Origin of the sequence: Pseudomonas sp. 43mfcvi1.1, from assembly GCF_900115935.1 — a bacterium.
GTDB lineage: Bacteria > Pseudomonadota > Gammaproteobacteria > Pseudomonadales > Pseudomonadaceae > Aquipseudomonas > Aquipseudomonas bijieensis.
In genome coordinates this window covers 1-55579 of sequence record NZ_UETT01000003.1, presented here as the reverse complement: position 1 = coordinate 55579, position 55579 = coordinate 1, and the positions used below count along the sequence as shown (strand labels likewise).

The 55579-nt window shown below is 62.7% G+C and carries 56 protein-coding genes (1 of these 56 cut by a window edge); 23 read left to right on the top strand and 33 right to left on the bottom strand.

The features are described 5' to 3' along the window. Positions 1-265, top strand: the 3' portion of a protein-coding gene (locus DTP52_RS06300) for a dihydrofolate reductase (protein ID WP_109752452.1). The gene continues 248 nt to the left of window position 1, outside the view; only the last 265 of its 513 coding nucleotides appear in the window; its start codon lies off the left edge, out of view; its stop codon occupies positions 263-265. A 133-nt stretch (positions 266-398) separates the two neighbouring features. Here the strand turns inward: DTP52_RS06300 and DTP52_RS06295 are convergent, their stop codons facing one another. Continuing rightward, positions 399-1790 (bottom strand): L-cystine transporter, encoded by a 1392-nt coding sequence (locus tag DTP52_RS06295; protein ID WP_109752451.1) that lies wholly within the window; start codon positions 1788-1790, stop codon positions 399-401. Positions 1791-2032: 242 nt separating this feature from the next. Between DTP52_RS06295 and DTP52_RS06290 the strand changes: the two genes are divergently transcribed. After that, on the top strand, positions 2033-3088 hold the full coding sequence (locus tag DTP52_RS06290; protein ID WP_109752449.1) for a phosphorylcholine phosphatase: 1056 nt from the start codon (positions 2033-2035) through the stop codon (positions 3086-3088). 197 nt (positions 3089-3285) lie between these two features. On the opposite strand, the gene ilvD is transcribed toward DTP52_RS06290, so the two are convergent. The 3 genes from ilvD to DTP52_RS06275 all read right to left on the bottom strand — a co-directional run bounded on the left by ilvD (position 3286) and on the right by DTP52_RS06275 (position 7562). After that, positions 3286-5127, bottom strand: a complete 1842-nt coding sequence (gene ilvD / locus DTP52_RS06285) for a dihydroxy-acid dehydratase (protein WP_109752447.1) — start codon at positions 5125-5127, stop codon at positions 3286-3288. A 408-nt stretch (positions 5128-5535) separates the two neighbouring features. After that, the gene (locus DTP52_RS06280) at positions 5536-6732 is read right to left on the bottom strand and encodes a class I SAM-dependent rRNA methyltransferase (RefSeq protein WP_109752446.1); all 1197 of its coding nucleotides are present in this window, start codon (positions 6730-6732) and stop codon (positions 5536-5538) included. 290 nt (positions 6733-7022) lie between these two features. Beyond that, positions 7023-7562, bottom strand: a complete 540-nt coding sequence (locus DTP52_RS06275; RefSeq protein ID WP_109752444.1) for a type 1 glutamine amidotransferase domain-containing protein — start codon at positions 7560-7562, stop codon at positions 7023-7025. A 233-nt stretch (positions 7563-7795) separates the two neighbouring features. On the opposite strand from DTP52_RS06275, the gene DTP52_RS06270 reads away from it, so the two are divergent. Genes DTP52_RS06270 through DTP52_RS06260 form a run of 3 tightly spaced genes read left to right on the top strand, consistent with a single transcriptional unit; the run spans position 7796 to position 9832 of the window. Then, positions 7796-8611: an HDOD domain-containing protein gene (locus DTP52_RS06270; protein ID WP_162893932.1), complete on the top strand. Its 816-nt coding sequence runs from the start codon at positions 7796-7798 to the stop codon at positions 8609-8611. Positions 8612-8641: 30 nt separating this feature from the next. Beyond that, complete coding sequence (mutM, locus tag DTP52_RS06265) at positions 8642-9454, top strand: bifunctional DNA-formamidopyrimidine glycosylase/DNA-(apurinic or apyrimidinic site) lyase (RefSeq protein ID WP_003206537.1); 813 nt, start codon at positions 8642-8644, stop codon at positions 9452-9454. 57 nt (positions 9455-9511) lie between these two features. Further along, on the top strand, positions 9512-9832 hold the full coding sequence (locus tag DTP52_RS06260; protein WP_109752440.1) for a multidrug transporter: 321 nt from the start codon (positions 9512-9514) through the stop codon (positions 9830-9832). A gap of 162 nt (positions 9833-9994) precedes the next feature. Here DTP52_RS06260 and DTP52_RS06255 read toward each other — a convergent pair whose 3' ends face one another. From DTP52_RS06255 to DTP52_RS06235, 5 genes are all read right to left on the bottom strand, one after another. Continuing rightward, the gene (locus DTP52_RS06255; protein WP_003206534.1) at positions 9995-10246 is read right to left on the bottom strand and encodes a YfhL family 4Fe-4S dicluster ferredoxin; all 252 of its coding nucleotides are present in this window, start codon (positions 10244-10246) and stop codon (positions 9995-9997) included. 136 nt (positions 10247-10382) lie between these two features. Next, entirely contained in the window at positions 10383-10862 is a 480-nt protein-coding gene (gene coaD, locus DTP52_RS06250) for a pantetheine-phosphate adenylyltransferase (protein WP_109752438.1), read from the bottom strand. Positions 10863-10977: 115 nt separating this feature from the next. Beyond that, positions 10978-12573 carry a GMC family oxidoreductase gene (locus tag DTP52_RS06245; RefSeq protein WP_109752436.1) on the bottom strand — a complete coding sequence of 532 codons (1596 nt, stop codon included), beginning with the start codon at positions 12571-12573 and terminating at the stop codon, positions 10978-10980. Positions 12574-12722: 149 nt separating this feature from the next. Next, positions 12723-13268, bottom strand: a complete 546-nt coding sequence (locus tag DTP52_RS06240; protein ID WP_109752434.1) for a twin-arginine translocation pathway signal protein — start codon at positions 13266-13268, stop codon at positions 12723-12725. Between the two features lie 27 nt (positions 13269-13295). Then, the gene (locus DTP52_RS06235) at positions 13296-14726 is read right to left on the bottom strand and encodes a coniferyl aldehyde dehydrogenase (protein WP_109752432.1); all 1431 of its coding nucleotides are present in this window, start codon (positions 14724-14726) and stop codon (positions 13296-13298) included. 148 nt (positions 14727-14874) lie between these two features. On the opposite strand from DTP52_RS06235, the gene DTP52_RS06230 reads away from it, so the two are divergent. Both DTP52_RS06230 and DTP52_RS06225 read left to right on the top strand, forming a co-directional pair. Beyond that, positions 14875-15546, top strand: a complete 672-nt coding sequence (locus tag DTP52_RS06230) for a TetR/AcrR family transcriptional regulator (protein WP_109752430.1) — start codon at positions 14875-14877, stop codon at positions 15544-15546. Positions 15547-15578: 32 nt separating this feature from the next. Next, the gene (locus DTP52_RS06225) at positions 15579-16433 is read left to right on the top strand and encodes a sulfurtransferase (protein WP_109752428.1); all 855 of its coding nucleotides are present in this window, start codon (positions 15579-15581) and stop codon (positions 16431-16433) included. 274 nt (positions 16434-16707) lie between these two features. On the opposite strand, the gene DTP52_RS06220 is transcribed toward DTP52_RS06225, so the two are convergent. The 4 genes from DTP52_RS06220 to DTP52_RS06205 are packed head-to-tail and all read right to left on the bottom strand — an operon-like array spanning position 16708 to position 21187. Further along, positions 16708-17706, bottom strand: a complete 999-nt coding sequence (locus DTP52_RS06220; protein WP_109752949.1) for a hydrolase — start codon at positions 17704-17706, stop codon at positions 16708-16710. Positions 17707-17737: 31 nt separating this feature from the next. Then, a complete protein-coding gene (rsmD, locus tag DTP52_RS06215; RefSeq protein WP_109752426.1) occupies positions 17738-18349 on the bottom strand; it encodes a 16S rRNA (guanine(966)-N(2))-methyltransferase RsmD in 612 nt (203 codons plus the stop codon). Continuing rightward, complete coding sequence (locus DTP52_RS06210; RefSeq protein ID WP_109752424.1) at positions 18349-19839, bottom strand: pitrilysin family protein; 1491 nt, start codon at positions 19837-19839, stop codon at positions 18349-18351. Before DTP52_RS06210 ends, rsmD begins: the two co-directional genes overlap by 1 nt. Beyond that, a complete protein-coding gene (locus tag DTP52_RS06205) occupies positions 19832-21187 on the bottom strand; it encodes a pitrilysin family protein (RefSeq protein ID WP_109752422.1) in 1356 nt (451 codons plus the stop codon). Before DTP52_RS06205 ends, DTP52_RS06210 begins: the two co-directional genes overlap by 8 nt. Positions 21188-21531: 344 nt before the next feature. Here DTP52_RS06205 and ftsY point away from each other — a divergent pair, with 344 nt between their 5' ends. The 4 genes from ftsY (at position 21532) to rpoH (ending at position 25600) form a co-directional block, all read left to right on the top strand. After that, on the top strand, positions 21532-22947 hold the full coding sequence (gene ftsY, locus DTP52_RS06195) for a signal recognition particle-docking protein FtsY (RefSeq protein ID WP_109752420.1): 1416 nt from the start codon (positions 21532-21534) through the stop codon (positions 22945-22947). Next, the gene (gene ftsE, locus DTP52_RS06190) at positions 22944-23615 is read left to right on the top strand and encodes a cell division ATP-binding protein FtsE (protein WP_003177474.1); all 672 of its coding nucleotides are present in this window, start codon (positions 22944-22946) and stop codon (positions 23613-23615) included. The genes ftsY and ftsE overlap by 4 nt, the downstream gene beginning before the upstream one ends. Then, a complete protein-coding gene (gene ftsX, locus DTP52_RS06185; protein WP_109752418.1) occupies positions 23612-24634 on the top strand; it encodes a permease-like cell division protein FtsX in 1023 nt (340 codons plus the stop codon). Before ftsE ends, ftsX begins: the two co-directional genes overlap by 4 nt. Positions 24635-24745: 111 nt before the next feature. Then, complete coding sequence (gene rpoH / locus DTP52_RS06180) at positions 24746-25600, top strand: RNA polymerase sigma factor RpoH (protein ID WP_003177476.1); 855 nt, start codon at positions 24746-24748, stop codon at positions 25598-25600. A gap of 199 nt (positions 25601-25799) precedes the next feature. Here the strand turns inward: rpoH and mtgA are convergent, their stop codons facing one another. Then, positions 25800-26522 carry a monofunctional biosynthetic peptidoglycan transglycosylase gene (gene mtgA / locus DTP52_RS06175; RefSeq protein ID WP_109752416.1) on the bottom strand — a complete coding sequence of 241 codons (723 nt, stop codon included), beginning with the start codon at positions 26520-26522 and terminating at the stop codon, positions 25800-25802. A 73-nt stretch (positions 26523-26595) separates the two neighbouring features. On the opposite strand from mtgA, the gene DTP52_RS06170 reads away from it, so the two are divergent. The 4 genes from DTP52_RS06170 (at position 26596) to trmB (ending at position 28842) form a co-directional block, all read left to right on the top strand. Further along, positions 26596-26967 (top strand): DUF423 domain-containing protein, encoded by a 372-nt coding sequence (locus tag DTP52_RS06170; protein ID WP_109752415.1) that lies wholly within the window; start codon positions 26596-26598, stop codon positions 26965-26967. A 90-nt stretch (positions 26968-27057) separates the two neighbouring features. Next, positions 27058-27258 carry a sulfur carrier protein ThiS gene (gene thiS / locus DTP52_RS06165; RefSeq protein ID WP_162893874.1) on the top strand — a complete coding sequence of 67 codons (201 nt, stop codon included), beginning with the start codon at positions 27058-27060 and terminating at the stop codon, positions 27256-27258. 54 nt (positions 27259-27312) lie between these two features. After that, positions 27313-28107, top strand: coding sequence for a thiazole synthase (locus tag DTP52_RS06160; RefSeq protein WP_003177480.1), 795 nt, complete (start codon positions 27313-27315; stop codon positions 28105-28107). Positions 28108-28116: 9 nt separating this feature from the next. Continuing rightward, positions 28117-28842 (top strand): tRNA (guanosine(46)-N7)-methyltransferase TrmB, encoded by a 726-nt coding sequence (trmB, locus tag DTP52_RS06155; RefSeq protein ID WP_014340682.1) that lies wholly within the window; start codon positions 28117-28119, stop codon positions 28840-28842. Positions 28843-29005: 163 nt separating this feature from the next. Here the strand turns inward: trmB and DTP52_RS06145 are convergent, their stop codons facing one another. The 10 genes from DTP52_RS06145 to DTP52_RS06100 form a co-directional block, all read right to left on the bottom strand. Continuing rightward, positions 29006-29329, bottom strand: a complete 324-nt coding sequence (locus tag DTP52_RS06145; RefSeq protein WP_003177482.1) for a DUF3392 domain-containing protein — start codon at positions 29327-29329, stop codon at positions 29006-29008. Positions 29330-29347: 18 nt separating this feature from the next. Then, positions 29348-30547, bottom strand: coding sequence for a radical SAM family heme chaperone HemW (hemW, locus tag DTP52_RS06140; protein ID WP_109752411.1), 1200 nt, complete (start codon positions 30545-30547; stop codon positions 29348-29350). Beyond that, a complete protein-coding gene (gene rdgB, locus DTP52_RS06135; RefSeq protein ID WP_109752409.1) occupies positions 30544-31140 on the bottom strand; it encodes an RdgB/HAM1 family non-canonical purine NTP pyrophosphatase in 597 nt (198 codons plus the stop codon). Before rdgB ends, hemW begins: the two co-directional genes overlap by 4 nt. After that, complete coding sequence (locus DTP52_RS06130; RefSeq protein ID WP_109752407.1) at positions 31137-31571, bottom strand: DUF4426 domain-containing protein; 435 nt, start codon at positions 31569-31571, stop codon at positions 31137-31139. The genes rdgB and DTP52_RS06130 overlap by 4 nt, the downstream gene beginning before the upstream one ends. A 25-nt stretch (positions 31572-31596) precedes the next feature. Beyond that, positions 31597-32217, bottom strand: coding sequence for a methionine biosynthesis protein MetW (gene metW, locus DTP52_RS06125; protein WP_109752405.1), 621 nt, complete (start codon positions 32215-32217; stop codon positions 31597-31599). 7 nt (positions 32218-32224) lie between these two features. Continuing rightward, positions 32225-33364 (bottom strand): homoserine O-acetyltransferase, encoded by a 1140-nt coding sequence (locus DTP52_RS06120; protein ID WP_109752403.1) that lies wholly within the window; start codon positions 33362-33364, stop codon positions 32225-32227. A gap of 217 nt (positions 33365-33581) precedes the next feature. Then, complete coding sequence (locus tag DTP52_RS06115; RefSeq protein WP_109752401.1) at positions 33582-33881, bottom strand: DUF167 domain-containing protein; 300 nt, start codon at positions 33879-33881, stop codon at positions 33582-33584. Positions 33882-33885: 4 nt separating this feature from the next. Then, the gene (locus DTP52_RS06110) at positions 33886-34476 is read right to left on the bottom strand and encodes a YggT family protein (RefSeq protein ID WP_109752399.1); all 591 of its coding nucleotides are present in this window, start codon (positions 34474-34476) and stop codon (positions 33886-33888) included. Between the two features lie 10 nt (positions 34477-34486). Continuing rightward, positions 34487-35305 carry a pyrroline-5-carboxylate reductase gene (gene proC / locus DTP52_RS06105; protein WP_109752397.1) on the bottom strand — a complete coding sequence of 273 codons (819 nt, stop codon included), beginning with the start codon at positions 35303-35305 and terminating at the stop codon, positions 34487-34489. Positions 35306-35340: 35 nt separating this feature from the next. Continuing rightward, positions 35341-36027 (bottom strand): YggS family pyridoxal phosphate-dependent enzyme, encoded by a 687-nt coding sequence (locus DTP52_RS06100; protein ID WP_109752395.1) that lies wholly within the window; start codon positions 36025-36027, stop codon positions 35341-35343. A gap of 56 nt (positions 36028-36083) precedes the next feature. Here DTP52_RS06100 and DTP52_RS06095 point away from each other — a divergent pair, with 56 nt between their 5' ends. Next, the gene (locus DTP52_RS06095) at positions 36084-37118 is read left to right on the top strand and encodes a type IV pilus twitching motility protein PilT (RefSeq protein ID WP_109752393.1); all 1035 of its coding nucleotides are present in this window, start codon (positions 36084-36086) and stop codon (positions 37116-37118) included. A 163-nt stretch (positions 37119-37281) separates the two neighbouring features. Here DTP52_RS06095 and DTP52_RS06090 read toward each other — a convergent pair whose 3' ends face one another. Further along, positions 37282-37893 (bottom strand): C40 family peptidase, encoded by a 612-nt coding sequence (locus DTP52_RS06090; RefSeq protein WP_109752391.1) that lies wholly within the window; start codon positions 37891-37893, stop codon positions 37282-37284. A 250-nt stretch (positions 37894-38143) separates the two neighbouring features. Between DTP52_RS06090 and DTP52_RS06085 the strand changes: the two genes are divergently transcribed. Then, positions 38144-38572, top strand: a complete 429-nt coding sequence (locus DTP52_RS06085) for a TM2 domain-containing protein (RefSeq protein ID WP_053188929.1) — start codon at positions 38144-38146, stop codon at positions 38570-38572. Positions 38573-38694: 122 nt separating this feature from the next. Here the strand turns inward: DTP52_RS06085 and DTP52_RS06080 are convergent, their stop codons facing one another. The 7 genes from DTP52_RS06080 to gshB form a co-directional block, all read right to left on the bottom strand. Next, on the bottom strand, positions 38695-39966 hold the full coding sequence (locus DTP52_RS06080) for a dihydroorotase (protein WP_109752389.1): 1272 nt from the start codon (positions 39964-39966) through the stop codon (positions 38695-38697). After that, the gene (locus DTP52_RS06075) at positions 39963-40967 is read right to left on the bottom strand and encodes an aspartate carbamoyltransferase catalytic subunit (RefSeq protein WP_003177495.1); all 1005 of its coding nucleotides are present in this window, start codon (positions 40965-40967) and stop codon (positions 39963-39965) included. The genes DTP52_RS06080 and DTP52_RS06075 overlap by 4 nt, the downstream gene beginning before the upstream one ends. Before the next feature lie 24 nt (positions 40968-40991). Then, positions 40992-41498: a bifunctional pyr operon transcriptional regulator/uracil phosphoribosyltransferase PyrR gene (gene pyrR, locus DTP52_RS06070; RefSeq protein ID WP_109752388.1), complete on the bottom strand. Its 507-nt coding sequence runs from the start codon at positions 41496-41498 to the stop codon at positions 40992-40994. Positions 41499-41583: 85 nt separating this feature from the next. Continuing rightward, entirely contained in the window at positions 41584-42021 is a 438-nt protein-coding gene (ruvX, locus tag DTP52_RS06065; RefSeq protein ID WP_109752386.1) for a Holliday junction resolvase RuvX, read from the bottom strand. Further along, positions 42021-42590, bottom strand: a complete 570-nt coding sequence (locus tag DTP52_RS06060; protein ID WP_018609528.1) for a YqgE/AlgH family protein — start codon at positions 42588-42590, stop codon at positions 42021-42023. The genes ruvX and DTP52_RS06060 overlap by 1 nt, the downstream gene beginning before the upstream one ends. A 204-nt stretch (positions 42591-42794) precedes the next feature. After that, positions 42795-43691 carry an energy transducer TonB gene (locus tag DTP52_RS06055; protein WP_109752384.1) on the bottom strand — a complete coding sequence of 299 codons (897 nt, stop codon included), beginning with the start codon at positions 43689-43691 and terminating at the stop codon, positions 42795-42797. A gap of 76 nt (positions 43692-43767) precedes the next feature. Next, positions 43768-44721, bottom strand: a complete 954-nt coding sequence (gshB, locus tag DTP52_RS06050; protein WP_109752382.1) for a glutathione synthase — start codon at positions 44719-44721, stop codon at positions 43768-43770. Between the two features lie 224 nt (positions 44722-44945). On the opposite strand from gshB, the gene pilG reads away from it, so the two are divergent. From pilG to DTP52_RS06020, 6 genes are all read left to right on the top strand, one after another. Continuing rightward, the gene (gene pilG, locus DTP52_RS06045) at positions 44946-45371 is read left to right on the top strand and encodes a twitching motility response regulator PilG (protein WP_109752380.1); all 426 of its coding nucleotides are present in this window, start codon (positions 44946-44948) and stop codon (positions 45369-45371) included. Between the two features lie 48 nt (positions 45372-45419). Next, complete coding sequence (gene pilH, locus DTP52_RS06040) at positions 45420-45785, top strand: twitching motility response regulator PilH (RefSeq protein ID WP_058544375.1); 366 nt, start codon at positions 45420-45422, stop codon at positions 45783-45785. Positions 45786-45795: 10 nt separating this feature from the next. After that, on the top strand, positions 45796-46335 hold the full coding sequence (locus DTP52_RS06035; RefSeq protein WP_109752378.1) for a chemotaxis protein CheW: 540 nt from the start codon (positions 45796-45798) through the stop codon (positions 46333-46335). Between the two features lie 211 nt (positions 46336-46546). Further along, positions 46547-48607: a methyl-accepting chemotaxis protein gene (locus DTP52_RS06030; RefSeq protein WP_109752376.1), complete on the top strand. Its 2061-nt coding sequence runs from the start codon at positions 46547-46549 to the stop codon at positions 48605-48607. A gap of 208 nt (positions 48608-48815) precedes the next feature. Then, complete coding sequence (locus tag DTP52_RS06025; protein ID WP_109752374.1) at positions 48816-54755, top strand: Hpt domain-containing protein; 5940 nt, start codon at positions 48816-48818, stop codon at positions 54753-54755. Next, entirely contained in the window at positions 54748-55230 is a 483-nt protein-coding gene (locus DTP52_RS06020) for a chemotaxis protein CheW (protein ID WP_109752372.1), read from the top strand. Before DTP52_RS06025 ends, DTP52_RS06020 begins: the two co-directional genes overlap by 8 nt. A 28-nt stretch (positions 55231-55258) precedes the next feature. Here the strand turns inward: DTP52_RS06020 and DTP52_RS06015 are convergent. Beyond that, on the bottom strand, positions 55259-55579 hold a 321-nt coding region (locus DTP52_RS06015; RefSeq protein ID WP_146206839.1), incomplete at its 5' end, for a transposase.

The following is a 55579-nucleotide window of genomic DNA, read 5'->3' as shown; positions in this document are numbered from 1 at the left end:
CTTGGAGGCAGCAGTGGCGCGGGCCGAGGCGTGGGCGCTGGAACAGGGCGTCGACGAGTTGATGTTGATCGGCGGTGCCCAGCTGTACGCCCAGGCCCTGGAGCAGGCGGATCGGCTGTACCTGACCCGCGTGGCGCTGAGCCCGGAAGGGGATGCGTGGTTTCCGCAATTTGATTCGAGCCAGTGGAAGCTGGTGTCGAACCAGCCGAACCCGGCCGAAGGGGACAAGCCGGCCTACAGCTTTGAGGTGTGGGAAAAACTGTAAGCCCTGTGGGAACTATGCCTGTGGGAGCAAGGCTTGCCCGCGATCCGGGCGCCTCGATCCATGGAAGACCGCGTCGCTTTCATCGCGGGCAAGCCTTGCTCCCACAAGCTTTGCTCCCACAGGTATCAGGCAATCAAGCGTGCACCAACTCCCCATGCTCCTCGGCATCCAGCAGGGCCTTGTCGGTCTGCTGCATCACCTGGCTGGTGATCGCCCCGGCGGTGATCGAGCCGCTGACGTTCAGCGCCGTACGCCCCATGTCGATCAGTGGCTCGACGGAGATCAGCAACGCCACCAGCGCGACCGGCAAGCCCATGGCCGGCAGCACGATCAACGCGGCAAATGTGGCGCCGCCACCGACCCCGGCCACCCCGGCCGAACTCAACGTCACGATCGCCACCAGCGTCGCGATCCATAGCGGATCCAGCGGGTTGATGCCCACGGTCGGCGCGACCATCACCGCCAGCATGGCTGGATAAAGACCGGCACAACCATTCTGGCCGATGGTGGCGCCGAACGAGGCGCTGAAGCTGGCGATCGCCCGCGGGATGCCGAGGCGGCTGGTCTGGGCTTCGATGCTCAACGGGATGGTCGCGGCGCTGGAGCGGCTGGTGAAGGCGAAGGTCAGCACCGGCCAGATCTTGCGGAAAAACCGCAGCGGGTTGATCCCGGCGGCGGACACCAGCAGGCCATGGACCACGAACATCAGGCCCAGCCCCAGGTACGACACCACCACGAAGCTGCCGAGCTTGATGATGTCCTGCAAGTTGGAGCCAGCTACCACCTTAGTCATCAGGGCCAGCACGCCGTACGGGGTGAGCTTCATCACCAGGCGCACCAGGCGCGTCACCCAGCTTTGCAGGGTGTCGATGGCGTTGATCACTTTCTGGCCTTTTTCCACGTCATCCTTGAGCAGCTGCAACGCCGCGACACCGAGGAACGCGGCGAAAATCACCACGCTGATGATCGAGGTCGGCTTGGCCCGGGCCAGGTCGGCAAAGGGGTTCTGCGGAATGAACGACAGCAGCAACTGCGGGATATTCAGGTCGGCGACCTTGCCGGCATAGTCGCTCTGGATCACCTGCAGGCGCGCCAGTTCCTGGGTACCGGCCACCAGGCCTTCGGCGGTGAGGCCGAACAGGTTGGTCAGGCCGATGCCGATCAGCGCGGCGATGGCGGTGGTGAACAACAGCGTGCCGATGGTCAGGAAGCTGATCTTGCCCAGGGACGAAGCGTTATGCAGACGGGCCACGGCGCTGAGGATCGAGGCGAAGACCAGCGGGATGACGATCATTTGCAGCAACTGTACGTAGCCGTTGCCCACCAGGTCGAACCAGCCGATCGAGGCCTTGAGCACCGGGTTGCCGGCGCCGTAAATCGTGTGCAGGGCAATACCGAACACCACGCCCAGCACCAGCGCCAGCAGCACCTTCCTGGCCAGGCTCCAGGTGCGGTGACGGGTTTGCGCCAGGCCGAACAGCAAGGCGAGGAATACCAGCAGATTGAGGATCAGCGGCAGATTCATCTAAAGAGACTCCGATAAGACGTGCCAGTCGCCCGAAGCCGCGACTGTGAGCCGGGAAGCCTAACAGCCTGATAACTAATGAATTAATACTAAAAACGCATGTAGATTGTCGTTTATGGAATAAGGCAGTGACGTTTACGGGTATGTCGCTGGCGCTATCAAGATGTAAGCGGTCGCCCACAGGCGAGGACTGTCACAGGCATTTGTTAGCGTCGAGTTCTTCAAACCTGGGAGGAATGCCGATGAAGCTCGTACCTCGTTTTCTCGCTGTCGCCTTGAGCCTGGGCCTTGCCGGCCAAGTGCTCGCCACCGAACTCAAGCACTGGCCGGCCGAGCAGGCCAAGGCCTTGGACGCGATGATCGCAGCCAACGCCAACAAGGGTAACTACGCGGTGTTCGACATGGACAACACCAGTTACCGCTACGACCTTGAAGAATCGTTGCTGCCGTTCATGGAGAACAAGGGCCTCATCACCCGTGAAAGCCTGGACCCGTCCTTGAAACTGATGCCGTTCAAGGACACGGCTGACCACAAGGAAAGTCTGTTCAGCTATTACTATCGCCTGTGCGAAGTGGACGACATGGTTTGCTACCCGTGGGTGGCCCAGGTGTTTTCCGGTTTTACCCTCAAGGAGCTCAAGGGGTATGTCGATGAGCTGATGGCGTCCGGCAAGCCCGTGCCGACCACCTATTACGACGGCGACAAAGTGGTCCAGTACAACGTCAACCCGCCCAAGATCTTCACCGGCCAGGCCGAGCTGTACAACAAGCTGATGGAAAACGGCATCGAGGTCTATGTCATGACCGCGGCGTCGGAAGAGCTGGTGCGCATGGTCGCCTCCGATCCGAAGTACGGCTACAACCTCAAGCCGCAGAACGTGATCGGTGTGACCACGCTGCTCAAGGACCGCAAGACCGGCGAGCTGACCACTGCTCGCAAACAGATCACCAACGGAAAATATGACGAGAAGGCCAACCTCGGCCTGGAATACACGCCTTATCTGTGGACCCCGGCGACCTGGATGGCCGGCAAGCACGCGGCGATCCTGACCTACATCGACGAATGGAAAAAACCGGTGCTGGTGGCGGGTGACACACCGAGCAGTGACGGCTACATGCTGTTCCACGATGTGGACGTGGCCAAGGGCGGCATTCACCTGTGGGTCAACCGCAAGGACAAATACATGACCCAGATCAACGGCATGATGGCCAAGCACGCTGCGGCCCAGGCCAAGGAAGGGCTACCGGTGACGGCGGACAAGAACTGGGTGATCGTCAAGCCCGAGGATATCCAGTAAACCCGGGTTGCGGATGAACTCACCAACCCTGTGGGAGCGAGCCTGCTCGCGATGGCGTCAGGTCAGCGGCATTTTTTTTGGCTGATACGCCGCTATCGCGAGCAGGCTCGCTCCCACAGTTGATCATCTGTGACCTGTCTCACCGCAAAGAAAATGCCCCGCACTTGGCGGGGCATTTTTATTGCGGCTAACGACGCTTACAGGCCGTCGAGCATCGCCTTGTTCCGCACCGCGCCCTTGTCGGCGCTGGTGGCGAGCAGGGCGTAGGCCTTGAGCGCGGTGGTGACTTTGCGCGGACGCACTTCCACCGGCTTCCAGCCTTTGTTGTCCTGTTCGACGCGGCGACCGGCCAGTTCTTCGTCGCTGATCAACAGGTTGATCGAGCGGTTCGGAATGTCGATCAGGACCTTGTCGCCATCGCGCACCAGGCCGATGGCACCTCCAGCCGCCGCTTCCGGCGAGGCGTGGCCGATGGACAGGCCCGAGGTGCCGCCAGAGAACCGGCCGTCGGTCAGCAGGGCGCAGGCTTTGCCCAGGCCCTTGGACTTCAGGTAGGAGGTTGGGTAGAGCATTTCCTGCATGCCCGGGCCGCCTTTCGGACCTTCGTAGCGAATGATCACGATGTCGCCGGCCTTCACTTCGTCGGCGAGGATGCCGCGCACGGCACTGTCCTGGCTTTCGAAAATCTTCGCGTTGCCTTCGAACACATGGATCGACTCGTCGACGCCGGCGGTCTTCACCACGCAGCCGTCCAGGGCGATGTTGCCGTACAGCACGGCCAGGCCGCCTTCCTTGGAGTAGGCGTGCTCGACACTGCGGATGCAGCCGTTTTCACGGTCGTCGTCCAGGGTTTCCCAACGGGTCGACTGGCTGAACGCGGTTTGCGTCGGAATGCCTGCCGGGCCGGCCTTGAAGAAGTGATGCACGGCTTCGTCGGTGGTCTGGGTGATATCCCACTTGGCGATGGCCTCGGCCATGGTCTTGCTGTGCACGGTCGGCAGGTCGGTGTGCAACAGGCCGCCACGGGCCAGGGAGCCGAGGATGCTGAAGATCCCACCGGCACGGTGCACGTCTTCCATGTGGTACTTCTGGATGTTCGGCGCGACCTTGCACAGTTGCGGCACGTGACGGGACAGGCGGTCGATGTCGCGCAGGTCGAAATCGATCTCGGCTTCCTGAGCCGCCGCGAGCAAGTGCAGGATGGTGTTGGTGGAACCGCCCATGGCGATGTCCAGGGTCATTGCATTTTCGAACGCCTTGAAGTTGGCGATGTTGCGCGGCAGCACCGACTCGTCGTTCTCACCGTAGTAGCGTTTGCACAGCTCGACGATGGTCCGGCCGGCCTGCAGGAACAGCTGTTCGCGGTCGCTGTGGGTGGCCAGTGTCGAACCGTTGCCCGGCAGGGCCAGGCCCAGGGCTTCGGTCAGGCAGTTCATCGAGTTGGCGGTGAACATGCCGGAGCACGAGCCGCAGGTCGGGCAGGCGCTGCGCTCGTACTCGGCAACCTTCTCGTCAGAGGCGCTGGAGTCGGCGGCGATGACCATGGCATCGACCAGGTCCAGGCCATGGCTGGCGAGCTTGGTCTTGCCGGCTTCCATCGGGCCGCCGGAGACGAATATCACCGGGATGTTCAGGCGCAGGGCGGCCATGAGCATGCCTGGGGTGATCTTGTCGCAGTTGGAAATGCACACGATGGCGTCGGCGCAGTGGGCGTTGACCATGTATTCCACGGAGTCGGCGATGATCTCGCGGCTCGGCAGCGAATAGAGCATGCCGTCGTGGCCCATGGCGATGCCGTCGTCCACGGCGATGGTGTTGAATTCCTTGGCAACGCCGCCGGCGCGTTCGATTTCCCGGGCGACCAATTGGCCCAGGTCCTTGAGGTGGACGTGGCCCGGTACGAACTGGGTGAAGGAGTTGGCAATGGCGATGATCGGCTTCTTGAAGTCGTCATCCTTCATCCCCGTGGCGCGCCACAAGGCACGGGCGCCGGCCATGTTGCGGCCATGGGTGGATGTTTTCGAGCGGTAATCAGGCATGGAGCACTCCGGGCGGCTAATCAGATATCAAAGGGGAAGTGAGCTTCTGTCGACGTCTGGAGCACCCGGGTTTGGCCGTGTGTCCGGAAGTGGCCGATGACTTTGCAGGATCACTGCGCGCCTCAGCATGAGCTCATAAACCCGCCGGGGATGAATGGCGATGAATGTCGCGATTCTACACCGCTGGCGCCAGGATGAAATGACGCAAAGCGCTGATCGGACGCCAATGTCGCGCTTGGGATGACGACTGGCAGGGTTCAGCCGACCAACAACCCGCTGTTACGCTGTCGGACCAGGGTGACTTGCAAGGTGGGGACTGATCGGACACGCGAAAAAAAATCGCAGCCAAGGCTGCGATCAGGTTGCCAGCCGGGGGGCTCAGCGCTACGGCACTGGCCCCGCCCGGCCTTAGCTGTTGGGCAACAACCGGCAGGTAATGCTCTTGATGTAGCGGGTTTCGGCGATGGCCGGGTGTACCGGATGGTCCGGCCCCTGGCCGCCGCGCTCGAGCAGTTGGATGTTGCGGTCCAGATGGCGGGCGCTGGTCAGCAGGATGTTTTGCAGGTCGTCTTCGGGCAGGTGCATCGAGCACGACGCGCTGACCAGGATGCCGTCCTTGCTGAGCAGGCGCATGGCTTGCTCATTGAGGCGGCGATAGGCGCCTTCGCCGTTCTTCAGGTCCTTCTTGCGCTTGATGAAGGCCGGTGGGTCGGCCACGATCACGTCGAAACGCTCTTCGCTGGCCTTGAGCTCCTTCAGGGCCTCGAACACATCGCCTTCGATGCAGGTCAGTTTCTCGGCAAAGCCGTTCAACGCGGCGTTGCGCTCGACGCCATCGAGGGCAAAGGCCGAGGCATCGACGCAGAACACTTCACTGGCGCCGAACGCTGCGGCTTGCACGCCCCAGCCGCCGATATAGCTGAACAGGTCCAGTACGCGCTTGCCCTTGGCATAGGGTGCCAGGCGTGCGCGGTTCATGCGGTGGTCGTAGAACCAGCCGGTTTTCTGGCCTTCCATGACCGGCGCTTCGAACTTCACGCCGTTCTCTTCCAGGGCGACCCATTCCGGCACCAGGCCGAACACGGTCTCGACGTAGCGGTTCAGGCCTTCGGCATCGCGGGCGGCGGAGTCGTTCTTGAACAGGATGCCGCTGGGCTTGAGCACCTGGGTCAGGGCGGCGATCACGTCGTCCCTGTGGGCTTCCATGGTGGCGGAGGCGATCTGCACCACCAGGATATCGCCGAAACGGTCGACCACCAGGCCCGGCAGCAGGTCGGAATCGCCGTAGACCAGGCGATAGAACGGCTTGTCGAACAGGCGTTCGCGCAACGACAGCGCTACGTTGAGGCGATGCACCAGCAGGGATTTGTCCAGCGGCAGCTTCACGTCACGGGACAACAGGCGGGCGCAGATCAGGTTGTTGGGGCTCATCGCGACGATGCCCAGCGGCTTGCCACCGGCGGCCTCGAGGATGGCCTGGTCGCCGGCCTTGAAGCCGTGCAGAGGGGTGGCCGCTACATCGATTTCGTTACTGTAGACCCACAGGTGGCCGGCGCGCAGGCGACGGTCGGCGTTGGCTTTGAGGCGCAGGCTAGGCAGGGACATGACGTCGCTCCGGAAAAAAGAGCGGGAGTATACCGTGTTGAAGTGTACGGCGGGTTTGAAGGGCGATGAAACGTGGGCGCACGCCCTGTCGGCAAGCCGAACACGGAACCTGTGGCGAGGGGATTTATCCCCGCTGGGCTGCGAAGCAGCCCTAAAACCTGGGAACGCGATGCATTAGCCTGACCGAGCCAGCTATTTTGGGGACCGCTTCGCGCTCCAGCGGGGATAAATCCCCTCGCCACAGGTACATCGTGTCCCCGGCTCGACAGTTTGGCAGTGGCCTCGAGTTATCAAGCGGACAACGCGCTGAGCAACTCGCGGTTGAATGCCGGGATGTCATCGGGCTGGCGGCTGCTGATCAACGTGCCGTCCTTGACCACTTCCCGGTCGACCCAGTTCGCGCCAGCATTGACCAGGTCATCCTTGAGGGTCTTGTAGCTGGTCATGGTCTTGCCCTTGACCAGCCCGCTCGACACCAGCAGCCAGCCGCCATGGCAGATCACCGCAATGGGCTTGCCTGCCAACTCGAAGCCCTTGACCAGTTTCTGTGCGTCGGGGTCGATGCGGATGGTGTCGGAGTTCTGCACGCCACCGGGCAGCACCACGGCGTCGTACTGCTCGACATTGGCGGCCTTGAAGGTCAGGTCAATCGGGAAGTCGTCGGCCGGCTGGTCATGGTTCCAACCCTTGACCTGGCCTTCACGGGCCGAAACGATGTCCACTTTGACGCCGGCCTGTTCCAGCGCCTGCTGGGGGCCTGTCAGTTCGGCTTGTTCAAAACCGTCGGTCACCAGGATGGCGACACGTTTGCTGTTCAGGGAGCCTGGCATGAATAAATCTCCTCAAGCTGAGTGACTGGACTGCCGACTCAAGCCTGTAGGCAGGCTTGGCTGTCGGCCCTGTAAAGTCCGAAGCCGATGCCTGGATGAAAGTTCCGCCGATCTACCCGGCGGTGTATCGGATCCATCTTTAAGGGTTAGAATCCCCACCTGACCCAGAGTGTGTACTCATGTCCCAAGAACTTTCCGCCGAACAGATCCAACAGTCCCTGCAAGGGATCAGTGTGCCGCCCCAGCCGCAGATCATGGTGGATCTGCAGATGGAACAGTACATGCCCGACCCGGACCTGGAGACCATCGCCAAGTTGATCTCCCAGGATCCGGGCCTCTCGGGGGCCTTGCTCAAGATCGTCAACTCGCCGTATTACGGCCTGCGCAACAAGATCACCTCGATCCAGCGTGCGGTGAACCTGTTGGGCAGCCGTTCGATCATCAACCTGATCAATGCGCAGTCGATCAAGGGCGAGCTGCACGACGACGCCATCGTCACCCTGAATCGCTTCTGGGATACCGCCCAGGACGTGGCGATGACCAGCCTGACCCTGGCCAAGCGGGTCGGCCTGGAGAATGGCGACGAAGCCTATGCGTTGGGCTTGTTCCACGACTGCGGCGTACCGCTGATGCTCAAGCAGTTCCCCAACTACATGGGCGTGTTGGAAGAGGCCTACGCCAATGCCAGCGCCGAATGCCGGGTGGTGGACACCGAGAACCGCGTGTTCAACACCAACCATGCTGTGGTCGGTTACTACACCTCCAAGTCCTGGCGCCTGCCGGATCACGTCAGCCAGGCCATCGCCAACCACCACAACGCCCTGGCGATCTTCAGCGACGAGTCTTCACGCAATAACAGCCAGCTGAAAAACCTGCTGGCGATCCTGAAAATGTCCGAGAATATCTGTGCGTCCCATCGGGTGCTCGGCAATCAGGCCGAAGACCATGAGTGGGCGTGTGTCGGGCCGTTGGTGCTCGATTACATCGGTTTGTCGGAATACGACTTCCAGACCCAGAAACAGGAAATTCGCGACCTCGCCTCTCGTTGAGTGCGCAGCTTCGCCTGACTCGAGAACCTCATGCCAGAACTGCCGGAAGTCGAAACCACCCGTCGCGGAATCGCCCCCCATCTTGAAGGCCAGCGGGTCAGCCGCGTGGTGGTCCGCGACCGTCGCCTGCGCTGGCCGATTCCGGAAGACCTCGATGTGCGGCTCTCGGGCCAGCGCATCGTGCAGGTGGAGCGGCGGGCCAAGTACCTGTTGATCAATGCCGAGGTCGGCACGTTGATCAGCCATCTGGGCATGTCCGGCAACCTGCGGTTGGTGGAGGTGGGCATGCCTGCCGCCAAGCACGAGCACGTGGACATCGAGCTGGAGTCCGGCCTGGCCCTGCGCTACACCGACCCTCGACGCTTTGGCGCGATGCTCTGGAGCCTCGACCCGTTCAATCACGAATTATTGATTCGCCTTGGTCCCGAGCCGTTGACCGACTTGTTCGATGGCGAACGGTTGTTCCAGCTCTCGCGGGGGCGCTCCATGGCGGTCAAGCCGTTCATCATGGACAACGCGGTGGTGGTGGGCGTGGGCAATATCTACGCGACCGAGGCGCTGTTCGCCGCCGGGATCGACCCGCGCCGGGCCGCCGGAGGCATTTCCCGGGCGCGTTACCTGAAGCTGGCGATCGAGATCAAGCGCATCCTCGCCCATGCCATCGAGCGCGGTGGCACTACGTTGCGGGACTTCATCGGTGGAGACGGCCAGCCCGGCTATTTCCAGCAGGAGCTGTTCGTCTACGGTCGGGGCGGGGAGCTGTGCAAGGTCTGTGGCACGGGGCTGCGGGAGATTCGCCTGGGCCAGCGTGCCAGCGTCTGGTGTCCGCGCTGCCAGAGCTGATTCGTCCTACGGTCTATAGTCAGTAGTCATACTGCTGCTAAGCCGAAGGACCGCCCCATGAATCTGTTTCGACCTGTCGTTCTTGCGCTGCTGCTGAGTGTCGGTTTGCCTGTCCTGGCGAACAGCGGCAGCGGCGACCCGCGCTACACCATCCAGAACCCGCCGGCCTTTGCCATGATCGGCGACCTGCTGATCGCTCGTCCGTTGCTGCTCGTCGCCACGGTGATTGGAACCGGGGCATTTGTGGTGTCCCTGCCGTTTACCGCGTTGGGCGGCGGGGTTGGAGATGCGGGGAAAGCGCTGGTGGTGGACCCGGCGAAGGCTACGTTCGTGCGGTGCCTGGGGTGTGTGGGGGAGGGATTCGAGCGGCAGGAGTGAGGCAGGCTGTTGGATCTTGGGTGCTGCTGATGGCCCCTTCGCGAGCAAGCCCGCTCCCACAAGGGATTTGCTTAGGACACAAATACTGTGGACATAGCCGATCCCTGTGGGAGCGGGCTTGCTCGCGAAGAGGCCCGCACGAGCGCTACAGAATTTTCTGGCTCAAGCCTTGCCAGTGATCTTGCGATATTTCGCCATCAACTGTTCTTCAGTTTCCGGATGGGCTTCATCCAGCGGGATGCAATCCACCGGGCAAACCTGCTGGCACTGCGGTTCGTCGTAGTGGCCGACGCACTGGGTGCACAAGTTCGGGTCGATGACGTAGATCTCCTCGCCTTGGGAAATGGCCTCGTTCGGGCATTCGGGTTCGCAGACGTCGCAATTGATGCAGTCGTCGGTGATGATCAGGGACATGCGGGCTCCTGCCGGGGCGTTGAGCCCGGGCATCTGAAAACGTATGGGCGCAATTGTGCCGCATTGGCGAGCGCAGTGCACGCGGGCGCGATGGACTGCGCTGTGCCGGGCTGCGAAGCGAGTCGCAGCCCGCGGGTCATTTCTTGAAGCGCAGGGTCAGCGCATCGGCCACGGCCGGGTGGACGAACTTGCTGATGTCACCACCCAACGCCGCAATTTCCCGTACCAGCGTCGAGGAAATGAAGGAGTAGCGCTCCGACGGCGTCAGGAACAGGCTCTCGACGTCCGGTGCCAACTGGCGGTTCATGTTGGCCAGTTGGAACTCGTACTCGAAGTCCGAGACCGCACGCAGGCCGCGCAGGAACACGTTGGCGTTCTTTTCCTTGGCAAAGTGCGCCAAAAGCGTCGAGAAGCCGACCACTTCCACGTTAGGCAGGTGCTTGGTGACCTCGCGGGCCAGTTCCACACGTTGTTCCAGCGGGAACAGTGGGTTTTTCTTCGGGCTGGCGGCGACGGCAATGATTACGTGGTCGAACAGGCGCGCGGCGCGTTCGACCAGATCGCCATGGCCCTTGGTAATAGGGTCGAAGGTACCTGGGTACAACACTCGGTTCATCGCGTCGTCCTGGCGGGAGTCCGTTGGGGAGTCGGATGGTATCGCAGCCTTCTCGGTCGGCCAAGTCGGCTGTTGCGTAAGAAAGCACTATAGACGCTGCGAATAATCCGGATAGTCATGGGTTTTTCAGGCGTTCGGCCAGGGCCGTCGCCAATTGCGCGGTCAGCCCGTACACCGATAATTGTGGGTTGGCGCCGATGCTGGTGGGGAACAACGAGCCGTCATGGATCGACAGGTTGGCCAGTTGGTGATGGCGGCCCAGGCTGTCGGCGACGGCGCTTTTCGGGTCTTCACCCATGGCGCAGCCACCCATCACGTGGGCACTGCCCAGGCGCGTGCGGTACAAGGCCAGGTCGAGCCCGTCGATCAGCGTGCGGGCTTCGGCCAGGGTCTTTACGTAGCGAGCATCGCTGTGCAAGGGCATGACGGTCTTGGCGCCGCCGGCAAACTGGATCTCGGCCATGCTATGGAAGGCCCGACGCAAGCCATCCCAGGCATACGGTGAAACGGAGTAGTCGAGCACCGGCGTGCCATCGCTGCGCAACTCGACGCTGCCGCCTGGGCTATCCGGATGAAAACCGTCGCGCAACAGCGCCAGCATGGCGTGGGTATGGGGCAGCCGGGACATGTGCAAGGCGTTCTCGGGGCCGTAACCGCCCAATAGTGTGGCGGCGAGGGCCGGGTGCAAGGGCGGGACTTCGAGCTTGTAGGACATTTTGCCGGTGGTTCCGTCCTGCCATTGGAAATGATCCGAATAAATCGATTGCGGCGCACCGTAGAACGGGTTGATGACCTCGTCGAATTGCCCGGCGGACATGTTCACTAAGTGCAGGAACGTGCGCTTGCCCAAGCGTTCATGCGGGTCCGGCGCATCGGAGCGCAACAGCAGGCCCGGGCTGTTGATGCCGCCGCCCGCCAGCACGTAATGCCGCGCCTTGACGGTGATGCGCCGCCCGGTCGGTGCTACGCAACGTTCGTCCATGGCTTGGCACTCGAGGCCGATGACGGCATCGTTTTTGATCGTCAGGCGCTCGGCTCGCGCCAGGTAAAGCAGCGCGCCACCCTTGTCCAGCGTGGCCGGGATGGTGGTGACCAGCATCGACTGCTTGGCGTTGGTCGGGCAGCCCATGCCGCAATAGCCCAGGTTCCAGCAACCGCGTACGTTGCGTGGGATAACGTGCCAGGCGTAGCCCAATTGTTCACAGCCTTTGCGGATCACGTCGTTGTTGGCGTTGGGCGGAACGAGCCACGGTGCCACGCCCAGGCGTTGTTCCATCTGCTCGAACCAGGGCGCCATCTCGGCGGGGCCGTGGCCCTTGACGTTGTGCTCGGCAGCCCAGTGGTCGAGGGTCTGGTCGGGCGTGCGGAAGCTGGAGGTCCAATTGATCAGCGTCGTGCCACCGACGGCACGGCCCTGGAGAATGGTGATAGCACCGTCCTTGCTCATGCGCCCGAGGCCTTCCTGATACAGGCTGCCATAGGCCTGGTCTTCGAGCAGCTTGAAGTCATGGCTGGTCTTGAGTGGACCTTCCTCGATCAGCAATACCCGGTAGCCGGCGGCGCTGAGGATTTCCGCCGTGGTGCCGCCACCGGCACCGCTACCGACGATTGCCACGTCCGCTTCCAGGCTCAGGTCCTGGGTCAACTGCGCGCCGTTGTAGGTGGTCCAGCCACGGGCCAGGCCTTCGCGGAAGGGATCGGGGACGGACATGTTTGGGGCCTCTTATTGTTATAAGTTTAGCGATGAAGATCCCTGTGGGAGCGAGCCTGCTCGCGATGGCGTCGGATCAGTTGCGTCTGTATTGACTGACACACCGCAATCGCGAGCAGGCTCGCTCCCACAGGGTTTGGATGTGACTGTTAAACCGTTGGCGGCCCTGGATACCCGCAATGCGCCCAGGCCTCGGGGCGGCTGTACCAGGCCATCATTACCAGTTGCAGCAACGAACTGTGGCCTTGGCGCAGCAGGTCCAGCGAACTGTTTTCCCACCGCCCGAGGAACTGGCGGATGGCGTCGCTGCTGGCGTTTTCCCACGAAACCCAGACCCCGGTCAGTGGCCCGCGGGTGATGCCCAGCGTGAGCACGTCGAACAGCTGGTGCGTGAGCTTGAGCATCGCGGGGGACAAGTGAGCCAGGCCGCTGTCCAGGCTTCGCAGGGTCGCGTCAGTGGCGGTTGGGATTTGTCCGACGGCCACTGCGCCGTCCAGCAGCACGGGGATGATGCTGCGTAAAAATGGCAGGTCGCTGTCGCGCAGGACCGTCAGGCCGTTGGCCGGTTGGCTTGGCGAACAACCGCTCAGGCTGGCGCCCAGGCCGACAGTGGTCAGGAAGGCGCTGGCGCCGAGGCTGAATTTCAGCAGGCCGCGTCGTGACAGCGTGGGTGTATCGATGAGGCTTGGGTTCATTATTGTTATTACCCGGGAAGAGACGCGTCAGCGGACAAACAGCTTCTGGATCAGTTTCTGCAAAGGCTTGCCGTAGGGTGGATAAATCAGCTTCGCCGCGTTGAATCGCTGCTTGGTCAGCACACCCTTGGCCTTGCTGAAGGTCAGGAAGCCCTCATGCCCGTGGTAATGCCCCATTCCCGAGGGGCCGATGCCGCCGAACGGCATGTCGTCCTGGGCGACGTGCAGCAGCGTGTCGTTCAGGCAGACACCGCCGGAATGGGTTTCGTGGAGCACGCGATGCTGTTCGGCCTTGTTGTAGCCGAAGTAATAGAGCGCCAGCGGGCGAGGTCGCTGATTGATGTAGGCGAACGCCTGGTCCAGATGTTCATAGGGCACGATGGGCAGCAGCGGGCCGAAGATTTCATCCTGCATCACGGTCATGTCGTCGCTGACGTTGAGCAACAGACTGTGGGCCATGCGCCGCCCTTGGCCTTGCTCGAACAGCTCGATCAGCAGCGCGCCCTTGCTGGTGGCGTCGCTGATGTATCCGTTGAGCCGCGCCAGCTGTCGTTCGTTGATGATTGCGGTGTAGTCCGGGTTGTCCGTCAGGGTCGGATAAAACCCGCGAACCGCCTTGCGATAGGCCTCGACGAATTCGCCGACGCGGCTCTGTGGCACCAGCACGTAATCCGGGGCGACACAGGTTTGCCCGGCATTCAGGGTCTTGCCGAAGGCGATGCGTTCGGCGGCGTCCTTGAGAGGTACATCGACCGACACGATGGCCGGCGATTTCCCACCCAGCTCGAGGGTGACCGGGGTCAGGTTTTCGGCAGCGGCGCGCATGACATGCTTACCGATGCTGGTGGCACCGGTGAACAACAGGTGGTCGAAGGGCAGCTTGGAAAACGCCATGCCGATCTCGGCCTCGCCAAGCACCACGCATACCAGGTCCTGGGGGAACACCCGGGCCAGCAATTGCTTGAGCAGCAGGCCGGTCGCCGGTGTCGACTCGCTGAGCTTGAGCATCACCCGGTTGCCCGCCGCCAACGCCCCTACCAGCGGCCCGATGGCCAGGAATAGCGGGTAGTTCCACGGCACGATGACCCCGACCACACCCAACGGCTGATACACCACCTTGGCTGACGCCGGTTGGAAGGCCATGCCGACCTTGCGCCGGGAGGGCTTCATCCAACCCCGGAGATGCCGGCTGGCGTAATGGATGCCATGCAGGCTCGGCATCAGCTCGGCCAGCAGTGTTTCGTCGGCGCTGCGGTGGCTGAAATCCTGGCTGATGGCATCGATCAAGGCTTGGCGTTCGTTGCTCAACACCTCGCGCAAAGCCTTGAGCCATTGTCGGCGCTGTTCGGCCGGTGGCATCGGATGGGCGGCATAGGCCTGGCGCTGGGCATCGAAGAGCGACCGCAGCTCGTCCAGTTGTTGTTGAGACTCGTGCAGGTAGGCAATGTCGGCGGGCATCGTCGGGCACCGGATATTATTAGAGTGGGTGTTTTCTAGAGCTTATACTCTAGAAAGTCAATGGCATCCGTGACGGCTGTGGGTTTTTCCTGTGACCGATAGGTCGTAAGATGCCGATCAATGCCTTCGTCGAATTAAAGCCCAAACCATGGCCCCACGAATGAAAACCAGCGAGCGCATCGTGCAAAACAGCCTCGAGCTGTTCAACCAGCAGGGCGAGCGCAGCGTCAGCACCAACCACATCGCCGCCCACATGGACATGTCCCCAGGCAACCTCTACTACCACTTCCCCAACAAGCAGGCGATCATTGCCGTGTTGTTCAGTGAATACGAGAACCTGGTGGACAGTTTCCTGCGCCCGCCCCAGGGCCGTGCGGCCACGGTGGAGGACAAGCGTTTCTACCTGCAGGAGCTGCTGTCGGCCATGTGGCGCTATCGTTTCCTGCACCGGGACCTGGAGCATTTGCTCGACAGTGATCCGGACCTCGCGGCGCGCTATCGACGGTTTTCCCAGCGCAGCCTGATCCACGGCACCGCTATCTATGAAGGCTTCGTTGCCGCCGGCATCCTGAAGATGGACCGGGTGCAGATCGAGTCCCTGACCCTCAATGCCTGGATCATCCTCACGTCCTGGGTGCGGTTTCTGTGCACCACGCGGGAAAATTTCAGCCACCTGAGTGAGCAGGCCATCAAGCGCGGCGTCTATCAGGTCCTGGTGCTGGAAGCCGGTTTCGTGACCGACCAGGCGCGCGACGCGGTGGATGCGCTGTTCAAAGAATTCTACGTCCCCCTGGCCCAGACCCTGGAGGAAGGGCAGTAGGACCGATCCCGACTTAGCCACAGGAGTTCACCATGCCCATTGCGCAACTCATCAGTCCTCAAGCCCTCGAACAGCGGCGATCACAGCCCGGGCTGGTCATCCTCGATTGCCGTTTTGCCCTGGAAGACCCGGATTACGGTCAGCGCAGTTATGCCGAGGGGCACATTGCCGGTGCGTCGTTCGCGGACCTTGAGCGCGACCTGAGCGGGTCGGTGACCAAAGGCGTGACCGGGCGTCATCCGCTGCCGGAGCCCGGGGCCTTGATAGAGCGATTCAAGGCCTGGGGGATCGATAACGATAGCGATGTCGTGCTGTATGACGACGGTCCCGGTGCCTATGCCGCGCGGGCCTGGTGGTTGCTGGTGTGGCTGGGCAAGCGCGATGGCGTGTACATCCTCGATGGCGGGCTCAAGGCCTGGCACGCCGCCGGCTTGCCTTTGAGCCTGGATCCGCCGCAGAACCATCGCGGGAATCTCAGCGGTGCGCCGGATGCGAGCCTGCTACTCAGTGCCCAAGCACTGCAACAACGCCTCGGCCAATCGGAAATGACCCTGCTCGATGCCCGGGCGCTGCCGCGTTTCAAAGGTGAAGTCGAGCCGATCGACCCGGTGGCTGGACATATCCCGGGCGCCCAGTGCGCTGCGTTCACCGACAACCTGGGCGCCGATGGCCGCTTCTTGCCGGCCGACCAGCTCAAGCAGCGCTTCGCCGAAAAACTGGGTGAGCGCTCGCCCACCGAGCTGGTGGCCTATTGCGGCTCCGGCGTGACGGCGTGTCATAACCTGTTTGCCTTGTGCCTGGCAGGGTATCCCTTGGGGAAACTGTACGCTGGCTCGTGGAGTGAATGGATCAACGATCCCCAGCGGGGCGTGGCGACGGGCGAATAAGCTCACACCCCAAACCCCTGTGGGAGCGAGCCTGCTCGCGATGACGGTATGTCAGTCAACCTCAATGTCGCTGATCCACCGCTATCGCGAGCAGGCTCGCTCCCACTGGGGATTCTTGGTGAACACCCATTTCGCGAACACCCCGGAAAAAATTGTGGGAGCGAGCCTGCTCGCGATGCGGTGGATCAGTCAACATCAATGCCGCTGATCCACTGCTATCGCGAGCGAGCTCGCTCCCACAAGGGATTTGTTTGGGCTGTAAATCTTGCCATGGTCAGCCACGCCCCAGGCTGGCCAGCCAATCGGGAATCCGCCGCTCCAGGTAGTACGCCGGGCGCCGCAGGGTCCCGTCGACAAACCCAACATGCCCGCCCTGGGCGTGAAGTTCGAGCCGGGTCGAGGCGGATAACTCGTCCGGTTCGGGCAGGCTGTGGGGGAATACAAAAGGATCGTCGGCGGCCTGGATGACCAGGGTCGGCGTGCTGATCCCCGCCATGAAATAACGGCTGGAGGCGCGACGGTAGTAGTCCGCCGCATCGGAGAACCCGTGCAGCGGCGCCGTCACTCGGCCGTCAAAATCCCAGAACGTGCGCATGTTCTCCAGCGGGCCAAGCGCCGCCAGGGTCGCCAGGCCTTCGTGGCGTCCGTCGTGCTGGAACTGGCGTTGCTTGCTGCGCACATAGGCCACCAACTGCCGCATGAAATGCGCCTGGTAGAACTTGGAAAATCCCTGGCCGATGCGATCGGCGCACTGGTCCAGGCGAAACGGTACCGAGACCGCCACTGCTCCTTGCAACTGGCTGTCGCGGCCGGTTTCCCCCAGGTGCTTGAGCAACACATTGCCGCCCAATGAATAACCCACGGCAAACAGTGGTGCCAAGGGCCGTCGGGTGCGCAAATGGGCGATGGCGGCGGCCAGGTCTTCGCTGACGCCCGAGTGGTAGCTGCGGGGCAGCAGGTTCGGTTCGCCCGAGCAGCCACGCCAGTTCAAGGCCGCACTGGCCCAGCCCTGGCGGCCAAGGGCCTGTTGCAACCCGGCCACGTAAGGTGAGTTGGAAGAGCCGGTCAGCCCGTGCAGCACCAGCACCAGTGGTGCCTCGGCGCTGTGGGGGCCGTGCCAGTCGAGGTCGAGGAAATCACCGTCTTCCAGCCACAGGCGCTCGCGTTGGCGATCGATGTGAGTGGTCTTGCGCCATAACGGGCCCCACAGGGTTTGCAGGTGCGGGTTGCCAAGGCCCGGGGCGGGGACGAAACGTTCGGATGCGGCGGACATCATTCTTGTTCTCGATGCACTGGTCAGCCGTTCAGCCAATGTCCTTTGCCAAACGCTGCCACAACGCGTAATACACCCGTCCGGATTTCTGCTCGCGATGCAAGCGCCAATTGCCCGGCAAGCCCAGGGTGGACGGGGCAGTCTCGCTTTCAGTGTAGACCCAGGCATCGTCGGCCAGCCACTGACGTTCCTCGAGCAGGGTGCAGACCGTCGGCAACAGATTCTGGTTGAACGGTGGGTCCAGGAACACCAGGTCGAAAGGCGTCGCCGGCTGGCTGTCCAGGTAGCACAGTGCGTCGGCGGTCTGCACCTGGCCTACGGTACAGCGCAGGGTGCCCAGGTGTTCTTTCAGGCTGGAGACTGCCAGGTTGCTGGCGTCCAGCGCCTGGCCCATGGCGGCGCCACGGGACAGCGCTTCGAGAAACAGCGCGCCGCTGCCAGCGAACGGGTCGAGCACCCGGGCACCGGCCACATAGGGGGCGAGCCAGTTGAACAGGGTTTCCCGCACGCGGTCGGGAGTGGGGCGCAGGCCCGGGGCGTCCGGGAAACTCAGGCGCCGGCTGCGCCATTCGCCGCCGATGATGCGCAACTGGTTCACACCGTTGTGCACGGGTTTCTTGCTTGAATTCGATGGACGGGCCATTAGTGCTCCGGAACCCCGAGCGGCTGCTCGGCAGGTTTGTCAGTGGGGGGCGGCAGCGGCTTTTGCGGCACGCTCGGGCCAGCGGTGACGATGACCATCTTGTCGGTGCTCAGGTGCTTGTTCAGTGCGGCCTTGACCTGCTCGACCGTCAGTTCCTGGGACTGGCGCATGAAGTCTTCCAGGTAGCTCAGCGGCAAATCATAGAAACCCATGGCTCCGAGCTGGCCGACGATGTCGGCATTGCTGGCGGTGGACAGCGGGAAGCTGCCCGCCAACTCACGCTTGGCGTCATCGAGTTCTTTTTGGGTGGGACCGTTCTTGAGGTAGTCGGCGAATACGTCCTGCACCAGTTTCAAGGTGCCTTCGCTCATTTCGGCACGGGTCTGCAGGTTGATCATGAACGGGCCGCGGGCCTGCATCGCCGTGAAACCGGAGTACACGCCGTAGGTCAGGCCGCGCTTTTCCCGCACCTCGGTCATCAGCCGCGTGCCGAAACCACCGCCGCCGAGGATCTGGTTGCCCAGGGACACTGCGGCATAGTCCGGGTCGTCGCGGTCGATGCCTAACTGTGCGAGCATCAGGTTGGTCTGCTTGGACGGGAATTCGATGTGGCCGATGCTCGCCTTCGGCTCCACCGGTGGCGGGGTTTTCGCCAGGGCCGGGCCTTTGGGCAGTGCGGCGGAGACCTGGCTGGCCACTGTTTCGGCTTCGGCACGGGACAAATCCCCCACCAGCGCAATCACGGCGTTGCCGGCGGCATAGGCCTTGGCGTGGAACGCCCGGGCCTGGGCCAGGGTGATCGGGGGAATGCTGTCGGCGGTGCCATCGCTGGAGTGGGCATAAGGATGCTCGCCATACAGGCGCTTCATCAGTTCCAGGCCGGCCAGTTTGCCCGGGTTCTGCTTCTGGTATTCGAAACCGTCGAGCATCTGGTTCTTGATTCGGGCGAAGGAGTCGGCGGGGAAGGTTGGCTTGCCGACGACTTCGGCGAACAGCTTCAGCGCCGGTTCACGCTTGTCGGCTGCGCTGAGGCTGCGCAGGGATGCCACGGCCATGTCCCGGTAGGCGCCGTTGCCGAAGTCCGCGCCGAGGCTTTCGAAGCCTTGGGCAATGGCACTGACGTCCTTGCCGGCCACGCCTTCGTTGAGCATGGCGTTGGTCAGCAGCGCGAGGCCGGGGGCGTCGCCGTCCTGGCTGCTGCCGGCGGCGAAGGTCAGGCGCAGGTCGAACATTGGCAGCTCCCGGGCTTCGACGAACAGCACCTTGGCGCCGTCAGCGGTTTTCCAGGTTTGCACATCGAGCTGGCGCCGACTGGGCGCCTTGTCGTTCAGTTCGAGCAAAGATTGCAGTTTGTTGCCGGACTTGGCCTTGTCCAATGCCTGGCTGGCGTTGGAACTGCTCGAAGGCGACAGGTAAAAGGCCAGCGCGCCGACCAGGGCGATCGATACCAGGCCGATCAGCACCCGGCGCGATGATTGACGCTCACTCATGAGCTTTCTCCTCGGGCAGGACATGCGCAACGCTCAGGCGCGAGCGGGTGAAATACAACTGGGCTGCCTTCTGGATGTCTTGTGGGGTCACGCTTTGCAGTTCGGCGAGTTCGCTGTCCATCAGCTTCCAGGACAGGCCGACGGTCTCCAACTGGCCAATGGCGGTGGCCTGGCTGGTGATCGAGTCGCGTTCATACACCAGGCCAGCGATGACCTGGGCGCGCACGCGTTCCAGTTCGTCGGCGGTCGGGGCAGTGGTTTTCAACTGCTCGAGCAAGCGCCACAGGCCCGCTTCGGCCTGGGCGAGGGTTTTGTTTTTCTGCGTGTTGGGCGTCGCCGACAACGTGAACAGCGAGTCGCCGCGGGTGAAGGCGTCGTAGCTTGACGAGCCGCCGGACACCAGCTCTTCGCCGCGCTCCAGTTGGGTCGGGATGCGGCCGCTGTAACCGCCGTCCAACAGGGCCGAGATCAGCCGCAGTGCGTTGACCGAACCCTTGTCTTTCGCGGTGGCGATGCTCGGTACATTGAAGGCCAGCATCACGCTGGGGAGTTGGGTCTGCACATGCAAGGTGATCTGGCGCTCGCCGGGTTCGGCCAGCTCCAGGGGGATTTTCGCCACTGGCACCGCGCGCCGGGCGATCGGGCCGAAATAACGCTGGGCCAGGGACTTGACCTCGTCTGGCGTCACGTCGCCGACCACCACCAGGGTCGCGTTGTTCGGGGTGTACCAGGATTCGTACCAGTGGCGCAGCTCCTCGACGGTCATCCGGTCCAGGTCGGCCATCCAGCCGATGGTCGGCGTGTGATAGCCGCTGGCCGGGTAGGCCATGGCCTTGAAGCGTTCGTAGGCCTTGGACATGGGTTTGTCGTCGGTGCGCATGCGGCGCTCTTCCTTGATTACCTCGATCTCGCGGCTGAACTCCTCCGGCGGCAGGCGCAGGTTGGCCATGCGGTCGGCTTCCAGTTCGAAGGCCACGCCCAGGCGATCGCGGGCCAGCACCTGGTAGTAGGCGGTGAAGTCATCGCTGGTGAAGGCGTTCTCTTCGGCACCGAGGTCGCGCAGGATCAGCGACGCTTCACCGGGGCCGACTTTTTCACTGCCCTTGAACATCATGTGCTCGAGGGCGTGGGACAAACCGGTCTGGCCTGGCGTTTCGTAGCTGGAACCAACCTTGTACCAGACCTGGGACACCACCACCGGCGCGCGATGGTCTTCGCGCACGACGACCTTCAGGCCGTTGTCGAGGGTGAATTCATGGGTGGGTTGTGGGTCGGCAGCCAAGGCTGAAAAGGGCAGACAAACTGTGCTGAGCAGCAGGCCTGCGGCGCGGCGGGCAAGAGCATTCATTCGTGTTTAAACCTGTTGGGTTGCCCGCTTGGCCTTAGCCTCAGCGGGCGAGGAGGTGCTAGGATACTGATCCGTTTTACTGGCGGCCACGCCTATCGGGTCTTTTATCGACCCCTGGCTGTTTGGGTTCCTCGGAGAAGCCTCGGGATTGCCTGTTGATCCCGGCGTTTTCGCCGATGATGCCGTACCAGTCCTTCGAAAAAATCGACTTTGAGGTGTCCTCGGGACGCTTCGACAAAATGTTGCGCGTGAACAAGCTGGATGAAACGCAGTCTGTTCAGCATTGAATATTTATCACCGAGGCGCCTTCGTGGCGCGTCGCTACCGTGAGATAGCCGTCCTCCATGTTTGGTTCCAACGACGACAAGAAGACCCCAGCTGAGGCTGGCGAGAAAAAAGGCCTGTTCGGATGGCTGCGCAAGAAGCCGCAGGAAACCGTCGTCGAGCAGCCACAAGCGCTGGCTGAGCCCGCCGCCGAGGCAGTGGCCGAAGAGGCCGCGCCCATTGTCCTGCCGATTGCCGAGCCGGTGCTGCAACCGGTCGAGCCTGAACCTGAACTCGCGCCTGAACCGGTGACCGAACAGCCGCTCACCCCGCCTGCCGGGCACACCCCCTGGCTGACCTTGCCAGTGGCCGAAGAGCCGGTTGCGCTGGTCGAAGACGCGCAGGCCCCCCACGTCACCCCGCCGATTCCGGCCCCGACACAGGCTGTCGAGGCGCCAGTCGTCGAGCCGACGGTCGCAGCCATTGTGCCTGTGGTTACGCCCGCTGCGCCTGAGCCGCAACCGCCTGCTCCAGCCGAGCCCGTCCGTGCTGCCGAGGAAAGCAAGGTTGGCTTCTTCGCCCGTCTCAAGCAGGGCCTGTCCAAGACCAGCGCCAGCATCGGCGAAGGCATGGCCAGCCTGTTCCTGGGCAAGAAAGTCATCGATGACGAATTGCTCGAAGACATCGAGACCCGCCTGCTGACCGCCGATGTCGGTGTCGAGGCCACCTCGGTGATCATCCAGAGCCTGACCCAGAAGGTCGCGCGTAAACAGCTGACCGACGCCGATGCGCTGTATAAGTCCCTGCAAGGTGAGCTGACCAGCCTGCTCCAACCGGTGGAAAAGCCGCTGGTGATTGCCTCGCAGAACAAGCCGTTCGTGATCCTGGTCGTCGGCGTCAACGGTGCCGGCAAGACCACCACCATCGGCAAACTGGCCAAGAAGCTGCAGCTCGAAGGCAAGAAAGTCATGCTCGCCGCCGGCGACACCTTCCGCGCCGCCGCGGTCGAACAGCTGCAAGTGTGGGGCGAACGCAACAAGATCCCGGTGATCGCCCAGCACACCGGCGCCGACTCCGCTTCGGTGATCTTCGACGCCGTGCAAGCGGCCAAGGCCCGTGGCATCGATGTGCTGATCGCCGACACGGCCGGTCGCCTGCACACCAAAGACAACCTGATGGAAGAACTGAAGAAGGTTCGCCGGGTGATCGGCAAGCTCGACGCCGACGCACCCCACGAAGTGTTGCTGGTGCTGGACGCCGGTACCGGCCAGAACGCCATCAACCAGGCCAAGCAGTTCAACCAGACTGTCGAACTGACCGGGCTGGCCCTGACCAAACTCGACGGCACCGCCAAGGGCGGGGTCATTTTCGCCCTGGCCAAGCAGTTTGGCCTGCCAATTCGCTACATTGGCGTGGGTGAAGGCATCGACGATTTGCGCACTTTTGAAGCCGAGCCCTTTGTCCAGGCGCTGTTTGCCGAGCGGGAGCATTCATGATTCGTTTCGAACAGGTCGGTAAACGCTATCCGAACGGTCACGTCGGCTTGCATGAGCTGAGCTTTCGGGTCCGTCGCGGCGAGTTTCTGTTTGTCACCGGCCATTCCGGCGCCGGTAAAAGCACCTTGCTGCGCCTGCTGCTGGCGATGGAGCGGCCCTCCACCGGCAAACTGCTGCTGGCCGGCCAGGACCTGAGCACCATCAGCAATGCCCAGATTCCCTACCTGCGCCGGCAGATCGGCGTGGTATTCCAGAATCACCAGTTGCTGTTCGATCGCACCGTGTTCAACAACGTGGCGTTGCCATTGCAGATCCTGGGCCTGTCCAAGGCCGAGATCATCAAGCGCGTGGACTCGGCCCTGGAGCGTGTGGCCCTGTCGGACAAGACCGACCTGTACCCGGGCGACCTGTCCACCGGCCAGCAACAGCGCGTAGGCATCGCCCGCGCCATCGTCCATCGGCCGGCCTTGCTGCTGGCGGACGAACCCACCGGTAACCTCGACCCGCGCCTGGCGGCGGAGATCATGGGCGTATTCGAAGACATCAACCGCCTGGGCACCAGTGTGCTGATCGCCAGTCACGACCTGGCGTTGATCGCGCGCATGCGTCACCGCATGCTTACCTTGCAGCGCGGTCGATTGATCGGTGACGGGGAGGCTGGCGTATGAGTGCGACTCGCAGCCCGAAAGTGGCCGAACGCGTAGCCCCGAAAGCTTCCGATCCGCAGCCGCAGAAGAAAAAACGCGACGATGACGACGGCCCGGACTTCGCCACGCTGCTGCGCGCCTGGATCGAAAGCCATCGCGCCAGCCTGCTGGACAGCCTGCGGCGCCTGGGCAAGCAGCCCATTGGCAGCTTCTTTACCTGCATGGTGATGGCGGTGGCCCTGAGCCTGCCCATGGGCCTGTCATTATTGCTCAGTAATGTGGAGCGCCTGGGCGGTTCCTGGCAGCGTGCGGCGCAGATTTCCCTGTACCTGCAGATGGACGCGAGTCCCGGCGAAGGCCAGGCGTTGCGTGAGCAGATCAAGGCCATGCCGGGCGTGGCCGATGCCGAATACATCGGACGCGAACAGGCGCTTGAAGAATTCCAGCAGCAGTCCGGCCTGGGCGAAGCCCTCAAGGAACTGCCGGAGAACCCGCTGCCGGGCGTGGTGCTGGTGACGCCGAACGAGGTCGACAAGTCGACTCTTGAAGCATTAAGACAAAGACTTTCCGAGTTGCCGAAGGTACAACAGGCGCAACTTGATCTAGTCTGGGTCGAGCGTCTTGCGGCGATCCTCAAGCTCGGCGACCGGTTTGTCTTCGGTCTGACGGTGCTGCTGGTTTCTGCATTACTTTTGGTGATAGGCAATACCATTCGTCTTCATATTGAAAACCGCCGCACCGAGATAGAAGTGATTAAACTCGTCGGCGGTACGGACAGTTATGTACGCAGGCCCTTCCTTTATATGGGCGCGTTGTATGGCTTCGGTGCCGGGATTCTGTCCTGGGGTGTATTGGCGTTCGGCCTGGATTGGCTGAATGACGCGGTAGTGGGGCTGGCCGGTTTGTACGGCAGTGATTTTTCGCTGGCCGGAGTGCCAGTCGCCGACGGTCTGTCGCTCTTGCTTGGCGCGGTGCTGTTGGGTTATATCGGTGCATGGATTGCGGTAGCACGCCACTTGCGTGAGCTTGCGCCAAAATAGGTTTTTTGCGCGTATTGACCTTTCAGTTTTTGTGGGAACTTGTCCTATGGTTCCCGGTCAATTTTCGCAGTGCTGAACTGCACGAGTTATGTGAGTCGGAGGTTTTTTCGTATGACCACTTCTTTGCAACCTGCTTATGCTCTGGTCCCGGGTGCGAACCTGGAGGCTTATGTGCACACGGTGAACAGCATTCCTTTGCTGACGCCCGAGCAGGAGCGTGAACTGGCCGAGAGTCTCTATTATGAGCAGGATCTTGAGGCGGCTCGGCAGATGGTGCTCGCCCACCTGCGTTTTGTCGTACATATCGCCCGCAGCTATTCCGGCTACGGGCTGGCCCAGGCCGACCTGATCCAGGAAGGCAACGTTGGCCTGATGAAGGCGGTCAAGCGTTTCAACCCGGAAATGGGTGTGCGCCTGGTGTCGTTTGCCGTGCACTGGATCAAGGCGGAAATCCACGAGTTCATCCTGCGCAACTGGCGCATCGTGAAAGTCGCGACCACCAAGGCCCAGCGCAAGCTGTTCTTCAACCTGCGCAGCCAGAAGAAACGCCTGGCCTGGCTGAACAACGAAGAAGTCCACCGTGTAGCCGAAAGCCTGGGCGTAGAGCCTCGGGAAGTACGCGAGATGGAAAGCCGCCTGACCGGCCATGACATGGCCTTCGACCCGGCCGCCGAAGCGGACGACGACAGCGCTTTCCAATCGCCGGCCAACTACCTGGAAGACCACCGGTACGACCCGGCGCGTCAACTGGAAGACGCCGACTGGAGCGACAACTCCAACACCAACCTGCACGAAGCCCTGGAAGTGCTGGACGAACGCAGTCGCGACATCCTTTACCAGCGTTGGCTGGCCGAGGAAAAAGCCACGCTGCACGACCTGGCGCAGAAGTACAACGTATCGGCCGAGCGGATTCGCCAGCTTGAGAAAAGCGCGATGAACAAGCTCAAGGTGTCGATCGCCGCCTGACTGCGATAGCGGCCATAAAAAACGCCCCGATCAGAGATGATTGGGGCGTTTTTGTTTGTGCTCACTCTCGGACCCGACGCAGGTCTCCTTGTGGGAGCGAGCCTGCTCGCGATTGCGTTGGCTCGGTCGATGAAGATGTCGAATGAGCTATTGTCATCGCGAGCAGGCTCGCTCCCACAAGGGGTCTCCAGTGTCTTGGTTATTGGGTCCAAGGCGCTCGCCGCGAATTATTGAGCTCCAGCAAATAGCTGTCGCCCCCCAACTGGCTCATCTGCTGGCGAATCCAGCTCGCGCGCCGCAGTACATAAGGGCTCGGCCGGCTGGCGTTCCACACCCGCGGGTTGGGCAATACCGCCGCCAGCAGGCTTGCCTGTTGCCGGGACAAGGCGTCGGCGCTTACGCGAAAATGATGTCGTGCTGCCGCTTCGGCCCCGAACACACCGTCATCCCACTCGACGCTGTTGAGATACACCTCGAGGATCCGCTGCTTGGGCCAGAACACTTCGATCAGCCCAGTGAACCAGGCCTCCAGCCCTTTGCGCAGCCAACTGCGACCCGACCACAGGAACAGGTTCTTGGACACTTGCTGGCTGAGGGTGCTGGCACCGCGAATCGAACCGCCACGCCCATTGTGGGCGAACGCGGCCTGGATCGCGCCGATGTCGAACCCCCAGTGCTCGGGGAATTTCTGGTCTTCACCGGCAATCACCGCGACCTTCAGGCTATCGGAGATCCGGTCCCAAGGCTGCCAGGTGCGTTGCAGGTCAATCGGTTCGCCACCGAACCAGGATTCGACCTTGCGCTCGATCATCAGCGCGGTGAACGGTGGCGGCACCACGCGAAACAGCAGCACGAGCACAACGCTGCCGACGGCGAACCAGAGCAGGGCTTTAAGGAATCGTCGAAACAATAAACGCAGCATAGAGATGGCTTGGCCGAACCCGTCGAGCGGGCCATTATACAGACCCTGTCCCCCGAGTCTGATTGGAGTTCTCATGCTGCGTAGCTTTCTGATGCTGGCTGCTTTTTTCGGCTTCACAGGCGTGGCACTGGGGGCGTTTGCCGCCCACGGCCTGAAAAATCGCCTGAGCGCCGATTACCTGGCGATTTTCCACACGGGCGTCACCTATCAACTGGTGCACACCCTGGCCCTGCTGGGCGTCGCGCTGCTGGCCACGCACATCCCCGGGCGCATCGTCACCTGGGCCGGGGTTTCCTTTGTGGTGGGCATCCTGTTGTTCTCCGGTAGCCTGTACCTGTTGACCCTCACAGGCATCAGCAAGCTGGGCATCATCACGCCGTTTGGCGGCGTGGCGTTCCTGATCGGCTGGCTGTGCCTGGGGCTTGCCGCCTGGCGGCTGGGCTGACCGGGCAGTCCATTTCATGACGAATGGCTTGGGTCACCCAGACTGATCGGGCTAGAATGCCAGCCCCTAAAAATGATGGCGGCATCCGGCATGCGCATTCAGTTGAACGGCGAACCCCTTGATCTGCCCGACGGTGAGACCGTCGCGGCCCTGCTGACCCGTCTGGAACTTGCCGGACGTCGCGTCGCGGTGGAGCTCAATCTGGATATCGTCCCGCGCAGCCAGCACGCCGAAACCACGTTGAACGATGGCGATTCGGTCGAAGTGGTCCATGCCATCGGCGGCGGCTAGTCGCTTCGGTTTCGCAGCATTTCGCAAGAACCTCACCCCAACAGAGGATTTCCCATGAGCATCGTTCGTAGCGACAAGCCCTTCGTCCTGGCCGGTCGTACCTACCAGTCGCGCTTGCTGGTAGGCACCGGCAAATACCGTGACATGGAAGAAACCCGCCTGGCTATCGAGGCCTCGGGCGCCGAAATCGTAACCGTCGCCGTGCGCCGCACCAACATCGGCCAGAACCCGGGCGAACCGAACCTGCTGGATATCCTGCCGCCGGATCGCTACACCATCCTGCCGAACACCGCCGGTTGCTTCGACGCCATCGAGGCCGTGCGCACCTGTCGCCTGGCCCGTGAGCTGCTCGACGGCCACAACCTGGTGAAACTGGAAGTGCTGGCGGACCAGAAAACCCTGTTCCCCAACGTGATCGAGACCCTCAAGGCCGCCGAAACCCTGGTCAAGGAAGGTTTCGACGTGATGGTCTACACCAGCGATGACCCGATCATCGCCCGCCAACTGGCGGAAATCGGCTGTATCGCGGTCATGCCGCTGGCCGGCCTGATCGGCACGGGCCTGGGGATCTGCAACCCGTACAACCTGCAGATCATCCTTGAAGAAGCGAAGATCCCGGTGTTGGTGGATGCCGGTGTCGGTACCGCTTCCGATGCCACCATCGCCATGGAGCTGGGTTGCGAAGCGGTGCTGATGAACTCCGCCATCGCCCACGCCCAGCAACCGATCCTGATGGCCGAAGCCATGAAACACGCGATTGTCGCCGGGCGCCTGGCGTACCTGGCCGGTCGCATGCCGAAAAAACTCTACGCCAGCGCCTCCTCGCCGCTGGATGGTCTGATCAAGTAAGAGCCATTGATGACTGAATCGAACGACACGCCGGTCCTGCCGGAAGAAGGCGAAGAGCGCCAACACCGGCGCATCAAGAGTTTTGTGATGCGCGCCGGGCGCATGACCGAGGGCCAGCAGCGCGGCCTGGAGCAGGGCGCGCCGCTGTTTGTCCTGCCGCTTGCCGATGCCCCGGTGGATTTTGACCAGGTCTTCGGCCGCTCGGCCCCGCGCTCGCTGGAAATCGGCTTCGGCATGGGCCATTCGTTGCTGGAAATGGCCGCAGCTTCGCCTGAACAGGATTTCATTGGTGTGGAAGTCCACCGTCCCGGCGTCGGTGCGCTGCTCAATGGCGTGCTGACTCAAGGGTTGACCAACCTGCGGGTCTACGATTGCGACGCCATCGAAGTGCTCAACCGCTGCGTGGCTGACAACAGCCTCGATCGGCTGATGCTGTTCTTCCCGGACCCATGGCACAAGAGTCGCCATCACAAGCGTCGTATCGTCCAGGCATCGTTCGCTGAACTGGTGCGCAGCAAGTTGAAGGTCGGCGGTGTGCTGCACATGGCCACCGACTGGGAACCCTATGCCGAATACATGCTGGAAGTGATGAATGTCGCCCCGGGCTACCGCAACCTGGCCGAAGATGGCAAGTGCGTGCCACGCCCGGCCGAACGGCCGATCACCAAGTTCGAGCGCCGTGGCGAACGCCTTGGGCATGGGGTTTGGGATTTGAAGTTCGAGAAGGTGGCGTAAGCATCACGCGGTAAAAACTGTGGGAGCAAGGCTTTGTGGGAGCAAGGCTTGCCAGCGATAGCAGCACCTCGGTACCCACTTCAACCCCGAGTTGCCTGCATCGCGAGCAAGCTTTGCTCCCACAGAAGCCCGCTCCCACATTTGTTTTCTGGTGTCTGTGGGGTCAGCGCCGATCCGCCACGACACCAATCAACACCAGCACCACCAACAACACCGGCGCCAGGCTGTAGTTGTTGAACTGGCTCAAACCTCGGACGACCCATGGCGTGGCGTAGATCAGTGCCGCGCCGCTGCCGATCATGCACAGCAGGGCGATCAGTGGAACGCGCAAGGCGCCGGCGATGCTGCCCAGGCGTTGTTCGACCCAGCCCTTGATGTCGGCACCAAACAGCACCAGCAGGCAGCCTACCAATGCCAGGGAGATTTCCGACAGGTTGCTGCGGCTCCAGCGGGACACGGTGGCCAGCAGGTCGAGTACCAGATCCATTCGATTTCCTTGTGTTGATCAGCTCAGAAATTTCTGCAGCAAGTCATTGAGAAACAGCTGTCCGCGCTCGGTGGCCGCCAGACGTTCCGGTTCGACCTGCAACAACCCGCTTTGTTCGGCCTCGCGCCGGCCTTCGGCCAGGCTTTGCAGGGACAGCCCGGTGCGCTCCGGGTACAGCCGCGATTCCACGCCTGCGGTCAGGCGCAGGGCGTTCATCAGGAACTCGAATGGCAGCTCTTCGTTGGCCAGGGTTTTCTCGCCCGCCAGGAAGCGTTTGGCCGGGTTGAGGTAATCCTTGGGCAGGCGCGTCTTCCAGGTGCGTACGATGCGCCCGTCCGGATGGCTGAGCTTGCCATGGGCGCCGGCGCCGATGCCAATGAAGTCGCCGAAGCTCCAGTAATTGAGGTTATGCCGCGCCGCCCGACCGGGTTGGGCGTAGGCCGAGACTTCGTACTGGGCGTAGCCGTGCTCGGCCAGCAGGGCTTGTCCGGCTTCCTGGATGTCCCACAACGTGTCGTCTTCGGGCAATGTTGGCGGCTGGTTCCAGAACACCGTGTTCGGCTCCAGCGTCAACTGGTACCAGGACAGGTGAGTCGGCTTCAAGGCGATGGCCTGGCGCAGGTCGCTCAAGGCGTCGTCGAGGGATTGGTCGGGCAAGCCGTGCATCAGGTCGAGGTTGAAGTTGTCGAAACCGGCCTGGCGAGCCATGCCGGCGGCGCGCACCGCCTCGTCACCGTTGTGGATCCGGCCCAAGGCCTCGAGCTTGGCCTGCTGGAAGCTCTGGATGCCGATGGACAGGCGATTGATGCCCAAGGCCCGGTAAGCGACGAATTTTTCCTGCTCGAAGGTGCCGGGATTGGCTTCCAGGGTGATTTCAATGTCCTGGGCGAAGGGAATGCGTGCTTCGACGCCCTTGAGCAACCGGCCCAGGGCCTGGGCACTGAACAGGCTCGGGGTGCCGCCACCGAAAAAGATCGAGCTCAACGGTCGACCATAGACCGCATGCAGATCCTGGTCGAGGTCGGCCAGCAGGGCGTCGACGTACTCTTCTTCCGGCAATTGCGGGCTGGCGGTGTGGGAGTTGAAGTCGCAATACGGACATTTGCGCACGCACCACGGGATGTGCACGTACAACGCCAGGGGCGGCAGCACCGGCAGCGGCGCCCGAGGCGTTTGTGCACCGCCGTGAATCAGCGGTGCCGGAGCATCATCGATCATCGCAGGCCCAGGCGTTGACGCAGCAGGGCCATGGCGCGGGCGCGGTGGCTCAGTTGGTTCTTTTCCACCGGCCCCAGCTCGGCGCTGGAGCAATTACGCTCCGGCACCCAGAACAACGGGTCATAGCCAAAACCGTGCTCGCCGCTGGCTTCGGTGAGAATGCGCCCGTGCCACAAGCCTTCGCAGAGGATCGGCAACGGGTCATCGGCATGGCGCACCAGGGCCAGCACGCACACGAACTGCGCGCCGCGCTCGGCTTCGGGCACGTCCTTGAGGGCTTCGAGCAGCTTGGCGTTGTTCGCCGCGTCCCCTTTGCCGTCCGCGTAACGGGCCGAATAAATGCCCGGCGCGCCGCCGAGGAAGTCCACTGCCAGCCCGGAATCGTCGGCCAGCGCCGGCAGGCCCGAGATGCGGGCGGCATTGCGGGCCTTGAGGATGGCGTTCTCGACGAACGACAGACCGGTCTCTTCCGGTTCCACCTGGCTGAACTCGCCAATCGAGCGCAACTGCACCGAGCCGCCGAGCATGGCCTGCAGTTCCTTGAGTTTGCCGGCGTTGTGGCTGGCCAGTACGAGTTGGGTGAAGTTGATCATTGGCCCGGGAACAGTTCCTGGTTGAAGTTGATGGTGTTGATCTTGTCGCCGGTTTGCACCTTGATCTCGAAGGTGCGGGTTTCCTGCTGGGGCACCGGGTACTGGGCGATGTAGTAGATCGCGCCTTGTTCGGTCACCTGCTTGAATTGCAGCGGGATGCTCTGGCTGGTGAGGTCTTTCACCTTGCCACTGACCTGGGCCATCAAGGGCTTGCCATCCTTGAGCACCGAGACGTTGATCACGCCCTGTTGCTTGCTGCGGATCAGCTCGGCATTCTTGGCGATCTCCGGCGTCAGGAAGGTGGAGTTGAAGGTGTTGTAGTGCACGGTGATATCACCGAACACTTCCTTGCGCTCGCCTTTGATAACGTCGGCGGCCATGGCGCCAACGCTCAGGCAAGCGGTGATGAGAAACAACCCTAGACGTTTCATGTCGTGCTCCTGGTGAGGCCGGGGCTCACACCGCGACCTGGTAATCGGTAAGGCCCGGACTACTGACCCTATAGATGCCTATCTCACCTAACAGATTAGGCCATAGCTTGCTGGCCCACCCGTGGCGGTGCTGCTGGTCCACGGCCAGGCGATCGATGACCTTGGCTTCGCGTTCGCGGCACAGCGCCTCGAAGTCGGCGAAAGTGCAGAAGTGGATGTTCGGCGTGTTGTACCAGGTGTAGGGCAGGAACTCCGAGACCGGCATGCGACCCTTGCTCGCCAGGTACCAGCGGCAACGCCAGTGGCCGAAGTTGGGGAAGGTGATGATGCACTGGCGCCCGACCCGCAGCATTTCGTCGAGGATCTTGTCCGGGTAGTGCACTGCTTGCAGGGCCTGGGTCATGACCACGATGTCGAAGCTGTTGCTGGCGAAGTTGCCCAGGCCCTTGTCCAGGTCCTGCTCGATGACGTTGATGCCCTTGGCGACGCACTCGGCGATGTTGTCCGGGTCGTTTTCCAGGCCGTAGCCGCTGACTTGCTTGTTGTCCCGCAGCCAGGTCAGCAGTTCGCCGTTGCCGCAGCCCAGGTCAAGCACGCGGCTGCCGGCGGGGATCCATTCCTGGATGATTTCCAGATCGGCTCTCATGGCGTCCTCACAGCGTTATACGGTTCATGTAGTTGCCGAACGCCTGCAGGTAGCGCGGGATCGGGATCAAAAAGGCGTCGTGGCCCTGGGGCGCGTCGATTTCCAGGTAGCAGACGTCCTTGCGCGCGGCCATCAGCGCGTCCACCAGCTCCCGGGAGCGCGCCGGGGAGAAGCGCCAGTCAGTGGTGAACGACATCACGCAGAACTTGGCGGTGGCATTGGCGAAGGTTTTTGCCAGGTTATCGTCGAAGTTCGCTGCCGGATCGAAGTAGTCCAGTGCCTTGGTCATCAACAGGTAGGTGTTGGCGTCGAAGCGCCCGGAGAACTCTTCACCCTGATAGCGCAGGTAGCTCTCGACCTGGAACTCGACGCTGTGGAAGTCGTAGTTGAGCTTTTCGCTCTTGAGGCCACGGCCGAATTTTTCGCCCATGGAGTCGTCGGACAGGTAGGTGATGTGCCCGACCATCCGCGCCAGCATCAACCCGCGCTTGGGGATCACGCCGTGTTCCTGGAACGAGCCGCCGTGGAATTCAGGGTCGGTGAGGATCGCCTGGCGCGCCACTTCGTTGAAGGCGATGTTCTGCGCCGACAGCTTGGGTGCCGAGGCGATTGCCAGGCAATGGCGCACGCGGTCCGGGTAGGTGATGGTCCACTGCAAGGCCTGCATGCCCCCCAGGCTGCCGCCGATCACGGCTGCCCACTGGGCGATGCCGAGGCGATCGGCCAGGCGCGCCTGGCTGTGGACCCAGTCTTCCACCGTCAGCACTGGAAAATCGGCGCCGAAGGGCTTGCCGGTGTCCGGGTTGAGGCTGCTGGGGCCGGTGGAGCCGTTGCAGCCGCCGAGGTTGTTCAGGCTGACTACGAAGAACTTGCTGGTGTCGATGGGCTTGCCCGGGCCGATGCAACTGTCCCACCAGCCGGGTTTGCGGTCGTCGACGCTGTGGTAGCCGGCGGCGTGGTGATGCCCCGACAAGGCGTGGCAAATCAGCACGGCATTGCTCGCCGTGGCATTGAGGGTGCCGTAGGTTTCGTAGATCAGGTCATAGGCCGGCAACGAACGGCCGCAGGCCAGGGCCAGGGGCTCGCTGAAATGCGCCATTTGCGGCGTCACCAGACCAACGGAATCGGGGGGAAAGGCAGTTGGCATCGACCCTGCTCGCGTTGAAATGAGGCGTAAGTCTAAAGACCGCTGTGGCAGGCGGCAAGCAAAGGCGCGGCTGGGCGATTTAACTGTGGCGAGGGGATTTATCCCCGTTGGGCTGCGTAGCAGCCCCAACACAGCTAATGCGATCCGCCAGACACGCCGAGGCGACGGATAGCCCAGCGGGGATAAGTCCCCTCGCCACAAGATCGGCGCTAACCGATCAGGCCCGTGTCAGGCCTGGCAGCTCCGGCAGCTCCGGCAGCTTCTTCGGCGAATGAATCCGCACCCGTTTCTGTCGGTTCAATTCGCCGCTGATCAGGCTGACCTGGCTCTTGGATACGCCAAACGCCTTGGCCAGGAATGCCATCAGGTAGGCATTGGCCTTGCCCTCGACCGGCGGGGCGGTGAGGCGGATCTTCAGGCGGTCACCGTGCAGCCCGGCGAAGTCATCGCTGCGGGCTGCCGGTTGCAGGTGACATTCCAGGATCAGATCGTCGCCGTCCCAGCGAAAGTAGCTCACCGGGTCAGATCAGCAGGCGCAGGATTTCCGGCATCATGGTCATCGCTGCCAGGTTGTTGATCACCAGCATGTCGATCAGCTTGAGCACCATGAACGCCAGGATCGGCGAAATATCCAGGCCGCCAAGGTTCGGCACGATACGACGGAACGGCGCCAGGGCCGGCTCGCAGATCTGGTTGACCAGCTCGGCGCCCGGATTGTGGCTGCCCGGAGCGACCCACGACAGGATCACGCTGATGATCATGGCGAAGAAGAAGATCTTCAGGAACAGCGCGGTCACGCCAATGATCGACCAGATCAGCAGTTGCAGCGGGTTGCCGGTGGTGCCGTAGGTCAGCAGCAGGGTCAGGGCCATCAGCGCCAGTTGCACGAGGATCGCCAGCACCAGCGACGACATGTCCAGGCCGAACAGGCTGGGGATGATTCGGCGCAAAGGCTTGAGCAGCGGCTGGGTAGCCTTGACGACGAACTGGCACAGCGGGTTGTAGAAGTTGGCGCGCACCAGTTGCAGTACGAAACGCATCAGCACGATCAGCAGATACAGGCTGCCGAGGGTTTGCAGCACATAGACCGCTGCGGTGTTCAATCCAATCATGAATGGCTCCTTATTGGCCCAGTTGTTCGGCCATCTCGGCCGAGCGGTGCGCGGCGGCGCCGAGTGCTTTTTCCACCAGGGCTTCGAAGCCCCCGGCCTGGAATGATTTGATGGCCGCTTCGGTGGTGCCGGCCGGCGAGGTCACGCGGCGGCGCAGCTCGGCCGCATCGACGTCGCTGGACACGGCCATGTGCGCGGCCCCCAATGCGGTCTGCAAGGTCAGCTGCGCGGCGATATCCCGGGGCAGGCCGAGTTTCTCGCCGGCGGCGGTCATGGCTTCGATCAGCAGGAAGAAGTACGCCGGGCCCGAGCCGGAGACGGCGGTGACGGCGTCCAGTTGCTGTTCGGTGTCCAGCCACAGCGCCAGGCCGACGGCTGACAGCAGCTCCTCGGCCTGTTGCCGTTGTGCGGTGGACACCTGGGCCGTGGCGAACAGGCCGCTGACGCCCTGGCGCAGCAGCGCCGGGGTGTTGGGCATGCAGCGTACGATCGGCTGTTCGCCGAGCCAGTTGTTCATACTGGCGCAGGTGATGCCAGCGGCAATCGACACCACCAGTTGCTGGGGCTTGAGGCTGGGGCGCAGGGCCTCGCACACGGTTTTCATCGCCTGTGGCTTGACCGCCAGCACGACGACGTCCGCACCGTCGACGGCCTGGGCGTTGTCGGCGAAGGTTTCGATGCCGTGTTCGGTGCTCACTCGGTTGCGGGTCTCTTCACCCGGATCGCTGGCGCGGATCAGGGAAGCGTCCAGGCCCTTGGCCCGCAGGCCGCCGATCAGGCTGGCGGCCATGTTGCCGGCGCCGATGAAGGCAATACGCGTGTTGCTCATGACAGGTCCTTATAAAGAGATGAGTCGGCCATGGTTCAGGATTGACCGTAGTCGCGGGCGCCGAACAGGGCGGTTCCGATGCGCACCCAGGTGGCGCCCTGGGCGATGGCCGACTCAAGGTCGTGGCTCATGCCCATGGAAAGGGTGTCCAGCGGCAGCTCCAGGCTGGTTTGCAAGTTTTGAACGGCGGCGAAGGCTGCGTCCTGGGCGGCGCGCTCTTCGGTGGGCTCGGGAATCGCCATCAGCCCACGCAGCTTCAAGCGCGGCAAGGCGCTGATGGCGCTGGCCAGGGCGGGCAGGTCTGCCGGGGTGCAGCCGGACTTGCTGGCTTCACCGCTGACATTGACCTGGATGCAGATGTTCAGCGGCGGCAACTCGGCCGGGCGTTGCTCGGACAGGCGCTGTGCAATTTTCAAGCGATCCACGGAATGCACCCAGTCGAAGTGTTCGGCGATAGCACGCGTCTTGTTCGATTGAATGGGGCCGATGAAGTGCCAGATCAAGGGCAGGTCGGTCAGTTCGACCTGTTTGCCCAGGGCCTCTTGCAGATAATTCTCGCCGAAGTCCCGCAGGCCGGCGGCATAAGCTTCGCGCAGGGCCTGGGCGGGCTTGGTCTTGCTTACGGCCAGCAGCTGGACACTGTGTTCGGCACGTTGGGCGGCCTGCTCCGCAGCGCGGATACGCGATCTAACCTGAGCGATGTTGTCTGCTATCGTGGACATAAAGAAGCGCCAGCGGGTCTGAGGTTCGCGGCATTCTACTGGAATTGAGGAGCGCTATGGATATCACTGAACTGCTGGCGTTCAGCGCCAAACAGGGGGCGTCGGACCTGCACCTGTCCGCCGGGTTGCCGCCGATGATCCGCGTCGATGGCGATGTGCGGCGCATCAACCTGCCGGCGCTGGACCACAAGCAGGTCCATGAGCTGATCTACGACATCATGAACGACCGGCAACGAGTAGATTACGAAAAGTTTCTGGAGACCGACTTTTCCTTCGACGTGCCGGGTGTGGCGCGGTTCCGGGTCAACGCCTTCAACCAGAATCGCGGCGCGGGGGCGGTATTCCGGACCATTCCGTCGAAAGTCCTGACCATGGAAGACCTGGGGATGGGCGAGGTGTTTCGCAAAGTGACCGAGGCGCCGCGCGGGCTGGTGTTGGTGACCGGGCCGACCGGTTCGGGCAAGTCCACCACCCTGGCGGCCATGATCGACCATTTGAACAGCCACAAGCATCATCACATCCTCACCATTGAAGACCCTATCGAGTTCGTTCACGAACCGCGCAAGTGCCTGATCAACCAGCGCGAGGTTCACCGCGACACTCAGGGGTTCTCCACGGCCCTGCGATCGGCCCTGCGGGAGGATCCGGACGTGATCCTGGTAGGGGAGATGCGTGACCTGGAGACCATCCGCCTGGCGCTGACCGCCGCGGAAACCGGGCATCTGGTGTTCGGCACACTGCACACCACATCGGCGGCCAAGACCATTGACCGAGTGGTGGACGTGTTCCCCGGTGACGAGAAGTCCATGGTTCGCTCGATGTTGTCGGAATCGTTGCAGGCGGTGATTTCCCAGACGCTGGTCAAGAAGATCGGCGGCGGCCGGATCGCGGCGCATGAAATCATGCTGGGCACCTCGGCCATCCGGAACCTGATCCGCGAGGACAAGGTGGCGCAGATGTACTCGGCCATCCAGACCGGTGGTTCACTGGGGATGCAGACGCTGGATATGTGTTTGAAGGATTTGGTGAACAAAGGCTTGATCAGCCGCGAACATGCGCGGGAACGGGCGCGTTCGCCGGATAATTTCTAGCGGGGGAGGTGGTGTAGCCCTGTGGCGAGGGAGCTTGCTCCCGCTGGGTGGCGCAGCCGCCCCAAACTGACCAATGATCTCTGTGGCCTCATCATTTTGGGTCCGCTTCGCGGCCCAGCGGGAGCAAGCTCCCTCGCCACAAAAGAGCCATGTAGGCTTCAGATCAGCGCTGAACCACGCGCATCGCCCCCGGCTCCTTCGGCAGAACCCGCTTGGCCACCACGTAATGGGTGTCCCAGTACGGCTTGTTCAGCGTGTCGATAGTCACCGACTTGCCACGGCGCGGAGCGTGGATGAAACGGTCGTTGCCCAGGTAGATGGCCACGTGATTGACTCGGCGGCTCTTGAGCTTGAAGAAAATCAGGTCGCCGGGCTTGAGATCCTTGCGTTCGACTTTCTCGCCATGACCGGCAGCCATCGCATTGGAGGTGCGTGGCAGGTCGAAGGTGGCGTCGTTGAAGGCGTATTTCACCAAGCCGCTGCAATCGAAGCCTTTACTTGGGCTACTGCCGCCCCAACGATAAGGTGTGCCGAGTACATTCACGGCGCGACTCAGCACGTTGCTGCTTGCTTTGGTCGCCATCGGCGGAACCAGTTTGCTGTTCGCCGTGCTCAAGCGCTGGGCGCTTGGCTTGTTCTTGCTCAAGGAAGCAGAAACATGGGATTTCGGGGTGTAGCCGTTGACGTTGGGAAGACGTTGCTCACGATTGGTGGCGTGGGCGGCCAGTGGCAATAATAGGCAAATGGTTAGCCATGTCTTGAAAAATGGACGCATTAGGCAGGGCTCTTAAAGGTTAGCGCGCAACTTTATAACAGCTTTTTTCGCTGTTCCGAGGCCGTTTGTCGATTCGAAACTTGGCGCCAACCCCGCATGATTGTGACAAATTGACCCGATTGTCCGACAGAACCCCGACACCACGGGGGTTTCCTTGGTTCAAAGTTGCTCAGGACCGCTTGTCGGCGAGACACAAAAAAGTCACAAAAAATCCGAAAAAATTTATCTATCGAGGCAAAAGAGGCCATTCATGAACAGCTATCAGCAGGATGCGATCCGCGATACCCACAGCAAAGTCATCGGGTATCTGCTGTGGATTTTCGGTTTCACCGGGGCCCACCGTTTCTATTACGGCAAGCCGGTCACGGGCACGATCTGGTTCTTCACCTTCGGCCTGCTGGGCATTGGTTGGTTGATCGACCTGTTCCTGATCCCGGCCATGGATCGCGAAGCGGACCTGCGTTTCACCCCAGGGCCTATCGAATACAGCGTGGCGTGGATCCTGCTGACGTTTCTCGGGGTGCTTGGCGTACACCGGATGTATCAGGGCAAGTGGCTCAGCGGGATTATCTACCTGCTGACGGGTGGGGTGTTTTTCCTGGGGGTGCTGTATGACTTCTGGACCCTGAATGATCAGGTTTCGATTCGGAATGCGCAGAAGCGGGGGGCTTTCCAGTAAGACCGAGTCGCTTGCATCGCGAGCAGGCTCGCTCCCACAGGGATCTTCAGTGCACACATTATGTGTGAACACCTCAAATCCAATGTGGGAGCGAGCCTGCTCGCGATAGGAGCGACGCGGTATCAGGCCTGGTGGGTGATCCGCCCATCCATCAAGGTGTAGCGCACCACACCCGGTAAGCTGTGGCCCAGGAACGGACAGTTGTCACCCTTGGAACGCCAGGCTTCGCCGGCCACGGTGGACGCGGCTGGGTCGAACAGCACCAGGTCCGCCGCCGCGCCAACCGCCAGTTTCCCTGCCGGCAATTGCAGCGCCTGGGCCGGGCCGGCGCTCAGGCGTGCGAGCAAGGTCGGCAGGTCGAGCAAGCCGTCTTCCACCAGTGTCAGGGCCAGCGGCAGCAGCAGTTCGACGCTGCTGATACCCGGCTCGGTGGCGCCGAATGGTGCCAGCTTGGCATCGCGCTCATGGGGCTGGTGGTGGCTGGAAATGGCCGAGATCACCCCGGATTTCACCGCCTCGCGCAAGCCCTCGCGGTCGGCGCGGGTGCGCAGCGGCGGCTGGACGTGGTAGACGCTGTTGAAGTCGATCAGCGCTTCGTCGGTCAGGATCAATTGGTACAGCGCCACATCGGCGGTCACCGGCAGGCCACGGGCCTGGGCCTGGGCGATCAGCGCCGCGCCGCGAGCACTGGTCAACTGGCTGAAGTGGGCGCGCACGCCGCTTTGTTCCACCAACAGCAGATCCCGGGCCAAGGCTACGGTCTCGGCGGTTTCCGGAATGCCCGGCAGGCCGAGGAAGCTGGCGGTCGGGCCCTCGTGGGCCAGGCCGCCTTCGGCCAGGTCGTGGTCCTGGGAGTTGAAGATCACCGTCAGGCCGAAGGTCGCCGCGTATTCCAGGGCGCGGCACAGGGTACGGGTATTGCGGAAACTGTTCAGGCCGTTGCCAAACGCCACGCAACCGGCGTCGCGCAGGGCGATGAGCTCGGCCAGTTGCTCGCCGTCCAGGCCCTTGCTCAGTGCGCCAATCGGGAAGACCTTGGTGTTGCCGGCCTCGCGGGCGCGGTCGAGGATCAGTTCGGCTACGGCCGAGGTGTCCAGCACCGGTTTGGTCTGCGGCGGGCAGCACAGGCTGGTCACGCCACCGGCGGCAGCGGCACGGGTTTCGCTGACGATGCTGCCTTTGCGGCTGTAGCCCGGTTCGCGCAGGGCGACGTTCAGGTCCACAAGGCCGGGGGCGGCCACCAGGCCTTGGGCGTCGACGGTCTCGACCGCGACGAAACCGGCCGGCGCGGCGCCCAGGGCGACGATCTTGCAGGCATCGATATGGATATCAGTCACTTGATCCAGGCCGCTGGCTGGATCGATCACGCGTGCGCCGAGAATGCTGAGCTTCACTGGGCGTTCTCCTGGTCGAATTGGCGCTGGGCCGTTTGCCCGCTCATGGCCATGGACAGCACGGCCATGCGGATGGCGATGCCGTAGGTCACCTGGTTGAGAATCACCGAGTGCGGCCCGTCGGCCACCGCCGACTCGATCTCCACGCCGCGGTTGATCGGCCCCGGGTGCATGACGATGGCATCCGGCTTGGCCCCGGCCAGGCGGGCGGTGGTCAGGCCGAACAGGCGGTAGAACTCGCCTTCGCTAGGCAGCAGGCCGCCGGTCATGCGCTCACGTTGCAGGCGCAGCATGATCACCACGTCCACATCCTTGAGGCCTTCGGTCATGTCGGTGTAGACCTTCACGCCGTACTGCTCGACGCCGATGGGCAGCAGGGTTTTCGGCGCGATCACGCGGATGTCCGGGCAGCCGAGGGTCTTGAGGGCCAGCATGTTCGAGCGGGCCACTCGCGAGTGCAGGATGTCGCCGACGATGGCCACCGACAGGTTCTCGAAACTGCCCTTGTGCCGACGGATGGTCAGCATGTCCAGCATGCCCTGGGTCGGGTGGGCATGACGGCCGTCGCCGCCATTGATGATCGCCACTTGCGGGCACACGTGTTCGGCAATGAAGTGCGCCGCGCCGGAATCGCCGTGGCGCACGACGAACATGTCGGCAGCCATGGCTTCAAGGTTGCGCAGGGTGTCGAGCAGGGTTTCGCCCTTGCTCGCCGAGGACGTGGACACGTTCAGGGTAATCACGTCCGCCGACAGCCGTTGGGCCGCCAGTTCGAAGGTGGTGCGGGTGCGGGTGGAGTTTTCGAAGAACACGTTGCACACGGTCTTGCCGCGCAGCAACGGGACTTTCTTCACTGCCCGGGCACCGACTTCGAGGAATGAGTCGGCAGTGTCGAGGATTTCCGTCAGCAGCTCGCGGCGCAGGCCGTCGAGGGACAGGAAGTGCCGCAGCTGGCCCTGATCGTTGAGCTGCAGCGGGCGCTTGGTTTCGAGAGGCGTCATCGCGATGGACTCTTACAAGGGCAGTTAAAGGGCAAGGTCTTGCAGTTCGAGTTGCAGCGGCGACGGGCCGGAGAGCTTGACCCGCTCGTGGGCGGCCAGCGTCAGCGTCGCACCGACCACGTTCGGCCGGATCGGCAGCTCGGCGGCGTCCAGGTCCAGCAGGCACACCAGCGTCACGCTGGCCGGGCGGCCGTAGTCGAACAGTTCGTTCATGGCGGCGCGGATGGTCCGGCCGCTCATCAGTACATCATCGATCAAGACCAGGTGCTGGCCTTCGATCTCGAACGGCAGGGCCGAGGGGCGCACTTGTGGGTGCAGGCCGTTCTGGCTGAAGTCGTCGCGGTAGAACGACACATCCAGGGTGCCCAGGGGCGCTTGGCTGCCCAGTTCATCGAGCAAGGCCTGGGCGACCCAGACGCCACCGGTTCGAATGCCGATATAGCGCGGTTCGCTGATGCCGCGTTGTTCCAGGTGCGCCGTGAGACGAATCGCCATCTGGCTGATCAGTTCGGCAGGATTGGGCAGGCTCATGCTGGCTCCTTCAGGTTCCCGGGCCGGTGGTGGGTGGCGCGGTTTGTCGCTAAAAGAAAGCGCCTTGGCGGCGCTTTGTAAAAAATCAGGTTTCGAACAGGGCGGCGTTCGCGTCGAGCCAGCCTTGCAGCAGCAGGGCGGCGGCGATGGCGTCCACCGGGTTGTCGCGGTAACTGCCTTTCTGCCCACCGCGCACCAGGCGCTCGCCCTTGGCCTCGAAAGTGGTCAGGCGCTCGTCATGGGTATAGAAGGGCAGGTTGAAGCGGCCATTGAGCCGGCGGGCGAACTTTTCGGCGCGCAGGCACATATCGCTGGGCGTGCCGTCCATGTTCAGCGGCAGGCCGACCACCACGGCATCGGGTTTCCATTCCTTGATCAGCGCTTCGACCTGGTTCCAGTCTGGAACACCGTTCTGCGCCTTCAATGTACACAACTCGCGGGCCTGGCCGGTGATGACCTGGCCGACTGCCACGCCGATCTGTTTGGTGCCGTAATCGAAGCCCAGCAACAAGCGCAGGGCCATCAGGCGTGTCCTGCCTGGCTGGTGAGCAGGCTGAGGTTGACCCCCAACCGGCTGGCCGCCGCTTCCAGGCGCAGTTCGCTGCTGGTGTTGAACAGGATGTCGGCGTCGAACGGGCAGGTCAGCCAGGCGTTATCGGCCAGTTCGGCTTCCAGTTGCCCAGGTTCCCAGCCGGCATAGCCGAGGGCGATCAGGCTTTTTTCCGGGCCGACGCCGTCGGCGATGGCGAACAGCACGTCCTGGGAGGTGGACAGTGACACACCGTCCAGATCCACGGTGGCCTGGTATTTGGGACCCGACGGGTGGAGTACGAAGCCGCGGTCGGTCTGCACCGGGCCGCCGATGAAAATTGGCACGTGCTGGCACAAGAGCGGCGGTTCAACGTCGGGGCGCAACTGCTCAAGAATGTCCGCCAGGTTCAGTTCCTGCGGGCGATTGATCACCAGCCCCATGGCCCCATTGGCCGTGTGCTCGACGATGTACGTCAAGGTATGGGCAAAGTTCGGATCGGCCATGTGCGGCATGGCGATCAGGAAGTGATGCTTGAGGTAGGTGGGGCTGACGTTTTTCATAGGCGCTAGTGTGGCGGCGCAGGGCCGAACTGACAAGCTGGGGATGTGCAGGAAATGCCTCGATCTGGAAGGCGACACCGATCAAATGTGGGCTGTGTGGTGCTCGCGATCCAGGCGCTGCGGTCCTCAAGAGACCGCGGCGTTTTCATCGCGGGCAAGCCTTGCTCCCACCAAGCCCGCTCCCACAAGGGGATTGGCGGTGGGTCAGTTACTGGAAAGGCGATCGCCCCGGGCGAATTTCCAGGTGCGGATGATTTCCAGCCGGTCGATGTCCGACAGATCGCCGGTAAACGGTGCGAACGGCGCGGCCAGGCGCACGATTCGCTGGGCGGCCTGGTCCAGCAGTGGCTGGCCGGAGGATTCGAGCACCAGCACTTCGTACAACGAGCCGTCACGATTGATCGAGACCATTAGCCGCAGGTTGCCGTAGATCTGTTTGCGCCGGGCTTCGTCAGGGTAGTTGAGGTTGCCGATGCGCTCGACCTTCTTGCGCCATTCGTCCTTGTACCAGGCGCCCTTGTCGCGCATGGTCGAGGCGGCGCTCAGGCGGTGGATGCGCGGGCGCTTGGCGTACAGCTGTTGCTCCTGGGCCAGTTCGGCTTCCAGGCTGGCGATGTCGCTGGACAGCTGGGAGCTGTCGAAAGTCGGTGCCGGGGCCTGGGGCTTGGGATCAGGCTTGACCTCTTCCTTGGCCGGGGCTTTTTTCGGCTTTGGTGCCACGGTGGTCACGGCGGCCTTGGGCGCGGTCTCCTGCACTTCGGGCTTGGCCGCTGGCGGTGGGGTGACTTTCTGCACCGTGGTGTCCTGGAACGGCGCGATCTCGGTGGTCTTGGGAATCGCCTTTTTTTCCAGGGTGCCGCTGCCTTGCTGGTTTTCCTGGGCGAGGAAATCGGCCTTCTTGGGCTTGGTCTCGCTCTTGAAGGTGGCCAGGGTGATTTCCAGGGTCTGGCTGATCTGCTTGGGCTCGACCGTGGCAAACCCGACGCCCAGCAGCAGGGCCAGGTGGATCAGCGCCGCCAGGAACAGGGTAAAACCGAGGCGATCAGCCGGGCGCACGCCACGATGGGCGAGCTCTAGGGGCAGATCGGACGGAAGTGTCATGACAAGGAAACCAACATCGCGTTTTTTTCAGGCCGGGCATGATAACGCAATGTGGGTTTCCTTCAGCAGATCTGGATCAACGAGCCTTGAGCTTCTGATCGATGGCATCCATCAGCATGCCGCCGATGTCCGTGCCAAAGGCGTTGTCGATCTCGCGAATGCACGTCGGGCTGGTGACGTTGATTTCCGTCAGGTGCTCGCCGATCACGTCCAGGCCCACGAACAGCAGGCCTTTCTCGCGCAGGGTCGGGCCGACCTGGGCGGCGATCCAGCGATCCTTCTCGGTCAACGGACGGGCTTCGCCACGCCCGCCGGCCGCCAGGTTGCCGCGGGTTTCGCCGGCTGCCGGAATACGCGCCAGGCAATAGTCCACCGGCTCGCCGTCGATCATCAGGATGCGTTTGTCACCATCGACGATGGCCGGCAGGTAGCCCTGGATCATGATCTGCTGCTTGCCGTGCAAGGTCAGGGTTTCCAGGATCACCGACAGGTTCGGGTGGCCGGCGGTGTGCCGGAAGATCGAGGAACCGCCCATGCCGTCCAGGGGCTTGAGGATCACGTCGCCGTGATGGTCGGCAAATTCGCGCAATACGTCCGGGCGCCGGCTGACGATGGTCGGCGGCGTGCATTGCGGGAACAGCGTGGCGAACAGCTTTTCGTTGCAGTCGCGCAGGCTCTGGGGCTTGTTGACCACCAGCACGCCGGCGTTTTCAGCCTGTTCCAGCAGGTAGGTGGAATACACGAACTCCATGTCGAACGGCGGATCCTTGCGCATCAGGATCACGTCCAGGTCACTCAGCAGTGCGTCGCTTTCGTCGCCCAGTTCGAACCACTTTTGCGGGTTGGCGAAGACTTTCAGCGGTTTCATCCGCGCCCGCGCCTGGCCTTCGGCCTGGTAGAGGTCGCGCTGCTCCATGTAGAACAGTTCCCAGCCGCGCTTTTGAGCGGCCAGCAGCATGGCCAGCGAGCTATCCTTTTTATAGGAAATGCTGGCGATAGGGTCCATGACAATGCCGACGCGTACGCTCATGGCTTGGTTCCTCGAAATTTGATTGGGCACATATGGCGTGAAAAAGTGGCGTCAGAGTGGCGCCCGGAAGATTGGCGGTCAAGGAAAAACCACCGCGCCGAGCGGCCGATAGATCGGCGATGGAGACTGTGCTAAAAAGGCTGCCATGTGACGTGCGGGCCTTGAACATCAAGGGTTTGCGCTGTCGATCACACTTACGCGTTAAAAATCGGTTCGCAGTGGCAATGGCAGAGCATCTCACGCAGCAACCCAGCGCCTTGAAGGTCATGGTCATCGACGACTCGAAGACCATCCGCCGCACCGCCGAAACCTTGCTGCGCAACGTGGGCTGCGAGGTGATCACGGCCATCGACGGCTTCGATGCCCTGGCCAAGATCGCCGACCATCATCCGGGCATCATTTTTGTCGACATCATGATGCCGCGCCTCGATGGCTACCAGACCTGTGCCCTGATCAAGAACAACAGCGCGTTCAAGGCCACGCCGGTGATCATGCTGTCGTCCCGGGACGGGTTGTTCGACAAGGCCAAGGGGCGCATCGTCGGTTCCGATCAGTTTTTGACCAAGCCGTTCAGCAAGGAAGAACTGCTGGGCGCGATACAGGCCCATGTTCCGGGCTTTGCCGCTGTCCAGCCGCACCAGGCACATTAATGACACTCGGCCATCGGGCCTGGGGTCGACAAGAAAATGGGGAACACCATGGCACGAATTCTGATCGTCGATGATTCGCCGACTGAAATGTACAAACTGACCGGCATGCTGGAAAAGCACGGCCATCAGGTCCTGAAGGCCGAGAACGGCGCTGATGGCGTGGCCCTGGCCCGCCAGGAAAAACCCGATGCGGTGCTGATGGACATCGTCATGCCCGGCCTCAACGGTTTCCAGGCCACGCGTCAGTTGACCAAGGATCCGGACACCGGCCACATCCCGGTGATCATCATCACCACCAAGGACCAGGACACCGACAAGGTCTGGGGTACGCGCCAAGGCGCGAAGGACTACCTGACCAAGCCGGTGGACGAAGAAACCCTGATCGCGACCCTGAACAAAGTGCTGGCGGGTTGACAGCGCAGCCATGAGCCAATCGCTGACTGCATTCGAACTGCTGCTGCAGATCGATCGGCGTTGCCGGTTGCTGGGGGCGGACCTGCCCTCCCAGCCGACCCACCGTGCCGGTTGGAGCGGCATCGGCTTTCGTTTGGGCGAGCATTGGTACGTGGCGCCGATGGGCGAAGTCAGCGAAGTGCTGCACGAACCACGTCACACACATTTGCCCGGGGTCAAGCCGTGGGTCCGTGGGGTGGCTAACCTGCGCGGGCGATTGTTGCCGTTGATGGACCTGTGCGGTTTCTTCGGTCATGAGCTGTCGCCGGTGCGTAAGCAGCGTCGGGTACTGGTGGTGGATCACGACGAAGTGTTCGCCGGATTGCTGGTGGACGAAGTTCTCGGGCTGCAGCATTTCGCCCAGGACAGTCTGGAACCGACGCTGGTGGATGATCTCGATGGCCCCGAATCGGTTTTCGTCAGGGGGCGGTTTTGCGGCGAGCGCGAGTGGCAAGTGTTCAGCCCGTTTGCCCTGGCGCGCTCGCCAGGGTTCATGGATGTGGCGATTTAACGAGATGCAGCGCAGGCCCCTTGTGGGAGCGAGCCGGTGGGAGCAAAGCTTGCTCGCGATGGCAGTGTCTCGGTTGGCGAGAAAACTGTGTCGTTCTCATCGCGGGCAAGCCTTGCTCCCACAGAGCAGCACTGGTTGAGCAGGCTGCACGACAAAGGCTTGCTTACAGTTAATAGCTGTAAGTTGGATTGGGCAGTACAGGCGAGAACCGATGATCAAAGCAAAAACAGGCAAGCCACTGGAAGCGTCGCGCAGTCGTTCGCAGATCATCGTGCTGTTCGTCGCGCTGATCGTCTTCATCATGCTGCTGTTCGCCAACTTCGCTTACCTCAATACCCAATCCACCTACGACAAGCAGTACATCGGCCATGCCGGTGAATTGCGGGTGCTGTCCCAGCGCATCGCCAAGAACGCCACCGAAGCCGCTGCCGGCAAGGCGGCGGCGTTCAAGCTGTTGAGCGATGCGCGCAATGATTTCGCCCAGCGCTGGGGCTACCTGAAGCAGGGCGACCCGGTGACCGGCCTGCCACCTGCACCCGCCACCCTGCGCCCGCAGATGCGCGCCGTGCAGCTGGACTGGGAGCGTCTGCTCAAGAACACCGATGCCATTCTCTCCAGTGAACAGACTGTGCTGTCGCTGCATCAGGTGGCGGCGACCTTGGCCGAAACCGTGCCGCAGTTGCAGGTCGAGTACGAAAAAGTCGTCGAGATCCTGTTGCAGCGCGGCGCGCCGGCCGCCCAGGTGGCCATGGCCCAGCGCCAGTCGCTGCTGGCCGAGCGGATTCTCGGCGCGGTGAATACCGTGTTGGCAGGGGACGAAAACGCCAGCCAGGCCGCCGACACCTTCGGTCGCGACGCCGCGCGTTTTGGCCAGGTGCTCAATGGCATGTTGCAAGGTGACCCGGCCCTGAAGATATCCCAGGTCCAGGACCGCGATGCGCGGGCACGCCTGAGCGAAATCAGCGAGCTGTTCGAGTTTGTCTCGGGCTCGGTGGATGAAATCCTCGAAACCTCCCCGGAGCTGTTCAAGGTCCGGGAATCGGCCGGCAACATCTTCAACCTGTCGCAGACCCTGCTCGACGAGGCTTCGCACCTGGCCACAGCCTTCGAAAACCTTGCCGGCGGGCGTTCCATCAATACCATCGGCGGCTATGTGCTGGGTTTGCTGGCGTTGATGTCGATCATCCTGATCGGGCTGGTGATGGTCCGCGAAACCAATCGCCAGTTGCACGAAACCGCGGAAAAGAACGAGCGTAACCAGAACGCGATCATGCGATTGCTGGATGAAATCGAAGACCTGGCCGATGGTGACCTGACCGTTACCGCCTCGGTCACCGAAGACTTCACCGGCACTATCGCCGACTCCATCAATTACTCGGTGGACCAACTGCGCGACCTGGTGGCGACCATCAACCTCACCGCCGGCCAGGTCGCCGCCGCCGTGCAGGAAACCCAGGCCACGGCGATGCACCTGGCCCAGGCTTCCGAGCACCAGGCCCAGCAAATCTCCGAAGCTTCGACTTCAATTAATGAAATGGCCCAGTCCATCGACCAGGTATCGGCCAATGCCGCCGAATCGTCGGCGGTGGCCGAGCGGTCGGTGGAGATCGCCAACAAGGGTAATGAGGTGGTGCACAACACCATTCATGGCATGGACAACATTCGCGAGCAGATCCAGGACACCGCCAAGCGCATCAAGCGCCTGGGTGAGTCGTCCCAGGAGATTGGCGACATCGTCAGCCTGATCGACGACATCGCCGACCAGACCAACATCCTGGCCCTCAACGCCGCCATTCAGGCGTCCATGGCCGGTGATGCCGGGCGCGGGTTCGCGGTGGTGGCCGATGAGGTACAGCGCCTGGCCGAGCGCTCGTCGGCGGCGACACGGCAAATCGAGACCCTGGTGCGGGCGATCCAGGCCGATACCAATGAAGCGGTGATTTCCATGGAGCAGACCACCACCGAAGTGGTGCGCGGCGCGCGACTGGCCCAGGATGCCGGCGTGGCCCTGGAGGAAATCGAGGGTGTGTCCAAGACCCTGGCGGCGCTGATCCAGAGCATTTCCAACGCGGCGCAGCAACAGACCACCTCGGCGGGGCAGATTTCCTTGACCATGAACGTGATCCAGCAGATCACCACCCAAACCTCGTCGGGCTCCACCGCCACCGCCGAGAGCATCGGCAACCTGGCGAAAATGGCCAGTCAACTGCGCCGTTCGGTGTCGGGGTTTACCTTGCCGGCAGCGCCTGCGGTGGATGAGGACAAGGCGTGACGGACTGGACCTGTCTGGTGGTGATGAGCCTTTGTGGCGAGGGGATTTATCCCCGCTGGGCTGCGAAGCGGCCCCCAGCAATGCTGAATCCAACACCTGTGTCCCAGACTGGCTATTTTGGGACTGCTCCGCAGTCCAGCGGGGATAAGTCCCCTCGCCACAAAGGCTGATAAGCGCCTGCGGCATACGACTTTGATTTGGAGTGGTTATGGGTGATCGGCACGACTACGTGGCCCTGGAATGGGTCAAGGGCGAGATTGCCGAAACGCTGAAGCAGGCTCATCTGGCCCTCAACCGCCTGGTGGACGATCCGCAGGCGTCGGATGCCCTCGGGCAATGCCTGGCCTGCATTCACCAGGTCCATGGCGGCCTGCAGATGGTCGAATTCTACGGTGCGGCGTTGCTGGCCGAGGAGATGGAACAGCTGTGCGCCGCCCTGCAGGACAACCGCGTGACCCATCGCGACGAAGCCATCAGCCTGTTGAGCCAGGCCCTGGGGCAGTTGCCGATCTATCTGGACCGCGTACAAGGTGCCCGTCGCGACCTGCCGCTGGTGGTTCTGCCCTTGATCAACGACCTGCGCAGTGCCCGGGGCGAGAGCCTGTTGTCGGAAACCAGCCTGTTCAGCCCCGAATTGCCCGAAATTGCGCCGCTCAGCGACGAGGCCTTGCAGCGTCTCGAGCCCGCTGACCTGCCAAACACCTTGCGCAAATTGCGCCAGACCCTGCAAATGGCCCTGGTGGGCTTGCTGCGCGAACAGGACGACACGACCCACCTCGGTTACCTGGCCAAGGTTTTCCATCGCCTGGAAACGTTGTGTGCCGGGGCGCCGCTCAATGCATTATGGCAGGTGGCCTCGGCGCTGGTGGAAGGCATGCGTGACGGGCGCATCGCCAACAGCCCGGCGCTGCGCAGCCTGTTCAAGGAAGCCGACAAGGAACTCAAGCGCCTGCTGGAGCAAGGCATGCCCGGCATCAATCAGCCGGCACCGCCCCACCTGCTCAAGAGTTTGTTGTTCTATATTGCCAAGGCCGAACATCCCAGCGGGCAGATGCAGATCATGAAAGAACGCTACTCACTGGACGACGCGCTACCCGACAGCGCTATGGTCGACGAAGAACGCGCACGTCTGGCCGGGCCCGACCGTGACGCCATGCGCTCGGTGCTCGCCGCGCTCTGCGAAGAACTGGTACGGGTCAAGGAACGCCTGGACCTGTTCGTACGCAGCGATCGCCAGCACGCCTCGGAGCTGGACAGCCTGTTGGCGCCGCTACGGCAGATCGCCGACACCCTGGCGGTGCTGGGTTTCGGTCAACCGCGCAAGGTCATCATCGATCAACTGGCGGTGGTGTTGAGCCTCGCCCAGGGCCAGCGCGAACCGGATGACGCCACCCTCATGGACGTCGCCGGAGCCTTGCTCTACGTCGAGGCGACCCTGGCCGGCATGGTCGGCACCGTCGAACCCGAGAGCCGCGAAGACACGCACCTGCCCACCACCGACCTGACCCAGATCCACCAGATTGTCATCAAGGAGGCCCATACCTGCCTGCAACAGGCCAAGGACATGATCGTCGACTACATCGACGCGGACTGGAACAGCGAGCAACTACTGCCCTTGCCGGCGCTGCTGACCCAGGTACGCGGCGCGCTGGCGATGATTCCCCTGAGCCGTGCCGCCAGCCTGGTGGAGGCCTGCAACGCGTTCATCCGCGACCATCTGTTGCTGGAGCAGGCCCAGCCGGGCTGGGAAGAACTCGACCACCTGGCCGACGTGATCACCGGCCTCGAATACTATCTGGAACGCTTGAGCGAGGACCCGGAAACCCCGGGCGAGCCCTTGCTGGACGGGGTCGAACGGAGCCTGGCCGCGCTCGGTTATTTCCCTGACGAAGCACGGGTGCCGGTGCTCGATGATGTGTTGAGCCCCAACGAAGCCCAGGTCATGCAGGACTTGCAGGAACTGGATGACCCGCAGACTGTGCAGTCCTTGGCCGAGGTGCTGGCCAGCCCGGTCTCGGCGGTCAATCCGCCGGCCAGGAGCACCCCGGGCAGCCTGTTACCGCCACCGATGGATGAAAATCCGGTGGACGACGAGTTGCGCGAGGTCTTCCTCGAAGAAGCCGACGAGGTGCTCGACGTTCTGCGTGAGTACCTGCCGCGTTGGAGTGCGCATCCCGACGACCCTGTTGCCCTGGGTGAACTGCGCCGGGCCTTCCACACCCTCAAGGGCAGTGGCCGGATGGTCCGGGCGCTGGTGCTCGGTGAACTGGCCTGGGCTGTGGAAAACCTGCTCAACCGGGTGCTGGAGCGCAGCGTCGAGCCGCAGGCATCGGTGCGTCAGTTGATCGAAGCCACGGTGCAATTGTTACCGGACCTGGTGACCGAATTCGCCGCCAATCGCCAGCGCCAGCGCGACGATGTCGACCGTTTGGCCGCCCGCGCCCATGTCCTGGCCAAGGGCGGCGATGAGGACGATGAGGACGAGCAGGACGTGGCCGCCCTCGATCCGTTGCTGTTGAAGATCTTCGACAACGAAGCCCAGGGCCACCTCGCCAGTCTCAATCGCTTTCTCGACCAGGCGGCCGACCACTTGCCGTTACAGGCCAGCGATGAATTGCAGCGGGCCTTGCACACTCTCAAGGGCAGCGCGTCCATGGCCGGCGTGCTGCCTATCGCCGAGCTGGCCGGTGCGATGGATGAGCTGGCCCGGGAATACCGGGCGCACCTGATTGCCCTGGACCTGGATGAGGTCGAGTTGCTGATGGAAGCCGAAGGGCTGTTACGCCGGGGCTTGCGCCAGTTGCACAGCGAGCCGCTGGCGGCGATTCCCGGTGCAACGGATCTGATCCAGCGCGCCCAAGCCCTGCTGGCCGAGCGCTTGCGCGCCGCCAACAGTGCGCCGGACAAGGCGCTACGGACCAAACGCGACCCACAACTGATCAACAACTTCCTCGCCCAGGGCATGGACATCCTGCTGGATGCCGAAAGCCTCTTGCAGCGCTGGCAGCAGCACCCTGGCGAGGGCCAGGAGCTGAGTGCGCTGCTCGATGAGCTGACCACTCTCGGCGAAGGCGCGCACCTGGCCGACCTGCGTCCGGTCGACGAACTCTGTGAAGCCTTGCTGGACCTCTATGGTGCGGTAGAAGAAAGCAGCCTGGCGGTCAGCGATGAGTTTTTCCGGCAAGCGCAGCTCGCCCACGAAGCACTGATCGACATGCTCGATCAGCTGGCGGCCGGGCAGCATGTGCATGCGCAGCCGGAACGGGTCCAAGCCCTGCGCCGCTTGCTCCAGGAGAGCCTCGACCCGTCGGCCACCGGCCTGATCCGTAGCGATGGTAGCCGGACCCTGAGCATCCGTGAGCTGGGCCAAGCAACAGCGGAAATGGAACGCGCCGCGCCCGCCGATACCTCGGTGGAGGATGAGCTGGCGTCGATTTTCCTCGAAGAGGCCCAGGACATCCTCGAAAGCGCTGCCCAGGCCTTGCAGCGCTGGTTGGCCGATCCGGATAACGGCGCGCCGCTGTCCTCGCTGCAACGTGATTTGCACACCCTCAAGGGCGGTGCGCGCATGGCCGACATCCGGCCGGTGAGCGACTTGGCCCAGGAACTGGAAAATCTCTACGAAGGGCTGGTGGACCGCCGTTACAGTTACAGCGAGGAATTGGCGCAACTGCTCGAAAGCAGCCACGAACGCCTCGACCTGTTGCTTGGACAGTTGCAACAGGGCCAGCCGTTGGGCGATCCCGTGGCGCTGATCGACGCCATACGACGGTTCCGCCAGGACAAGCCTAACGCCATCGAGACGAGCGCAGCGAACCAGGCCGACGGTGCTGGTCATGATCCCGAGCTGCTGGAAATCTTCCTTGAAGAAGGTTTCGATATCCTCGACAGCTCAGGCGCGGCGCTGCTGCGTTGGCAAGAAGAACCGTCGAACCGCCAGGCAGTGGAAACCCTGCTGCGGGACTTGCACACCCTCAAGGGCGGTGCGCGCATGGTGGAAATCGTCCCCATCGGCGACTTGGCCCACGAGCTGGAAAACCTCTACGAAGGCTTGTCGGCGGGCCTGCTTCAGCCGACACCGGCGTTGTTCACCTTGCTGCAGAGCAGCCATGACCGTCTGGCGCAGATGCTCGACGCGGTGCGCGCCGGCCACCCGTGCCCGCTGGCCGACCGGCTGATCGCGCAGATCCAGGCGGTGAATCATCCCCAGGAGAATGCTGCGCCGCAGGCTGTCGCGGCGCCGGAGCCGGCCCCCGTCTCCAATCCCATCGTGAGCCCGCCGGCGGCGCCCGCAAGACCTGACCCTGGTGCCCCGGGCGACGGGGCGGACATGGTCAAGGTCTCCGCCGAACTGCTCGACGACCTGGTGAACCTGGCGGGCGAAACGTCGATCTTCCGTGGGCGCATCGAACAGCAGGTCAACGACGCGCGCGTGGCCCTCGGCGAAATGGAAACCACCATCGAGCGCATGCGCGATCAGTTGCGGCGCCTGGATACCGAAACCCAGGGGCGAATCCTCAGCCGTCAGCAGGTGGAGGCCGAGCGCCTGGGCTACGAAGAATTCGACCCGCTGGAAATGGACCGCCATTCCCAGTTGCAGCAGCTGTCCCGGGCGCTGTTCGAGTCCGCCTCGGACTTGCTCGAACTCAAGGAAACCCTTGATCGCAGCAATCACGATGCCGAGGTCCTGCTGCAACAGCAGGGGCGCATCAACACCGAACTCCAGGAAGGCCTGATGCGTACGCGCATGGTGCCGTTCGAGCGAATGTTGCCACGGCTCAAGCGCATCGTGCGGCAAGTGGCGCAGGAACTGGGCAAGGACGTGGAGTTCGTGGTCGGCAACGCCGATGGCGAGATGGACCGCAACGTGTTGGAGCGCATGGCCGCGCCTTTGGAGCACATGCTGCGCAACGCCGTCGACCATGGCCTGGAGCCGGCCGATGTGCGCATTGCCGCTGGTAAACCGGCCCGGGGGCGCATCAGCCTCGACCTGTCCCGGGAAGGCGGCGACATCATTTTCGACATCCGTGACGATGGCGCCGGCGTGCCGCTGGAGGCGGTGCGGAGCAAGGCGATCAAGCGTGGCCTGTTGGCGCCGGACAGTGACATCAGCGACCGCGACGTGTTGCAGTTCATCCTGCAACCGGGGTTTTCCACCGCGGAAAAAATCACCCAGATCTCCGGGCGCGGCGTTGGCATGGACGTGGTCCACGAAGAGGTGCGGCAACTGGGCGGCAGCATGGGCATCGATTCCACGCCGGGGCAGGGCGTGCACTTTCGCATTCGCCTGCCGTTTACCGTGGCGGTCAACCGGGCGCTGATGGTGCAGTGCCATGAAGACCAGTACGCGATTCCGCTGAACACCATCGAAAGCATCGTCCGGGTGTTGCCCGCCGAACTGGACGGCTATTACCAGCTCGATCCGCCGACCTACACCTACGCCGGGCAACGTTATGAGTTGTGCTACCTCGGCGAGCTGTTGAAAACCGGCGCCCGCCCGAAACTACTGGGCCAGAGCCAACCGTTGCCGGTGCTGCTGGTGCAGTGCAACGAGCGGCACGTCGCCGTGCAAGTGGACGCGACCGCCGGGACCCGGGAGATCGTGGTCAAGAGCCTGGGTCCGCAATTCTCGGCGGTGCAGGGCCTGTCCGGGGCGACGATCCTGGGAGACGGCCGGGTGGTATTGATCCTCGACCTGCTGGCGCCCATCCGTGCCTTGCCCCACCAGGTCCCGCGCCGCCCGACAGCGACGCAAGGGGAGGGCGAACACCAGCGGCCGTTGCTGGTGCTGGTGGTGGACGACTCGGTGACGGTGCGCAAGGTCACCAGCCGCTTGTTGGAGCGTCATGGCATGCACGTGCTCACCGCCAAGGATGGCGTGGACGCCATGGCGCTGCTGGCCGAACACTCCCCGGACCTGATGCTGCTGGACATCGAAATGCCGCGCATGGACGGCTTCGAAGTGGCCACCCAAGTACGCAACGACCCGCGTCTGGCGCACCTGCCGATCATCATGATCACCTCCCGCACCGGCCAGAAACACCGCGATCGCGCCATGGCCATCGGCGTCAACGACTACCTGGGCAAGCCGTACCAGGAATCGGTGCTGCTCGACAGCATCGCGCACTGGAGCAAGACCCATGCATGATTTGCATCTTCATCAGCGCACCAGCCCACTTACCGGCCTGCTGCTGCCATTGGCCGACCGGCACCTGGTGTTGCCCAACGTGGCCGTGGCCGAACTGATCGACTACCAGAGCAGCGCATTCGATATGGACACCCCGCCATGGTTCCTGGGCTGGGTGAGCTGGCGCGAACGGCAAATCCCGCTGCTGAGCTTCGAGTCGGCCTGCGGCCAGAAAACCGTGGTGGGCGAGCGAGCACGCATCGTCGTGCTCAACGCCCTCGGCGGGCGCCCGGAGTTGCGGTTCATTGCGCTGTTGGTGCAAGGCATCCCGCGTTCCTACAAGCTCGACAGTCAGTTGAGCTACGTCGACGTGCCGTTGTGCGGGTTGGAACAGGCGGCGGTGCAAGTGGGGGAGCATGTGGCGAAAGTGCCGGATTTGTTGGCGTTGGAAGAGTTGGTGATGGCTGCGGGCTTGATTCAACCTCACACAACCTGAGCCATGCATATCTCCCCTGTGGGAGATTCTATGTTGCAGGGGAACCCTGCAACCGTGAATTTGGTTGGTATTCGCTCTGATTTTTCATCAGGGCGAATGCTACCCGACACAACTTGCGGGCGAGGATAACCAAGGCCTGAGTTCTGGCCAGGCCTCGTGCCAAGAAGGCCTCATAGTAAGGTTTCCAGGCAGGAGACCGACAGGCCGCCATCGCGGCGTTGTGCGCCAGGCGTCGTAGCTCCCCGTCCCCTTTTTTGCTCAAGTGACGAGGACTGTGCTTCTTCCCTGAATCTTTTGGACGCAAATCCATCCCCAAGAAAGCAATGAATGCATCGCCACTGACAAAGTG

Bases quoted from the DNA above. Each gene is read 5' to 3' on its own strand.
- gshB (WP_109752382.1), bottom strand. From the start codon at position 44,721: ATGAGCGTACGCGTCGGCATTGTCATGGACCCTATCGCCAGCATTTCC.
- DTP52_RS06260 (WP_109752440.1), top strand. From the start codon at position 9,512: ATGAATCTGTTTCGACCTGTCGTTCTTGCGCTGCTGCTGAGTGTCGGT.
- DTP52_RS06075 (WP_003177495.1), bottom strand. From the start codon at position 40,967: ATGACGCCTCTCGAAACCAAGCGCCCGCTGCAGCTCAACGATCAGGGC.
- DTP52_RS06205 (WP_109752422.1), bottom strand. From the start codon at position 21,187: ATGAATGCTCTTGCCCGCCGCGCCGCAGGCCTGCTGCTCAGCACAGTT.
- DTP52_RS06280 (WP_109752446.1), bottom strand. From the start codon at position 6,732: ATGTCCCTGCCTAGCCTGCGCCTCAAAGCCAACGCCGACCGTCGCCTG.
- DTP52_RS06230 (WP_109752430.1), top strand. From the start codon at position 14,875: ATGGCCCCACGAATGAAAACCAGCGAGCGCATCGTGCAAAACAGCCTC.
- trmB (WP_014340682.1), top strand. From the start codon at position 28,117: ATGACTGAATCGAACGACACGCCGGTCCTGCCGGAAGAAGGCGAAGAG.
- DTP52_RS06055 (WP_109752384.1), bottom strand. From the start codon at position 43,691: ATGACACTTCCGTCCGATCTGCCCCTAGAGCTCGCCCATCGTGGCGTG.
- DTP52_RS06030 (WP_109752376.1), top strand. From the start codon at position 46,547: ATGATCAAAGCAAAAACAGGCAAGCCACTGGAAGCGTCGCGCAGTCGT.
- DTP52_RS06060 (WP_018609528.1), bottom strand. From the start codon at position 42,590: ATGAAAAACGTCAGCCCCACCTACCTCAAGCATCACTTCCTGATCGCC.
- DTP52_RS06295 (WP_109752451.1), bottom strand. From the start codon at position 1,790: ATGAATCTGCCGCTGATCCTCAATCTGCTGGTATTCCTCGCCTTGCTG.
- DTP52_RS06090 (WP_109752391.1), bottom strand. From the start codon at position 37,893: ATGCGTCCATTTTTCAAGACATGGCTAACCATTTGCCTATTATTGCCA.
- ftsE (WP_003177474.1), top strand. From the start codon at position 22,944: ATGATTCGTTTCGAACAGGTCGGTAAACGCTATCCGAACGGTCACGTC.
- metW (WP_109752405.1), bottom strand. From the start codon at position 32,217: ATGAGAGCCGATCTGGAAATCATCCAGGAATGGATCCCCGCCGGCAGC.
- DTP52_RS06235 (WP_109752432.1), bottom strand. From the start codon at position 14,726: ATGCCCGCCGACATTGCCTACCTGCACGAGTCTCAACAACAACTGGAC.
- ruvX (WP_109752386.1), bottom strand. From the start codon at position 42,021: ATGGCCCTGCGCTTGTTGCTGGGCTTCGATTACGGCACCAAACAGATC.
- mtgA (WP_109752416.1), bottom strand. From the start codon at position 26,522: ATGCTGCGTTTATTGTTTCGACGATTCCTTAAAGCCCTGCTCTGGTTC.
- proC (WP_109752397.1), bottom strand. From the start codon at position 35,305: ATGAGCAACACGCGTATTGCCTTCATCGGCGCCGGCAACATGGCCGCC.
- DTP52_RS06160 (WP_003177480.1), top strand. From the start codon at position 27,313: ATGAGCATCGTTCGTAGCGACAAGCCCTTCGTCCTGGCCGGTCGTACC.
- DTP52_RS06210 (WP_109752424.1), bottom strand. From the start codon at position 19,839: ATGAGTGAGCGTCAATCATCGCGCCGGGTGCTGATCGGCCTGGTATCG.
- DTP52_RS06120 (WP_109752403.1), bottom strand. From the start codon at position 33,364: ATGCCAACTGCCTTTCCCCCCGATTCCGTTGGTCTGGTGACGCCGCAA.
- DTP52_RS06100 (WP_109752395.1), bottom strand. From the start codon at position 36,027: ATGTCCACGATAGCAGACAACATCGCTCAGGTTAGATCGCGTATCCGC.
- DTP52_RS06025 (WP_109752374.1), top strand. From the start codon at position 48,816: ATGGGTGATCGGCACGACTACGTGGCCCTGGAATGGGTCAAGGGCGAG.
- ilvD (WP_109752447.1), bottom strand. From the start codon at position 5,127: ATGCCTGATTACCGCTCGAAAACATCCACCCATGGCCGCAACATGGCC.
- DTP52_RS06225 (WP_109752428.1), top strand. From the start codon at position 15,579: ATGCCCATTGCGCAACTCATCAGTCCTCAAGCCCTCGAACAGCGGCGA.
- pyrR (WP_109752388.1), bottom strand. From the start codon at position 41,498: ATGAGCCTGCCCAATCCTGCCGAACTGATCAGCCAGATGGCGATTCGT.
- DTP52_RS06240 (WP_109752434.1), bottom strand. From the start codon at position 13,268: ATGAACCCAAGCCTCATCGATACACCCACGCTGTCACGACGCGGCCTG.
- DTP52_RS06035 (WP_109752378.1), top strand. From the start codon at position 45,796: ATGAGCCAATCGCTGACTGCATTCGAACTGCTGCTGCAGATCGATCGG.
- DTP52_RS06245 (WP_109752436.1), bottom strand. From the start codon at position 12,573: ATGTCCGTCCCCGATCCCTTCCGCGAAGGCCTGGCCCGTGGCTGGACC.
- thiS (WP_162893874.1), top strand. From the start codon at position 27,058: ATGCGCATTCAGTTGAACGGCGAACCCCTTGATCTGCCCGACGGTGAG.
- mutM (WP_003206537.1), top strand. From the start codon at position 8,642: ATGCCAGAACTGCCGGAAGTCGAAACCACCCGTCGCGGAATCGCCCCC.
- pilH (WP_058544375.1), top strand. From the start codon at position 45,420: ATGGCACGAATTCTGATCGTCGATGATTCGCCGACTGAAATGTACAAA.
- DTP52_RS06095 (WP_109752393.1), top strand. From the start codon at position 36,084: ATGGATATCACTGAACTGCTGGCGTTCAGCGCCAAACAGGGGGCGTCG.
- DTP52_RS06290 (WP_109752449.1), top strand. From the start codon at position 2,033: ATGAAGCTCGTACCTCGTTTTCTCGCTGTCGCCTTGAGCCTGGGCCTT.
- rsmD (WP_109752426.1), bottom strand. From the start codon at position 18,349: ATGGCCCGTCCATCGAATTCAAGCAAGAAACCCGTGCACAACGGTGTG.
- ftsX (WP_109752418.1), top strand. From the start codon at position 23,612: ATGAGTGCGACTCGCAGCCCGAAAGTGGCCGAACGCGTAGCCCCGAAA.
- DTP52_RS06275 (WP_109752444.1), bottom strand. From the start codon at position 7,562: ATGCCAGGCTCCCTGAACAGCAAACGTGTCGCCATCCTGGTGACCGAC.
- pilG (WP_109752380.1), top strand. From the start codon at position 44,946: ATGGCAGAGCATCTCACGCAGCAACCCAGCGCCTTGAAGGTCATGGTC.
- DTP52_RS06255 (WP_003206534.1), bottom strand. From the start codon at position 10,246: ATGTCCCTGATCATCACCGACGACTGCATCAATTGCGACGTCTGCGAA.
- rdgB (WP_109752409.1), bottom strand. From the start codon at position 31,140: ATGATCAACTTCACCCAACTCGTACTGGCCAGCCACAACGCCGGCAAA.
- DTP52_RS06145 (WP_003177482.1), bottom strand. From the start codon at position 29,329: ATGGATCTGGTACTCGACCTGCTGGCCACCGTGTCCCGCTGGAGCCGC.
- DTP52_RS06085 (WP_053188929.1), top strand. From the start codon at position 38,144: ATGAACAGCTATCAGCAGGATGCGATCCGCGATACCCACAGCAAAGTC.
- DTP52_RS06170 (WP_109752415.1), top strand. From the start codon at position 26,596: ATGCTGCGTAGCTTTCTGATGCTGGCTGCTTTTTTCGGCTTCACAGGC.
- DTP52_RS06020 (WP_109752372.1), top strand. From the start codon at position 54,748: ATGCATGATTTGCATCTTCATCAGCGCACCAGCCCACTTACCGGCCTG.
- hemW (WP_109752411.1), bottom strand. From the start codon at position 30,547: ATGATCGATGATGCTCCGGCACCGCTGATTCACGGCGGTGCACAAACG.
- DTP52_RS06220 (WP_109752949.1), bottom strand. From the start codon at position 17,706: ATGTCCGCCGCATCCGAACGTTTCGTCCCCGCCCCGGGCCTTGGCAAC.
- coaD (WP_109752438.1), bottom strand. From the start codon at position 10,862: ATGAACCGAGTGTTGTACCCAGGTACCTTCGACCCTATTACCAAGGGC.
- DTP52_RS06130 (WP_109752407.1), bottom strand. From the start codon at position 31,571: ATGAAACGTCTAGGGTTGTTTCTCATCACCGCTTGCCTGAGCGTTGGC.
- ftsY (WP_109752420.1), top strand. From the start codon at position 21,532: ATGTTTGGTTCCAACGACGACAAGAAGACCCCAGCTGAGGCTGGCGAG.
- DTP52_RS06110 (WP_109752399.1), bottom strand. From the start codon at position 34,476: ATGATTGGATTGAACACCGCAGCGGTCTATGTGCTGCAAACCCTCGGC.
- rpoH (WP_003177476.1), top strand. From the start codon at position 24,746: ATGACCACTTCTTTGCAACCTGCTTATGCTCTGGTCCCGGGTGCGAAC.